The sequence below is a fragment of the Paraburkholderia fungorum genome (assembly GCF_900099835.1).
Taxonomy (GTDB): Bacteria; Pseudomonadota; Gammaproteobacteria; order Burkholderiales; family Burkholderiaceae; genus Paraburkholderia; species Paraburkholderia fungorum_A.
In genome coordinates this window covers 288358-346028 of record NZ_FNKP01000003.1, presented here as the reverse complement: position 1 = coordinate 346028, position 57671 = coordinate 288358, and the positions used below count along the sequence as shown (strand labels likewise).

Genomic DNA, 57671 nt, shown 5'->3' with positions numbered 1-57671 from the left:
TACGTGGAGACCGGCATGCCGTTGCTCGCGGTCGTTCCGTTGAACGACGTGTACGTGGTCGCCAATTTCAAGGAGACCCAACTCGGCGATATGCATGTCGGCCAACCGGTGGAGATCAAGGTCGACACTTATTCCGGGCATACGTTGCGCGGTAAGGTGACGAGTATTGCGCCAGGCTCCGGCGCGGAATTTGCGCTGCTGCCGCCCGATAACGCGACAGGCAACTTCACGAAGGTCGTGCAACGCATTCCTGTCAGGATACGGTTCGACGCATCGCGTGAGGACGCGCGGCTGCTGCGCGCGGGCATGTCGGTCGTCGTGAACGTCGATACGCGCCACGCGGACGGCGGGCAGCCGTCATGACATCGACCGTCATTGCATCAGCAGATAAAGAAAAAATCCCGCTCCGTACATGGATTGCGGTACTCGGCGGCGTGTTCGGGTGCTTCATGGCAGGCATGAATGTGCACGTGACGAACGCGTCGCTGCCCGACATTCGTGGCTCGCTGGGCGCGAGTTTCGAAGAAGGATCGTGGATCACGACCGCCTATCTGGTCGCGGAAATCATCGTCATTCCGCTGACCGGATGGCTGGTGCAGGTCTTCACGATCCGCCGCGTTCTGCTGACGGGCGCGAGCGGCTTCCTGGTGTTTTCGCTGGCGTGTTCGGTCGCGCCGAACATCGACACGATGATCGTTGCGCGCGCGTTGCAGGGTGCATTCGGTGGCGTGCTGATTCCGCTGTCGTTCCAGCTGATCGTCACCGAGTTGCCGGTCGCGCGGCATCCGCTCGGTATGGCGCTGTTCGCAATTGCGAATAACGTCGCGCAGGCGGCGGGTCCTTCAATGGGCGGTTATCTGACCGATATGTACTCGTGGCGCTGGATCTTCTATCTGCAGATTCCGCCGACGCTTATCCTGCTCGGCGCAATCAGTTGGTCAATCAAGCCGCTGCCGATGCATCTCGGGAAGCTGCGCAACGCGGACTGGCCCGGCATATTGACCATGGCAGTCGGCTTGAGCGCCTTGCAGATCGCACTGGAAGAGGGCGGCCGTCAGGACTGGTTCGCGTCGCCATTTATCGTCAACATGATGATCGTTGCGGTGCTTGGGCTAGGCGTGTTCGTCGCTATCCAGTTGCGCCGCCCGGAGCCGTTCATCAACTTGCGTCTGCTTGGCCGCTACAACTTCGGGATTGCGAGCCTCATGCAGTTTCTGTTCGGCGCGGTCGTGTTCGGCGTGGTGTTTCTCGTGCCGAACTATTTCGCGGAATTGCAGGGATATAGCGCGCGCGATATCGGGCTCGCGATGATCCCCTATGGACTCGTTCAATTCGTGATGTCATTTCTGACACCACCGTTGATGCGCCGGACCAGCGCGCGTACCGCGATCATTCTCGGCTTCGCGCTGGTTGCGGCGGGCTGCCTGATGAACATCCATCTAGATCGATACTCCGCGTCTAACGTGATCGTGCCTTCGCTGATTGTGCGCGGGATTGGGCAGTCGCTCGTTGTTATCGCACTGTCGGTGATGGCCGTCGATGGTCTGGAGAAAAGTCAGCTCGGCTCGGCGTCGGGATTGTTCACGATGGTGCGCAACGTGGGCGGCGCGATCGGCATTGCGATTGCGAGCCAGATTGTCGTAGAGCGCGAGAAATTGCACGCCATGCGTCTGGGTGAATCGATCACGCTGTTTTCGCCTGCATTTCGCGAGCGTGTCGCCTATCTCGCCAGGCTGCTCGCGAGCAATCACGCTCCGCGCGCCGACGTATTGCCAAAGGGCGACTTGAGCGGTGCGCGCGAGCTTGCGTTAGGCATCATCAATCAGACCGTGGGCAGGGAAGCGTTGTTGATGGCGTACAGCGACACCTTTCTGATTGCCGGTATTGCGATGATCGCGTGTACGTTGGGGGCGTTCGTCTTAAGAAGTCGACGTAGTTGACAGGCGATTGAAAGACGTCGATGAAATTAAAGCGTCGGCGCAGAAACCGTCACAAAAGCGGCACACAATAGCGCACCTTATCCTTTTGAATCGATATCAGATGAACAGATCATTGGCCGCCGCGGCACTCGTCACACTGTGCTCCGTCGCGCACGCGAGTCCGGCCCCCGAGACGAATAACGGCTTTCTCACGGGCAAACTTTTTCAGGGTGGAAGCCAATCGCTGCGTACGGCGTACGTGATTGGCGTGCTCGATGGCTTTTCCTATTCGTCGGCGTTCGGCGCGCCGGATGCGAAAGTCGCGAAGTTGCAGCGCTGCATCGGCACGTTGCATGCAGATGCGCGTCAGGTCGGCACTATCATCGATAAATATATCGATGCCCATCCCGAGTCGTTGACCGAAAAGATGCAACCCGTCGTGCTGAAGGCAATGCGGCAGGCTTGCTCGGCCGGCGGAGCCGCAATCGACTGACTATCTGTTGCGAATAAGCATCCTCTCGAGAGAGAGGATGCTTATTCGAATGCCTCGCTTCAATCCTCGCCAGGCGAGGATTTCAATCCGGTTAATGCGCGACGGGCGCATACCGCGCCCGTCTTTCTCTCACTCAGCAATTACTTTCGAACGTTCTCGTAGCCGTCATCGAGCGTCTTCATAAACGCAATGATGTCGTTGATATCGTCATCCGACATCGCGGGCTTGTCGCCCAGTTTGCGATCGAACGGGGCGTCGGCAACGTCGATATTCGCCTGATACTGGGCAGGCAGATCGTCATACTTGAGAACCTTGCCCGATGCATCGTGCGGATAGATCTTCTCAGGACTCGTATTGCGCAGGTTGTAGAAGTCCATGACCTGCTTGAGATTGTGATACACGCCGTTGTGGAAGAACGCACCGCGATTTGCCGAGTTGCGCAGCGTCGGCGTCAGGAACATGCCGCAATACTGCGTGTCCTTCGTCATGTCGGTGCGGAACGGTCCGCACACGCCCATGTCGTAGAACTTCGGGTCTTTATTCAGCGCCAGTTGGTGATTGCGTGGAACGCCGAGCGCCTCATATTGCGTATCCGTGAAGACCGGCGGAAGACCGTCAGAACTCGGTTGACTCAAGTGGCAACCCGCGCAATTCGCCTTGTCCTTGTCGTTGAACAGGCGCAGTCCGCGCAGTTCGGCCTGAGTCAGGTGCGCTTTCCCTTCGAGCCACGCGTCGTACTTGCTCGAGAACGGGTGAAACGCCGGATCTTCGAACTGGTAGCGGCCAATCGCGAACATGGCTTCCGATACAAGCAGATTCTGATCGCTGACAACGCGCGGACCAAAAAGCTGCTTCATCGTATCGATGTACTTCGAATGCATGAGCTTATCGGCGACCGCTGCCACGTTCGGATTCGCCATTTCGACCGGGTTCGTCAACGGTCCGAGCGCCTGGTCCTGAAGCGTGCTTGCGCGGCCGTCCCAGAAGAAGCCGCCTTGCGGCACCATCGCCGGCGCAGCAGGCGCCACGCCCGCATTTTTCTGCGCACGTTGCACGCCTTGTGCCGCGGATGCGAGCACGTCGAGACTGATCGGCGCGGTGTCGGTATCGCCCTGATCGGGACCGATGCTGAACGGCGCCTGACGATACAGGTACGCAAGCGACGGCGCGGGCCGATAACCGGAGTCGGTCATGTGAGGGCCGCCGAGTTGCACGGTCAGATCGTTAGGAGGCCCGAAAGCGTGTGCTGCGCTGTGACATGACGCGCACGACTGCTTGCCCGACGCCGACAGCGACGGGTCATTGAACATTTCCCTGCCGAGCATGGCGGCCGCGCTGAGCGGCGCGACCGGAGGGCGCAGCAGCGTGACAGGGTGCGCATTCGCGCCCGTCAGGTCTTCAACCTTGTCGCCGATCGCCTCGGGCATGCGTTCGGGGTAAAGCAGCGCGTAGCCGGTTACGACAGCGCATGCCAGCACGATGCCCGACAACGTCCACAGAATCCGGCGGCGCAGCGTGGGCCTGGCGGCGTCGGGAGACGGCTCGCGTCCGGTGGGGAGTTGCGAAGGCAGGCTGGCATTCGAAGGAGAGTTCATGGCAATAGCTGTAGCAAATCTGAACGACACATAAATAAGCAAGTCGAGCCACCGTACCGGCTGGCTCGACGCATTGACTGACTGTCTGTTGTCAACGTGCGGTTCATCGAATGTCATGCCGCAGGGTTGAATAAAAGCTTTCCCACGGCATGACAGACAGACCAACCGAACGTCTCAGTCTGACTACTTAGTCCGTCGCCGGCGCGGAAGACAGCTTCGCGCCAGTGTTCGTATCGACATACACAGCCGGCGTTGCGCCACCGTTCGTGAAGTCGAACAGGGCGTTCAGGCTGCCCGTCGCTGCATCGTGCGAACCGCCGCCCAGACGCGTGCCGCCGAGCCAGTTGTCTTCGATGAACTTGACAACCGAAGCTTGCGTGATCAGCGTGTGGTCGACGTAGTTGCTACGTGCATACGGCGAGATCACGACGAGCGGAACACGCGTGCCCGGACCGCAGCGGCCGTTCACGTTGGCACCCGACACGCCCACGCCTTGCACGGCACCCGTTGCGTTACACGTACCGACGCCGTTCAGCTGGTCGGCGGTCGTGTCGAACGACGAGGTCGTCGGCGTTGCGTACGCATGGTCGTACCAGCCGTCCGAATCGTCGTACGTCAGGATGATGGCGGTGTTCTTCCAGTCGGGTTGTTGCTCCAGGAAGTTGACGACCTTCGTGTAGAACGCCTGCTCGTCGAGCGGATCCGAATTGCCCGGGTGGCCATCGCCGACTGCCGGTGCCTTCAGGTAGCTGACCGACGGGAAGTTGCCCGCCTTGACTGCTGCAAAGAAGTCGTCGGTGTCGTACTGGTGGTGAACCGGCGTAGCCGTCGAATCGAGCGGGTCGGTCTGGCCGATCAGCGCGGTCGAGGTCGGGCGCGTATGCGCCAGGTTGGCCGTCGTCGCGTAGTACTGGAACCAGTTGTGGTGCGGTACGTAGTCAGCCTTCGTTGCACCCAGAACCGACGAGTACGTGCTGCGCTTACATGCAGTCGTGCCGTTCGCGTTCGTGGTGGTCAGGTTGAAGCCGCCCATGAAGCCGCCCCACGAGATGTTCTTCGCGTTGAGCAGGTCGCCGATGTTCTTGTTGGCCGAGGACATCACCACGTTATCGGTGGCGGCTGTCGACGAGCACGTGTCGCCGGTCGGGTCGGAGTCGCCGTTCATCGTGAAGCCGCCTGCGCCGTCGGCGATCACGTTGTCGCCCTGCGCTGCGCCGTTCGCGGGAACTGCACCGTTCGTCTGACCCGAGATGACTTCGATTGCACCCGGCGTCGACGGACCGTACGTGTCCGTGTACATGTTGTCGCTCATCGCAAAGTTCTGAGCGTAGTTCCAGAGCGCCTGGACGGTATTGCCGTCGTAGTAGCCCATCACGAGACCCGGCGTACCGAACGTCGACCCACTGCTCGCACCGTTGTTACCCGTGTACTTCGGGAACAGGTCGGCTGCACCGTTGTCGTAGGCGAGCTGTTCGTTGCGGTAGTCGTGCGACTGGCCGTTCGTGTTCGCCTGGCTGCGGTCGAGACGGAACGGGTTGATGCCGCTGCCTGCCGAAAACGCGTTGTTCGCCGTGTTCAGGAAGTTCGGGTTGCTGGTCAGCAGCGACTTCTGGTTCAGGTTGTTGATCGTCGCCGGCGTGTTGGCCGCTGCTGTGAACGCAGGTTCGCCAACCGGGTTTTGCGCGTTCGGGTAGGTGCCGAAGTAGTGATCGAAAGAACGATTCTCACCGAAGATCACGACCAGGTGCTTGATCGGCGTAGCGGTGGTCAGCGCGTCCTGAGCGGACACGGTAACAGCCGGCGAAGAGGCGGCTGAAGTCGATGCGGGCGAGCTGTCATTGCTGTGACCGCATGCGCTCAGCACACATAGTGCTGCGGCAAACGGAATGGGCAAAAGGGTTCGGCGAAACATTTGGGGCTCCACATTCGCTGCCCAGTCCTTCCGTCGGTAAGTACGGAGGTCTGGAGGATTGTTGTTAGAAACGCGATGGCAAAACTCTTGGATGAAGCTGGCGCATTGGACCATTAAAGAGTGAAAGTTTTCGGGCAACATTCTGACTGTCGCCTTTCAAACATGCATACGTATTGCTTTAATCGACATGTCGATCCGATAACGCGATGTTTTGAAATGCGCAGATGGGGAGGTGGTGTGGAGCGGGGAAGATGTCGCGAACGTGCGATTCGTGCGGGTTTTAGCGGGAGAAATGAGCGTGTGAGCGTTGTACTTTTCCGGGGCTTCGACTGTGTCGATCAATGCACTCCATGTGCCATCGATCCTTACCGCAGGAAACACTTGTATTGCTGGCGAAAGTTGTATTAGCGGGATGGGTGTTAGTGAACAGATTGATAAGAAATCGCGGCGTTGCCAATTTTTCTGATTTCACTCGCCCTCATTTCCGCCGACGGCTTGACTTGGTCAGCGGCGAAAAATGAACTGTGTCGAGTGGCTTTAAAAAGCGGCGTGGTGTGTTGGGCGTGGCGACAACGAGGCGAGCCGCAACAAAAATCTGGAATGTGAGTTTTTCTGCGATCTCACTGTCGATCTGGAAAAAAGCCAGGCTCGCACGTCGATGCCGGATGAGATGGATCGCTTCGTCGTGGTCACTTCGACAGCAACTGCCGCGTTGATCTATTGCGCCGGTCACGGCTTTAGAGCGCGATGGCGAGAACCACCTGATTCCCATCAATCTGTCGCTGCCGGTCGCGACAGCCGTTCAATCGGTCCAGGGCGATACGCATTCGCCTGATCGTTCGATCAAATATTTTTTGGGTTGCGAAAATTCACCGCTGAGGCGAGCTTGGGTGACGCCTGTTGCATGAGCAACACTTTGCGATAGCCGTATTTACGTTGTTCTTGACAAACGATATTGGCCAAAAAAGAATGTCAGGCATCAAATGATAATTTGATCAAATAAAGAAAACCGGCAGATGTCGAGCCGGTTTCCACTAGCCGACTTCTCTACAAAGCCTTCAGATCATGACCAGACGCCCGTACCTTCGCCACTTGCCCTCGCTACTTCTGACAGGCGCGGCTATCGCCTCAATGCTCGCGTTTAGCGGGGCCGCGAACGCGCAAAGTTCCGTCACCTTGTACGGCATCGTTGACGCGGGCGTAGGTTACGTCAGCAACATTGGCGGCAAGAGTCAATTCATGCAGAGCACCTCGGTGATGCAGGCCGACCGGCTCGGCTTCAAGGGTGTCGAAAATCTGGGCGGCGGCACGAGCGCTATCTTCGTGCTCGAGAATGGGTTCAGTACGAGCACAGGGGCGCTGGGGCAGGGCGGCAAGCTATTCGGACGGCAGGCGTATGTCGGCTTGAAAGACGACCGCTACGGCACGTTGACGATGGGGAATCAGTACGACTACATGGGCGCAACGCTGGGCATGTACGAAACCTCGACGTGGTTGCTGGGCCAATATTCCGATCACCCGTTCGCCAACGACCGCGCAAATTCGTTGCGGCTCGCGAATTCGGTTCAGTACATGACGCCTGTCTGGTCCGGTTTCCAGTTCGGTGCGATGTACGGCTTTTCGAATCTGACTGGCGACATCAACGGCGAAGGTCGGGCATACAGTTATTCGGCAACGTACAACGCCGGCCCGTGGAATGTGGCGGCGGCTTATACCGAGGTATCAGGATCGGCGTCGTCTCTCGATGTTTCGTCATTGACCGGCTTGCCGAGCGGCAGCGTCGTTGTGGGCGGCAGCTATCTGCGCACGATGGGTATTGCAACGAGCTACAAGTTTAGCCGCACGTTCGTGTATGCGATGTACACCCAGTCGTTGTATGCAGGCACTCGCGGCAAGGACATCGAAAACGTGATGTTCCGCAACGGCCAGGTTGGCTTTACCTACTTCCTGACGCCCGCGCTGCAGGCGGCGGCGGGGTACACCATGACTGCCGTCGGTGCGACCAAATTGCACCAGGTGAGCACGACGCTCGACTACGCCCTCTCAAAGCGCACCGACGTCTACGCAATGCTGTTGGCCGAGCACGCGCAAGGCAATAACGCCAGGGCCGCGATCATTGGAATTGGTACGTCGTCGAATGCGAATCAGGTTGTCGCGGACATCGGTATTCGTCATAAATTCTGACGGCGCATGTGAAAGGCGCGGACACGCGCCATCTGCAATCGCGAAGGGTGTGTAACGCTGAGCGATCGACCGGATGGCGCGCCCTTCAACAATCAAACAATGCCGAAAGTTGAGCGACCTGGCCAGGCTGTTCGCTGACCAGCGTCGCCACAAATTAGCCGCTATATGCGGCTAATTTGCGTGAAAGCTCACGCCGTCACGCTGGTGTCTCGTCGATGCAGAATATCGAGCAGGAACTCGAACGACGAGCGGATATCCTTCTCCATCGCGGCGCGCGCCGACGCAGCGTCGCGCTTCTCGAATCCTTCTATCACGATGTGATGGTAGTTGGTGCCGGCCGTGTTGTACGGCACTTCCTGATTGCGTTCGACTTCTTCCGTAATGACCCGCATGTAAGGCCCGCATTGCAGCCACACCGTCTCGATCAACTGAGGCAGCACGGTTGAGCCGGACAGGCGATAGATCAGGAAATGGAACTCCTGGTTCTTGACGAGGCTTTCGTGGATGCCGTCGTGTTTGATCGCAAGTTCGTGTTCGGCGATCAGCCGCTTGAGCTTGCGCACGGCGGCTTCGTCTGCGTGCGCGCAGGCCATTTCGGTGGCCAGGCCTTCGAGCGCAATGCGCGCTTCGCACAGATCCTGCAAATGCTTGGTGGTCACCTCGGGCACCTGAATCGTGCCGTTCGGTAAAGCCACCAGCCCATTCTCCACCACGAGTTGCCGCAGCGCTTCGCGCACGGGCATGGCGCTCGAGCCGAAACCCTCGGCGAGCGTGGCGACGGTCAACTGGGTACCGGGTTCAAAACGCCCTTGCATGAGCGAGGTGCGCAACTGCGTATAAATCGACTCCTGCATCGTCGACCGCTTTACGACGCGCTGGATCTGGTCAGCCATGATTGCTCCGTGATCGTTAGATCAAAACTCCCTGAATTTTATCATTTTGATTGTGGATCCGGCGCTCCAGACTACCCTCCGTTCCGTCTGAAAGTATCATCCGCCAAAAAAATGGCGCGCAATTTTTTGTTTTGATCAGTTTATAAGCGCCAATTTCAATGCGGAACCAGCCGGAAAGTCAAACGGCGCGGCGAGACCGCAGCGGCAGCCGGAGTTTGCTATGAGGCAAAAAAAAGCCGGTCAGAGAAGAATTTCTGACCGGCGAAGATAGCAACAACAAACATCACGAGGAAAACTTTACAGCGGGGCGCGAAACCTCACAGCGCGTCGAAGAACGCCTTCATGCGCGCCATCGCTTCGACGATCCGCTCCTTCGATTCCGAGCCGAAACACACGCGCAGGTGGCCTTCGCCGGCGCTGCCGTAAAAGCTGCCTGCTTCCACGACCACGCGCGCCTCGACCAGAATGCGATCCGCGCATTCCTGCGCGCTCAGTCCGGTCGCGCTGATGTTCGCGAACGCGTAAATCGTGCCTTCGGGGCGCGCGCAAGTGACATTGCGCATCGTATTGAGCGCATCCACGACGACGTCGCGCTTGGCCTTGTCGTCGTTCACGAGTTGCGCGAGCACGGCGCGCTCACCCGTCACGGCCGCGAGCGCGCCCGCCTGAATGAACGTGTTGACATGCGTGACATCGTTGGCCGTGATCTTCAGCAGGCCGGGCATCACATCGGCGGGGGCGGTCATGAAGCCGACGCGCCAGCCGTCCATCGCAAAAGACTTGGTGAACGCGAACATCGAGATCGTGCGCTCCTTCATGCCCGGAATCGAGCCGATGCTGATGTGCTTCGCGTCGTCGTAGACGATCTCTTCGTAGACTTCGTCGGACAGCACCACCAGATCATGACGAATGGCGAGATTCGCCAGCGCCTGCAATTCGTCGCGGCTATACACGCGGCCGGTCGGATTGGCGGGATTGACGATCACGATTGCCTTGGTGCGCGGCGTGATCGCGGCTTCGATTGCGGCCGTGTCGATGGAAAAATTGTTCGCGCGGTCCAGATCGACGATCACCGGCTTGCCGCCCGCCAGTTCAATCTTGCCGATGTGCTGCGGGTAATACGGCGCGAGCAGGATCACTTCATCGCCTTGATCGATCAACGCGAAGAAGGCGGCGAACGACGCATGCGTGAGGCCGTTGGTGACCAGAATGTCGTCGGCCGTTACGTCGAGGCGGTTGAATTCGCGCAGCTTGCCCGCCAGCGCTTCGCGCAATGCCGGAAGCCCGCGCATGTCGCTGTAGTGGACTTCGCCTCGCATCAGCGCATCCACGGTGGCCTGCTTGATCGGCAACGGGGTGTCGGCGTGCGGGCAGCCGAGTTCCAGATGAATCAGGTCGGCGTTATCGCCCGGCAGATTGCGGGCTTTTTCGTACATGCCATACGATTTTTTCGACGTTTCGGTGATGCGTTTAGCGAGTTTCATGTATCGGTTCCAGGGTGTCGCTGCCCGCCGTCACAGAAGACGCGGGTGCGGACCGGGTTGGTAAAAAAGTACGCAGCGAAGTTCGCGGCGACGGCTCAGACCGGCTTGCCTTCACTGCTTGCCCAGTTGGGCATCAACGTATTGGTCGGCAGGCTTTCGTCGATCATCTTGCGGGCGGTCTCGATTCCGGCGACGGGCAGGCCCGCCGGATCGAGCGCGCCGATCTGCACTAGCACCGACGCCTGGTCCCAGTAGATGTGCTCGTTGTAGAGCTTGTCGCCGCGAAAACACACGACCGCCAGCATCGGAATCTCGAAGTACTTGCCGGTGGGCGCGAGGCCGGGCAGCAGCCAGTCGATCTCGCGATCGTGGGTCGCACAGAACACGAATTCGTCGACGATGCGATCGGTGCCGATCGTGCGCGAAATTGGAATCAACCGGGTGTCGGCCGGATTCGCATCGACGAAGTGATATTTGTAGAAACGCTTGAGCTGGTCATGGCCGACACCGCCCGTCATGGTCGGCACATGGTTGACGTAAGGTTCGGCCACCATGGTCGGCATGATCGCATTCACGTCGCGCGTGGCGAACTCGTAGTAGCAGTGTTTTTCCCAGAGAGCGTCGAGGTCGTGTACCGGGCCGAGTACTTTGCGCAATACCGCGAGCGTTCTCGAATACGCCATCAGCGTGGCCGGTTTGTTGAAGTGCTCGCGCTCCGGTGTCGCAAATGCGTGATCACAACCCGGATAGACGTATTGTTCGATCTGCGGCTGGACGGCCAGTGCGCGCATGATCGTCTCGCGCGTGTCGAGCGGGCAGAACGCATCGTCGCCGGCGAAGTGGAACACCATCGGACACTGGATGCGCGGTGCTTCGTCGAGAAATGCATCGAGCCCGACGCCGTAGTAGCTCACCGCGCAGTCGATCGACGTGCGTGCCGCTGCCAGCATGGCGAGTTTGCCGCCGAGGCAATAGCCGATCGCGCCGATCTTGCCCGCGTGTTCGGGCTGAGCGCGCAAAGCCTGCATGGACGATTCGATATCGCGCAAGGCGAGGTCGAGATCGATTTTGTCGTTGAATTGCAGCGCCTTTGCGAAATCCTGCTCGCCGTAACCCAGCACGACGCCAGGCTCCATGCGCCAGAACAGATCCGGCACCAGCACCACATAGCCTTCTTCCGCGAAGCGGTCGGCCATCGACTTCATGTAGTCGTTGATACCGAAGATTTCCTGCAGCAGGATCAGCCCCGGTCCCGAACCTTGCGCGGGCGTAGCCTTGTAAGTGGCAAACGATTTGCCGTCGTGACTCGTTACCTCGATGAAGCGTCCCATTCGTTCCTCGTCAATTCGCTTGAATGCCTGTGGTGGTCGCGCGTGCTCGTCAACCGGCAGAGGCGGCGCGTGCGCCGACGATCTGCGTCTGAATCGTGAGGCGATCGGCGGCCAGCATGCGGGCTACGTCGTTCGCCATCTGACCGACATAGACTTCACGCTCGCCGCCGTCGAGCGCAGCCAGTGTTGCGTGGACGACCGCATCGGTCGACAGCTTGTCGCCTTCGTAATCGCGGCTCATATCGGTGTCGATGGCGCCCGGCATCACCGCAAACACGCGCACGCCGTGCGGCGCGAGTTCGGCGTCGAGCCCTTCGGACAAACGCAATGCCGCCGCTTTCGACGCGCACAGCGTGGTCATCGGCGCGAGCGTGATGCGCGCGAGGATCGAGAGGATGTTGACCATCGCCCCGCGCGCCGCGATCAGTTGCGGCGAGAACGCCTGCGCCATCGACAGCGTGGCGAAGTAGTTGACTTCCATTTCCCGGCGCGCGGAGTCGGGCTGACTCGCCGACAACGCGCCCGCCTGGAAGTTGACGCCTGCGTTGTTGATCAGCAGCGTGACGTCGGTGGCGATGCGCGCGGCGGCTTCGACCTGACTGGCATCGGTGACGTCGAGTTGCAGCGGCACCACGCGGCTATCGGCCGGATACGCGGGGTGTTCGGCCGGGCGGCGCATGGCCGCATAGATTTTGCCGGCGCCCTGCGCGAGCAGGACTTCCACGAATTTCGCTCCGAGGCCACGGTCGGCGCCGGTGACCAGCGCGACGGTATGTTTATCGATCGTCATCGGAAAGAGGGCAGTTAAGGTAGGCGGGCGGCGCGAAACCACGGTGGCGCCGGTCGTGCTGCGTGTCAGATGATGTGGAAGACGTCCTGGCTGTCGGCGAGCATCGCGGAGAGGCGCTCGACATCCTCGGGCAGCATCCACTGCTTGTCGGCCAGTCGCGAGGCGGCTGCGACCAGCGCTTTGCGCCACGCCTGTTCGTTGCCGTAGCGCGCTTCGAATGAGGCACGGCGGTCACGCGGAACAGCGGCCAGAACGTCACCGCGTGCGAACGGGACGTATGAGCCATAGACGCTATACAGGCCGCCCGGCGCATAGCCCGGCGCGCGCAGAGCCCATCCCGCATGCGTTCCCAGCGGGACCTCGACAAACGGATGACGAATGCCGGCCGTGCCGTTGCCGTCCTGATCGACGGCGGGCACGAAGACCGGATAACGATCCCCTTCGCGCGGCGGCACCGAGTCGTGATCGAGCAGCCGCAGCTCGTTGATCACGCCGGGTCCTTCGAGCCCCGTCGCGCCTTCGAAACGTTCGACGAATTGCGCGAGCGTCCACCATCCGCCATTCGCGTGGGAAGGAAACGCGCTCGCAGGCGGCTCGATTCCATCGTCGACCCATCGACGCATGGCGACCAGCAAAGCACGCAGCGTTGCACCGTAGGTGAGCGGGTTGCTCGCGTACAGCACAACCGGTGAGTTCGGCAACGGATAGTCGCCATGCGCGATACCGGTGACGAGATAAAGACGCACATCGGGATCGTCGGGCAGGTCGCGTCCCTCGCAATCCGTCGCGACCAGCGACGCTCGCGCGGACCAGACTTCGGAGTCCGTATCCATATGCATCAGCTTCGGCGCAGTGCCTGAAGCACGCGCTTTTGCGAAGATGCCGTCGGTTTTTCCGCTGATCGGGTCGCTCAGCGTTTGATAGGCGAACGGGAATTGATCGCCCGGAAAGCTGTGATCTTCATGCTGGCGAGAATAGCGGCCTGGCTGCGAAAACGGCGCGTTGACCCATGCGCGGCGCGAACCGGAAATGATCGGCACCGCGCCGTCGAAGACGATTTGCGAGTCGAGACTCTCGTTGAAGCCCTGATAGATGAAGTCGCGCAGCACGCGTCCGCTTTGCGACAGACCGAAGCCGAGCGCGCGCGTTGGCTGACCGTTCGCGGGTGCGAGCGGATTCGGTGTGCCCTCGCTGTCCTGGGTTTCGTACTTCAAAAACGCCATGACGTCGCGCACGCTCGCATAGCCGAGGCCCATCACCACCGGGTCTTGTGCGTCGTAAATGAATTCGAAAATTGCGCCGCGGTCGAGCTTGCAATCGGGCAGACGGTCGATCTGAATCCGGTTCCGGTCGAGAAAGCGCCACTGGATTCCTGCTGCGGCCACTCGCGGATCGCGCTCGTTCTGCCGCGCGGTGAGGCTCGCGCTCGACGCGTCCAGAGTGGCGGCCGGATACGACAGCGTGAGCACGTAGCTGTCGCTGCTGAGTTCCTGAAGGATCGCCCCGCGAATGGAGTCCGGCGCATCGAGCACGAACTCTTCCCAGCCCTTGCCGACGATAGGTTGACCGTCGCGTGTGGCCACCGGGAACTGCGCCAGCATACGGCCGCCACCCGGCTCGACATTGCCTTGCCACGCGGTCCAGACGATCGAATAGCCCTCGTGCATCAGGAAGCCGTTGCCGATGTCCTCCGGCTGGGTCGGCAACGCGACCACGGGCGCATTGTTGATGCGCACCACGCCTCGCTGGGTGCCGCGATTGAGCCACTCGTAAAACAGCCAGCCATTGCCGCGAGCGAGATCGACGGGCTTATAGATATGAAAGTCGACGCTGTATTCGACCATACCGTTCGACGCACGCGGTGCGTGCACGAGGTTCGCGATGTCGCGGTTCAGCGGCGCGTCGGGGTCGATCTCGCAATGAGCGCGCCCCGACACCAGTTCGTAGCTGCCGACACATCCGTCCTTGCCGAACGCGACGCCCTCGAACACCGGCTGACGCGACAGGATTTCCAGTTTTTTGACGCCTGGCATTGATCGTTCTCCAGCTTTCAGGATTGCTCGACGGGTTGCGCCACGATACGCAGATAAGGGCGCAGCACCTGCACGCCAGCGGGATACATCTGCTCGGCTTTGTCCTGCGCGAGCGACGGCGGCAGCATCACCGGTTCGCCTTCAGTCCACGTCGACGAGGTCGCGACCCGCTTGCTCGCGGTGAGTTGCACTGCCTTGAGGGTACGCAGAATTTCGCTGAAGTTGCGGCCGTTCGTGACCGGATAGGTGAGCGTTATCGCGACCCGGCGATCCGGCGCGATCAGATAAGCCGAGCGCAACAGCGACGGCGACGATGCGTGCGGGTCCAGCAAGCCGAGCAGCGCGGGCACTTCACCGGCCGGATCGTTGATCAGCGCAAACGTCGGCGTGCATTCGAGCATTTCGCGCAGATCCTCGAGCCACGCCGACACCATGTCCTGCGGATCGACCGAGATGCCTAGCACGCGTGCGCCGCAGCGCTCGAATTCGGCGTGCAACTGGTCCAGTGCGACGAATTCGGTGCTGCAGGTCGGCGACATCGATTTGAATGCGAAAACGAGGGCCCAGCCGTCGCCGAGCCAGTCGGCGAAATTCATCGGGCCCTGGTTCGACACGGCTTCGAATTCAGGCAGCAAGGTTCCAACTGAGAGCGTCATGCGAATAGTCCTGTCCGGTCGTTCGAGGCAGCCTGAGTGGTGCTGCTGCCGTCCGTCACGTGGAAAAATTATTTGATCAAATGATCGTTGGACTGAGTTTCGCTGTGTAAAAAAGCCATGTCAAGCCTTTTGTTCCCGATAATGACGGAGCGTCGACCCGATCAATCCGTGAAAAATTTGCCAGTTGCACAATTAATTATTATTTGATCAAATGATTTCGAGCGTGAACGGGAGGTCGTCAGAGCGGCCGTCGGGACACGAGAAATTAAGTGGAGAAATCATGAGTTCCAAAAGCATTGTCGTGTCGGAAGCGCGCAGCGGGTTGCAGATCCGTTTCCAGTTGCTGGAGCAGCAGGCGCCGGAAAGCACTGAATTCCTGTGGGATTTGCTGGCGACGCCGCGTGAGATGCCGGCGATTCATGCCATGTGGACGGGCCCGGAGATCTCCTGCCCGATTCCGACCGAGATGATCGATCCGCAACGCAATGCTCGCGCGTTGGCGCCGGAAAACGCGACGGTCACGCCGCAGGCCGGCGACCTGGTGCTGGCTTATGTGCCCGCGAAAATGTGGGGCGGCAATCCGCAGCCTGTATTCGACCTGGGCTTCTTCTACGGTCCAGGCGGCCGGATGCTGTTCCCGATCGGCTGGCTCGCCGGGAACGTGGTGGCGCGCGCCGATCGCGACGATCTCGACGCGCTGGCGAAGGGCTGCGGCGCGATTCGCCGTGCCGGTGCGTGCACGCTCAGCCTGTCGAGGGCGTAAATGGCTCCGCAAGCTCATCGGCACGCGCTCCGGCAAAACTACTGGCCCACTGCGGCCGGCGCGGCCATCGCCTTTCCCCGGCTCGATGCCGATATCGACTGCGACGTGGTCGTGATCGGCGCAGGCATCATGGGACTCAACGCGGCGCTCGAACTGGCCGGCCGCGGGGTCAGCGTGGCGGTTGTCGAGGCGGAACATCCGGCTGCGGCGGCCTCTGGCCGCAATGGCGGTCTCGTGGTGCCGAGCCTGCCGCGTGTCGGTCCGCTCGACGTCGTGCGGCTGCTGGGCGATCGCTACGGACCGGAGCTGGTGCGGCTCGTCGCGGACGGCGCGCAAACGGTGTTCAGTACGATTGAGCGCCATCAGTTGAAGTGCGACGCGGTGCAGGGCGGCTGGATCAACCCGGCGCATGCGGGAGAACTGGTGGAGGGCCTGCAGGCGCGTGTTTCGGCATGGCAGCGCGCCGGCTCGCGGGCGACCTGGCTTAACGCAGCGGAAGCCAGACAACGGATCGGCAGCGACACGTTTCATGGCGCGCTCTACGACCCAAGCGGCGGCCATCTCAATCCGTTCGGCTATACGCAGGAACTGGCGCGGGTGGCGTCGGAAAAGGGAGCCCGGATTTTCTGCGAGTCGCCGGTGTTGCGCGTCGGGTCTGGTGGTGGCCGCTATGTCGTGCACACACCGACCGGCTCTATCACGGCCAACACCATCCTCCAGTGCACGAATGCGATGCAGGGCGGCCCGCAGTCGCTGGCGCCAGCCGTTGCGCGCAGCTTCGTGCCATTGACGGTGTTCCAACTGGCCACTCAGGTTATTTCTGCTGACGTGCGCCGTACGATCCTCAAAGGCAATGAGGCTTTGTCGGACACCCGCAACAATCTGTTCGCATTGCGCTTCACGGCAGATGGACGGATCGTGACGGGCGGTATGGCGCCGGTGTCGCAATGGATGGCGGAGCCGCGTCTGCTGCGTTCGCTGGCGCGGCGCATGGAGCGGATTTTCCCCCAGCTCTATGAGGTGAAATTCGATTTCATCTGGAGCGGCGGCGCGGCGTTGACGCCGGACTTCCTGCCCCGGCTTTTCGAGGTCGGCAAAAACTGGTTCGCGCCGCTCGGATGCAATGGCCGGGGTATCGCCATGACGACCTCGTTAGGACAGCGCCTCGCTTCTTACGTCGTGGATCGCGATCCTGAAGTGCTGCCGCTGCCCATTACCTCGGCGGCGCCGATCAAGGCTCACACGTTCGCCCGTTATGTACCGCAGCTTCTGCTGCCGGTGGGCATCCTGCAGGATGCGATGCGTCGCTAGTCACCTGGTAATCCGTATCAATCTGAAGCGCGGCTACGCTCTCGTGCGTGACTGAGCCGCTCGCGTATTTTGTGGAGAATGAATGATGGAAGCGATCGAATCTCCGATCAGGCTCGTGAAGCAGGTGGACTCCGATCACGTCGTGTTTCCGCACGACGACGGTTCGCGGGTTCCGTACAAGGTATTCAGCTCGCAAGCCGTGTACGAGCGCGAGCAGGAGCGCATCTATCGTGGGCCGACGTGGAATTTCGTCGCGCTCGAAGCGGAAATTCCCAACGCGGGCGACTACAAAAGCACCTTCGTCGGCGACACGCCGGTGGTCGTCACGCGTCTGGAAGATGGCTCGCTATCGGCCTGGGTGAACCGCTGTGCGCATCGCGGCGCATCAGTGTGCCGCAAGGCACGCGGCAACGCGACATCGCATACCTGCGTGTATCACCAGTGGAGTTTCGACAACAGCGGCAACCTGCTCGGTGTGCCGTTCCGTCGCGGACAGAAAGGCATGACCGGCATGCCCGCCGATTTCGATCCGAAGAATCACAGCCTGCGCAAACTGCGGGTGGACAGCTACAAGGGCCTGGTGTTCGCATCGTTCAGCGATGAAGTCGCGCCGTTGCCCGAGTATCTCGGCGCGGAAATGCGGCCTTGGATCGACCGCATTTTTCATAAGCCGATCGAGTATCTCGGCTGCACGCGGCAGTATTCGAAGTCGAACTGGAAGCTCTACTTCGAGAATGTGAAGGACCCGTATCACGCGAGCATGTTGCATCTGTTCCATACGACCTTCAACATCTTCCGTGTCGGTATGAAAGCGCGTTCGATACCCGACGCGACTCACGGTCTGCACAGCATCATCACGGTCACGAAAACGGGCGAGGACACGTCGGCGGCCTACAAGCAGCAGAACATCCGCTCGATGGACGAAGGCTTTTCGCTCGAAGACGACACCGTGCTCGGTCATATCTCAGAGTACGAAGAAGACACGACGAATCACATCCAGCCGATCTTCCCGCAACTGGTGGTCCAGCAGATTCACAACACGCTGGTCGCGCGTCAGTTATTGCCGAAAGGCCCGAACAATTTCGAACTGGTTTTCCATTTCTTCGGCTACACGGACGACACGCCCGAGTTGCGCGAACTGCGCATCAAGCAGGCGAATCTCGTCGGCCCCGCAGGCTATATCTCGATGGAAGACACCGAAGCCACCGAACTCGTCCAGCGCGGCACGATTCGCGACGGCGATGCGACCTCGGTCATCGAAATGTCGCGCGGCAATCCCGAGCAGCAGGACACGGTGATTACCGAAAGCCTGATCCGCCGCTTCTGGGTCGGTTATCAGAAATTGATGGGCTATTGAAAAGGGTACGCAGATGGAAGCGATGAAGCTGTGGTTCGAATTGCACATGCTGCAGAACCAGTACATCAGTCACCTCGACAACGACCGGCTCGAAGCATGGCCGACGTTGTTCACCGAGGACTGCACCTACGAGATCGTGCCGAAGGAAAACGCCGACATGGGCTTGCCGATCGGCATCATCTATTGCACGAACCAGCGCATGCTGCGCGATCGCGTGGTGTCGTTGCGCAACGCGAACATCTATGAAGATCACACGTACCGGCATATGACGTCGGGGCTCGTCGTTACCGGTGAAGAGAACGGTGTGATCGAAACCGAGAGCAGCTACGTCGTGGTGCAGACGCGCTCGAACGGCGAGTCCGACGTGTACCAGGCGGGCAAGTATTACGACCGCGTGGTGCGTACGCCGGACGGTTTGCGCTATCTGGGTAAGCGCGTGGTGTACGACACGTCGCGAGTGCAAACGCTGCTCGCGACGCCGATCTGAAGGAGGGCATATGGAACAGACACTCGAAAACTGGCAACCCATTGGTGTGCTGGACGATTTCACCGAAGGCGAACCCGCTGCAGTTTTTGCGGGCGACCGGCAGATCGCGGTGTTCCGCCTCGGTGAGGAAGTGTTTGCGTTGAACGACCTCTGTACGCACGGTCATGCGCGTCTGTCGGACGGCTATGTGGAAGACGGTTGCGTCGAATGTCCGCTGCATCAAGGTCTGATCGACATCCGCACGGGCGCGCCACGTTGCGCGCCGATCACCGAGGCGGTGCGTGCGTTTCCGATTCGTATCGTCGACTCGCGGGTTGAGATTCATGTCGACTGACCGGCATGTGATCGTCGGAGCGGGACATGCAGCGCGACGTGCGGCGGAAACGTTGCGCGCACGCGATCCCGGCGCGCACATCGTGATGATCGGCGCGGAGCCCCATGCGCCCTACGACCGGCCGATCCTGTCGAAAGATGCGTTGCTCGCGGAGGGTGGCGAACAGAAAGCGTTCATTCGCGACGCTGACTGGTACGGCGCGCAGGATATCGCGTTGCGCCTGTCCACGACCGTCGACGCGATCGATCGTGAGCGTGCGGTTGTTCATCTGCACGACGGCAACGAAGTGGCCTACGACCGGCTGCTGCTCGCCACCGGCTCCCGCGTGCGATCGTTCGACGGACCGGTCGATCCGCGCGTGCCGTTGCACTACGTGCGTACGCTGGCCGATTCGCTCGCGTTGCGCGCTGCGCTCGCGCCAGGCAAACAGGTGGCGATTCTCGGCGGCGGCTTTATCGGACTCGAAGTAGCGGCTGCGGTCACGCAGGCCAACTGCACGGCAACCGTGATCGAACCGGCAAGCGTGTTGCTGCGGCGTTCGTTGCCACACGCGGCAAGTCAGTTCGTGGCCGCATTGCACACGCGCCGTGGCGTGAATTTATGGCTCGATACGACGCCCTCAGCAATCGGCTATCGCAACGGCCGTGCGCTGATCGAGACCAGTCGAGGCGAACTCGAGGCGGACATCGTGGTAATCGGAATCGGCGTGCTGCCGAATATCGAACTCGCGCAGGCCGCCGGTCTCGACGTGAACAACGGCATTGTCGTCGACGAGCAATGCCGTACTGCCGATCCCGCCATCTTCGCCGCGGGCGAGGTGACGCAGCATTTCAATCCGCTACTGGCACGGAGTGTGCGCATCGAATCGTGGCAGGTCGCGGAGAATCAGCCCGCGATCGCGGCGGCGAACATGCTCGGCGACAGTCAGGTTTATGCAGAGTGGCCGTGGCTCTGGTCGGATCAGTTCGACTGCAATATCCAGACACTCGGCATGATCGAGGCGGAGCACAGGCTGATGACGCGCGGCAATCCCGAAGAAGGTCCGTTCTGCGTGATGGCGCTCGACGAGGCCGACCGGTTGCGCGCGGTCGTCGCGATCAATGCGGGGCGGGAGATGGGTGCGTGCAAGCGCCTGGTTGCAGCGGATCGTCCGCTCGATCCCGCAGGGCTGGCCAATCCGGCTGTGCCACTCCGATCGATGTTGATCAACTAGGCTGGAAATCGTTGGGGTTGCGAGCGGTCCGTTCTCCAAACCTTGGGTTTCGGGGATGGCCGCTGTTCGTCCATGCCGCGTGAAAACCCGCTAAATGAAGGCTTTTGTGCGTCTTGTCGTAATTCGCTTGACAGCCGATTTTTGCCCACAAAAAATCAGTCTCGATCACATAATTATTTGATCAAATATTCGGGCGAAGCGGATCGAGGAGTAATCTCGATCTGACGTCGTCAGGCTCGAAATCTGGAAAAGGGGAGTCTCGTGTCGAGTACCAATGAATTCAAGACGGGGTGGGGCATCATTCTTGCCGCGACCATCGGCATCGGCACCAGCCTGACGACGATGGCGTCGTACAGTGCGGGTGTCTTTCTGCCGTCGCTCACCAAGACCTTCGGCTGGGCCGATTCGCAAGTCATGCTCACGTTCATGATCCTGTTCTTCGGATCGAGCCTGGTCGGACCGTACATCGGCACGCTGGCCGACCGCGTCGGTCCGCGCAAGATCGTGCTGGCGTCGGTAATCGGTCTCGCGATCGGATGGATGCTGCTGGCGTTCTCCAACGGTTCGATCGCGATGTTCTATCTGACGTATGCGGTCATCACGCTGCTGGGTGCAGGCACGCTGCCGGTGACGTGGACGAAGAGCGTCGTCGTGCATTTCAAACAGCATCGCGGCATTGCGCTTGGAATCTGCCTGGTCGGTACCGGCATCTTCGGCGCGCTGATCAAGCTCTACACTTTTCACATGATGGCGCTGGTGGGATGGCGGCTCGCTTATGTCGGGCTCGGCGCTTTCCTGCTGGTGATCACGCTGCCTATCGCCTTCATCTTCTTCCGCGAACCGAAGGTCGATGCCGCCAGCGCCGCCGTTGCAACCAGCGATGCGTCTGCCGCAATTCCAGGCCTCGCGTTCGGGCAGGCATTGAAGACGCCCGCGTTCTGGCTGCTGACCGCGAGCTTTTTCCTGCTGTCACTCGCGCTCGCCGGTATTGCGCCCAATCTCGAACGCTTCTGGACACGCTCGGGATTCAGCATGAGCGACGCGGTGAGCATCGCATCGTGGTACGGCATCGGTATCGTGATCGGTCGGTTGCTGACAGGCTGGTTTCTCGATCGCATCTGGGCACCGGTTGTCGTCTTCTGCATGCTGTTGCCGTGTGCGTTGTCGTTCGTGCTGCTGGCGCATGGTGTGACGAGTTTCTGGGTCGCTTCGCTGCTGGTGCTGATCGTGGGAACGTCGTCGGGCGTCGAATACGATGCGCTCGCCTATCTGGTGTCGCGTTACTTCGGCATGCGTGCGTACAGTGCAATTTATGGCGGCGTGTTCATCGGTTTTGCAGTCGGCGCAGGGCTGGGGCCGTTTTCGTTCAGCAAACTGCTGACCGTGCTCAACGGCTACGACGCTGTATTGTTGATCAATGCGGTGGTGGTCGTTGCGGGCGCGGGCGTGCTTCTTCTGCTCGGCGCGTATCCCCGCTTTGCCGGCATCGGCGATGAAACGAGGCCGACTCGCGAGCGGCCGTTTCAAGCCAACATTTCAGGCGAAGTGAAGTAAGGCTCGCCAGCTATCTGTAATAGGAGTTTCTGTGGCACATACGATCGAATCTGTACCCATTCTTTCATCCAGTCCCGGCACCCAGCGCTCGCTGAAAGTGCACCGCATCGGTCAAGCCGGCGCGCGTCCGAAAGCGTACTTCCAGGCCGCGTTGCATGCGAACGAAACGCCGGGACTGCTGATCGGCCATCATCTGCTCGACCTCGCGCTGGCTGCCGACCGGGCAGGCAAGTTCAAGGGTGAACTGGTGATCGTGCCGTATGCGAATCCGATTGGTCTGTCGGATAACGTTCTGGGTAATCAGATCGGTCGGGAAGCGCTCGATGGCGGCGGCAATTACAACCGTGGTTGGCCCAGTCTGAGCAGCGGCGTGGCGGCGCGTGTCGAAGGCAGACTCGGCGCCGACGCCGAAACGAATAAGGCCGTCATTCGCGCGGCGTTGAAGGAGACGCTCGACGCGCTCAAGCCGGCCAACGAAGTGCAGTCGCTTCAGACCACGTTGCTCAAGCTCGCCATCGACGCGGATTTTGTGGTCGACTCGCATACGGAACTCGTTGCTATCGCGGGGATGGTGGTGGCGCCCTGGTGCGAGGCGATGCTCGATCCGTTCGTCGCCGAGATCGATCCGGGCCTGGTCCATGTCACGGATACGCCAGTGTTGTTCGACGGTACATGCAGCAAGCCCTGGCATGATATGGCGCAGCAGTTCGGCGGGCGCTTTCCGATTCCGCAGGGCAACGTCAGTGTGACGATCGAAATGCGCGGCGCGGCCGATGTGTCGGATGAACTCGCGCGCGGCGACGCAGAAGCGATCTTCCGGCATCTGGCGCGAATCGGCGTAGTGGAAGGCGAGTTCGACGCGAATGCAAAGTGGGCTGGCGAGAAAACCCCGCACGAAGCGATTTCGATGATGCGTACGCCGGTGGGCGGCGTAATCGTTTATCCGTTTCCGCTGGGCACGGACGTGAAAGCGGGCGATGTGATCGCGGAGATCATCGACCCTGCCGCCGACGATCCTGCACAGGCTCGCACGCAGATTCGTGCGCTGCGTCCTGGGCGGCTTTACGCGGCTGTGTCGAACCGCCTGGTGCGGCCGAACGACATCGTGATCAAGATCGCGGCAAACGATTTTGCGCGTGTTTGATCCGGGTTTCCGGGAGACTGCGCGGGCCTGTGCTAAGGGAAACTCGGCGGAGTAGTTACCGCGTTCGGGTTTCCACTGAATCGAATCGTTGTCGATTTACCCTCGCATTGCGCGTCGTGTGGATGAGAGCCAAACTATCAACTGGCTTTCTGACCACTTCGCTCACATCCCGGAGGGACGCGCAATGACCAAGGTAAAAGTTGCTGGATTCAGTGTGTCGCTTGATGGCTTCGCTGCCGGTACTGCCCAGAGTGTCGATCATCCGCTGGGTATGCGAGGCGAGGAGCTATTCCAGTGGTTTTTCCCCACGCGCACTTTTCGGCAGATGGTCGGAAAAGAAGACGGTGACACGGGCCTTGATGACCAGTTCGCCCGGCGAGCAATGGACGGCTTCGGCGCTTTCATTCTCGGCCGCAATATGTTCGGGCCGGTTCGTGGAGAATGGCCGGACGATCAATGGAAAGGATGGTGGGGCGACAATCCGCCGTACCATGCACCGACCTTTGTACTCACGCATCATCCGCGATCATCCATCGAGATGCTGGGCGGAACGACATTCCATTTCATTTCCGATGGCATTGAGAGCGCGCTCGAAAAGGCGCGCGAAGCGGCAGCCGGAAAGGACGTCAAGATTGGCGGCGGCGTCGAAACCGTGAAGCAGTATATTCGGGCCGGTTACGTCGATGAAATTCACCTTGCTTTTGCGCCGACTGCGCTCGGCCAGGGAGAGTCGCTCTTTAGCGGCCTCGATCTTCGCGCTCTGGGTTATCGGACCGTCGAGCACGTATCGTCGGAACGGGCCACGCACATTGTCCTCGCGAAATAGCGTCAGCAAAAGGTTGGCTGGTGTCCTCCGGCGAGTGCCTACAGAGATAATGCCGGTGTTTGAGCGAGGGAAATGATCAACCCATGCAGACGCATCGATGCGGACGCTTGTCGGTCCGCTGGCCGGTCGCCGCCGCAGGTTGCAGAGGCGATTCACGGCTACGCAGCCAACCTTCAGGCCGGTCTGACGCGATAGACTCCCGGCTGAACACATCTCAGCCACGACACGGACTTCACGGTCCTCGAGGAGAAGCAGCGGCATGGACCGGATGGCAGCAATGGAAACGTATGTGAGCGTAGTGGAGGCGGGCTCGTTCTCGGCAGCCGCCAAGCGGCTCAAGCTCGGACAACCTGCCGTGTCGAAGTCGGTCGCGCAACTCGAGGAGCGGCTCGGCGTGCGACTCCTGTTGCGCTCGACACGCGGCCTGACGCCCACTGATGCAGGTCAGCGCTTCTACGAGCACGCAAGGCGCGCAATCGAAGAAGTGGACCTCGCCGAGCATGTCGCGCGCGACGCGTCTACCGGACTATCCGGCGTACTGCGCGTCAGCGCAGCCGTGACCTTCGCGCGGCTGCATATTCTGCCCGCACTCAAGACATTTCTGGACCGGCACCCTAACTTGCAGATCGATATCGTGCTGGACGATCGCACCATCGATCTGCTCGAAAATGGTGTGGACGTAGCGCTGCGCATGGGCTCGCTAGACGACTCGACGATGACCGCACGCCGCATTGCGCAAAGCCGTCGACGGGTTGTTGGAACGCCTGCGTATCTCGCTGAAGCGGGCGTGCCGAAGACGCCTGCGGACCTCAGCCAGCATCAGGTGATCGTGTATTCGTTGCGAGGCGGTGGTGAGTCGTGGGCATTCAGCCAGCACGGCAAGGAAGTGGCGGTGGTGGTGTCCGGACGCGTCAGCGTGAGCGCCGCCGAGGGCATGCGTACGACCTTGCTCGGCGGCATGGGCCTGGCGATTGCATCGGAATGGATGTTCTCGCCGGAACTTGCCGACGGCACGGTTCAGGCCGTACTGACCGATTGGGAATTACCGTCGATCGACCTGTGGGCGGTCTTCCCGGCCGGACGCCTGGTGAGTGCGAAGGCGCGGGCATTCGTCGCCTTCGTCGAAGAGATACTTGGTGCCGCTGGCTACAGCCAACGCGGCACGCCATCAGAAAACTAGCTTGCCGAATGACGCGCCGCTGTTGACAGATAACGCTCCTCGTCCTCGCTACCCGGCGGATTGTTCGCGGGTAACAGCTTGGCTCAGGCGTTGGCCGTCGCTTTCTCCAGAACCGGAAACATGTCCGACGGGTCAGGACGACGCGTGTAATCCGGGTTGACCTCGGAATACAGCACGATGCCATCCTGTCCGATGACGTAGCGCGCGGGCATCGGCAAGGTCCAGCCTGGGTCGTTGTTGAACGCCGGCAGATCGTTCTTCAGGTTCCTGTACAACTCGACCAGATAGTCGGGCAACGCGAAACGCAAGCCGAAGTCGGCGCCTGTCTGACCGTTCACATCGCTCAGCACCGGAAAGCCGAGTTCGTTGGTGCGCACGGACTTGCGGCTGTTGACTGCTGTCTGCGGCGAGATCGCCACGACATTCGCGCCATAGGCCTGAATCTGCGGCAGAACTTCATTGATCGCCTGCAATTCGATATTGCAGTACGGGCACCAGACGCCGCGATAGAACGTCACGACAAGGGGTCCTTTCACCAGCAGCGCTGCGGACGACACATCGTTGCCGTTCTGATCCTTCAGATTGAAATGCGGTGCGCGGTCGCCAGCCTTGATCGCGCGGCCCGCTTGCCCGCTCGCAATCAGCTCGGCTGTGGCGCGTTCCATCACCGGGTGAATCTCCGGAGGCGCGTTGAATGGCGGCTTGCCCGCCTTGAAGTTGGCCCGGAATGCGTCGAGTTTGTCTTGCAGTGACATGGGTGTTCTCCGTTGAGAGGAATAGAGGAATCGGTAGATTCAGGCTGCGTTCTGCGTTGCGAGCCAATTCGGCTGTGGTAGTCAGGTCGAGCGCCAGGCCGCAGCCGATGCCTTTATCGGTCGTGCGACGCAGGCGCTGGGTCAGTCCTATCTCAGGCAGCGACAGCGACTGGTTTGGTCCACTCGTTGCCGGCCATGAAACCGTCGAGTTCGGTGTGAACGATGTGGTTGGTGTAGTTGCTCATCACCTTCGTCGCCACGCCCAGAATCACTTCGAGGACGTTCTGACGGGTGTAGCCCGCGGCGAGAAATGCGTCGACATCGGCGTCGGGAACGAAGCCCCGTTCACGCACCACGAGCGTCGTGAAATGATGTAGCGCTTCGAGTTTTACATCGGGCAGCGGCGTGCCGGCTCGCAGCGCGGCGATCACGCCGGCGTCCATTTTGATCATCTTCGCCAGCGTACTGTGACCGGCCATGCAGTAGTGGCAGTTGTTCTCGAAGTTCGAGGTCAGGTAGACGACCTGCTGCTCGTGCGGCGTCAGCGTGCTCTTCGAGAACAGGTCCCACAGCGCCGAGTAACCGGCCAGCAGCGCGGGCGACTCCGCCATATGCGCCTGAAGATTGGGAACGAAGCCGAAGGCCCGCTTCGTGTCTTCGAGGACGGCCTTCGAAGCGGCCGGTGCGTTATCGATCGTGTAGGTTTGGAAGTTGCTCATCGTTTTGCTCCTGTTGGTTGACGGTGAGCAAATGATGAAGTTTGGCCTCCTTTCGAAGAAGGCAGGCGCCGTCGATAACAGTCATTCCTGGCAGGCATAAAGCGAAGAGGATTGAACTGGGCTGCTTCTCCATGAATAAGCGGATCTCCGAAGCGGAGGTACCCACGCGACCTTACTGCGCTCGCAAGTGACATCGCCAGCGAAAATCCCCAGTGTCCTGCCAGTGCCTTCCGACCACCTGCCCATCGGTCATTTGACCGATACCGTGGCAACGCCTTCCTTGCGATCCTTGCGTTCATACCAGTCGCATGCGCCCAACCAGATAGTGCCCCGGCATGACAGCGGCAATTCCAGTTGAACCAGCGATCTGCATCTGGCTGCGCTCGCCGATGGCCGCAGCGCACTTCCTACATTGGCTACGAAGAGATCGCTTTGAACAACGCAATCGTTCATCCCGTATGGGTTCGCACGTTTCACTGGATTAACGCCGCGACCGTGGTTCTCATGTGCATGAGTGGCTGGCAGGTCTACGAGGCGTCGCCCCTATTCCAGACCGTCCGGTTTCCTGCGTCGATCACGCTGGGTGGCTGGCTAGGAGGCGCGCTGCTCTGGCACTTCGCCGCAATGTGGATACTCGTTGCCAATTTCTTCGCGTATCTGGTTTTGGGATCGATTACTGGGCGGCTGCGCCGGACCCTGTTCCCCGTCACGATTCGCGCGGTTGCAACCGATCTCGTCGCGGCACTGCGCGGCAAACTCAGCCACCGTGATCCCAGTCAGTACAACGCCGTGCAGAAGCTCGCATATCTCGTCGTCATTGCTGACCTTGCGCTGGTGATCGCGTCCGGCCTGACGATCTGGAAGCCGGTGCAGTTTCCTGTTCTGCGCACGCTAATGGGCGGCTTCGACAACGCGCGCATCGTCCATTTCATTGCGATGAGCGTACTGACGGGTTTTCTCGCGATACACGTCGTCATGGTCGCGCTAGTGCCGCGATCTTTACTCACCATGATCCGGGGACGATAACGATGACGTCGAATAAAGATAAGCGGATGCCCGACGCAGCGTCCATCATCAAGGACGCGCAAAAAGAACTGGGTTCGGCTTCGCGCCGCCTGTTCGGCAAGCGCATGCTGACGCTCGGTGGCCTGGCCCTGTTGTCCGGCTGCGATCTGACAAACGACAAGTCGGTGAACCGGCTGTTGCGCACCATCTCCTCGTTCAATGACGGTGCGCAGGCGCTGCTGTTTGACCCACGCAGGCTTGCGCCGACCTATCCAGAGTCGATGATCACGCGGCCTTTCCCGTTCAACGCGTTTTACGACATCGATCAGGTGCCGGACATCGATGCACAGACCTACCGGCTCGAACTGACAGGTCTCGTCAAAGGCAAGCGCATCTGGACGCTGGCTGAACTCGATGCATTGCCGAAATGCAGTCAGGTTACGCGGCATATTTGCATCGAAGGTTGGAGCGCTATCGGCAAGTGGGGCGGAGTGCGCTTTTCCGATTTCCTGTCGATGGCCGGTGCGGATACGACGGCGAAATATGTCGCGCTGCATTGCGCTGACAACTACTGGACGAGCATCGATATGCCAACAGCGCTGCATCCTCAGACGCTTCTAACGCTGACCTTCGACGACCAGATGTTGCCGCCGAAGTATGGATTCCCGATGAAGTTGCGCATGCCGACCAAGCTTGGCTACAAGAACCCGAAGCATATCGTCGCCATCACCGTGACCAACGAATTTCCCGGCGGCTATTGGGAAAACCAGGGCTACAACTGGTTCGGCGGATCGTGATCCGCCAGCCCGCCAACAGCTTTATCCCCTCAAATCAACGGAGCGTTTATGTCCATTCGTATCAAGCTTGCTGCCTCCCTCGTCGCATTCACGCTCGCTAGCGCGTCGTTTGCACAATCTCCCGCGATAAAGCCTGAGCGTATCCGCGGCGATATCGTGTCGTTGTCGGGCAATGCGTTGACCGTACATCGCCGTAGCGGCGATACCGTGACGCTTACCTTGACCGACGCGTCGAAGGTCAGCGCAGTGAAGACAATCCAGCTCTCCGATATCAAACCGGGTTCGTATGTCGGGGCGGCAGCCATGCCCGGTCCCGACGGCAAACTGACCGCGAGGGAAGTGCTGGTGTTCCCCGAAGCCGCGCGCGGAATGGGCGAGGGGCACTATGCCTACGATCTCGGCGCCAACAGTTCGATGACGAATGCCAATGTCGACACGGTTGTCGAGGGCACGAGCGGACGCGATCTGAAACTTTCGTACAAGGGTGGCAGCAACACGGTCACGGTGCCGACCAGTGCGCCGGTCGTGACGCTCGCGCCTGCAACGCGGGCTGATCTGATCGCGGGCAAGAAGGTGTTTGTCGTCGCGGTCCCGGCTAACGGCGGAGCACATGACGCGCAATTTGTCGTGGTCGAAAAGGACGGCGTCGTACCGCCGATGTAATCGGCTTCGGCGTCGCAGCGTGACTCAGGTGAACGTCGTGTGGCAGTGGTTGCTGCACGGCTTGAGCGTACTGGTCATGTACCAGCCATGGCACCGGAGAGTTCACCCGCACGCCGCGCACGACCTATGGCTTGATTGGCGGCGTGCGTTGCGCGCCGCCTTCATCGACCAGTCTGGCGCGCGAGCGCGATCGTCAAAGCAGCCCCAGCGTCGACGCCTTCAGCGTCGCCGCTGCGCGCGACGAGCATTCGAGCTTGCGGAACACATTTTCGACATGAGTGCGAACCGTGCTTGGGCTGAGCGTCAATTCACGTGCAGCTTCCTTGTTGCTGGCGCCTCGCGAAATAACGCGCAGCACGTCGATTTCGCGCGCCGTCAATCGCACACTCTGCGACGTGCTGCTCACCGGCCGTTTGACGACGATAGCATCGTCGGACAGCAGCGCATTCACCACCTCGGCGTTTAAACGGCCGCGTGCGGCCTCGTCACGCAAGTGTCGTGCGGCTTCGTCGGCGGAGAAGGCCGCGCGCCACGGACGGACCGCGCGCAACGCGACATACATTACCGATGCCGCCAGCACGTTCGCTTCGAGCGTCAGCGATTGATCGCGCACTCCACGGAAATAGCCCGATCCGTCCGGCCTTTCGTACGCATACGATGCGAGTTCGGCCGCTTCTCCGAGTGCGCCGGCCTGCTTGCCGGCGCGCGATGTCCAGTACGGCACCAGCCTGACCTTTTCCCATGCGCTTTCGGATAAACGTTCGTTCGTATTCCAGATCCGGTTGGGCACCGATGCACGGCCAATACCGTGAACCAAGCCCGCGCGATAAACGCGTGCATGTGCCGATTTATCAGGCGTGAGCCGGGCGCAACATTCCGCGGCGGTCGCGGCGACTGCGCGCGAGAAGCCTGTCATCCACGGCAGCTTGAGATCGATGACGTCGGCGATCAATTCGACATCGGTGTCCTGTTGCATACGGGATGTCGTCAGCATGGCGTCTATGTCGGCGGCGGACGCCTGCTCCAGTTCCGTGAGCCAGCGCGCCGCGTTGCGGGTTGCCGTCTCGACGAGTTGTGCCGGATAGCGTGAATCGGCGCGCTGCGCAATCAGATCGAGCGTGCGCTCGATGCCATAGGTCCGGCTAAACGTTTCCATGTCGCCGGCAAGCGCGACGATGAGTACCGCTGTCGGCACTTCTTCGCGAGCGTGGTGAGCGGGCAGTCCGTGTCCATCCCACGACTCGAAGATGCGCCGCAACGCCGTTTCTGTCGAATGCGCAAGGCCCAACGTGCGGGCGACTTCGCCGGAGACCTCGCAGTGGATTTGCGCGAGCGGAGCAAGCACCGCGCCTGCTCCACCCAGCGCGTTGAGCGGCTCGGCCCAGCCCTGGCGGTCTTCAAGCATTGCAATACGGATGGCGATGTCGTCACCGAAAACATCGGCGAAACCCGCTGCGTTTGCCGTGCAACCCGACCAGCGCAGCAGCGAAGTTTCGCGGACCGCGTCGTTCGTAGTTGGGTCTACCCCGGATGCTTCGGCGAGGCGTGTCGCAAGCCATGCAGTGCGTAGCGAATGGCCGGTGGGCTGTCCCATGCTTAGATCGCCGATGAAGGCGAGGGCTTTCACAGCATCGAACACGCGCACCGCGGACAGGGGGACGTTGTCGTCGGTCATCGAAAGGAATGGATCAGTGCGGGTCGAACAGAACGCCAACTATACGCGAACCTTCTGGAACGCATCGGTCATTTGACCGATGCCGGCAACGCGAGCCGGATGCCATCATCTGTACCCATGCAGACGTCTTGTCCCGATGATCCCCGCGCGGTTCCGCCGACAGGTCATTGCAGCAGGAGCGTGGCGCGTCGCATCAGGCGACGCGATCGGCAAAATCCTCAAGGAGCTTCAATGGCTGCTCATCTTTCCGAAACCCTTCGTCTTCAGGATGAACGGTGGCTCAAGTATTTTTACTTTACGCGTGCTGCGTTCTCTGTGATCTGGGTCGCGCTTGCACTTATCGTCGGGCAGCATGTCACGGCGATCGGAGCCGCACTGCTGGTTGTTTATCCGTTATGGGATGCGCTCGCCAATTACGTCGATATGTCGCGTAGCGGTGGAATGCGCAAAAATTCGACTCAGGCTTTTAACGTCTTCGCCAGCCTGGCGATAGCGATTGCGGTAATCGTCGTGTTGCACGTCGATACAAACTCGGTGCTCGATGTATTCGGAGTCTGGGCCGTGATGTCCGGATTGCTTCAGCTTGCCACCGCTGTTCGTCGCAGGAAGTATTTTGGCGCGCAATGGGCAATGATTCTGAGTGGCGGCCAGTCAGCGCTGGCGGGTGTGCTTTTTATCGCACAGGCGCATGCGTCGGTGCCGCCCGCCATCGTCAAAGTGGCGGGGTACGCAGGGGTAGGGGCGATCTATTTTCTTGTTTCCGCTTTGTGGCTGTCTGCGGGCCAGCTTCGACGCAAGTTTGCGTCGGTTCCTTAAAGCGCTGACATTGAATTTGTTTTGATAGCGGGGAATCTGGACGTGCAGTGACGCCGCATTGGTCCGGCAACGCGTTTTCCAGTATTCGATCGGCTTATCTGAATCTGAATGTGCCGACCGGTTTTGTCGATCACCTGCCGACGCTGGTCGAGAGCAGCCTTGAAAGCGGTAATCTGATCGCACAGTAGTTCGAGGGGATTGCGCTGCGAAGCGATTCGCAGCGCTTTGGTCATGGTTTCCACGAGTGCAGAAACCCTACGGTACTCGCGCGTGTGCAACCATCAACGCTTCCGCTCTCCTCTAATCTGCTCAATGCCTGCGAGTTGCCATGACCTATCGCCCGTCGCGCTGTTGAGCAGGTGCCAGATCTCCTGGAACGGCTCAGCCGTAGGTGCATCGTCTTCGCGCATGTAGCCGTGAAACCGGATGCTGGCTACCGTTTCTTCCTGACTGGTGACCGTTTCCAGCAGTTCGGCTTCAAGCTGTGTGACGTCGGTCATGCCCGTCGAGCGACCCCGTATCTCCAGATCCTGCTTCAGACGCATGAACATCTCCGGCGTCGTCAACTCGAACAGATCGCCTTGTTCGTTAAGATCCGATGCGCGCTGAAGGCGCAAGAAAAGTTCTTTCGCCGATACCAGCAACTCTTCGCGGCCGGCATCGCTCGCCAGATAGGTTGCGTATGGATTGCCCGTTGTCTGAGCGTGTCCGGCTGCCGTCTGCCCCCAGGTCCGGGCCAATGGCGCCGTACCCGGCTGCCAGTTCCGATCCGGCTCATGCGAGCCGTTCGCCTGTTGCCGATTGGAGGCGCCGTGCCCATACGCGAATTGCGGACGGCGCCGTGCAGCGATAAAGCGGAACAGCATCACCGCGGCCAACACGGCGAGTCCGATCAACACTGCATTCGACAACATCTGCGCGAGTTCGGCCCCCAGTCCGAACGACGAAAGCAAAGCCGCGATACCTAACCCTGCGGCGAGACCCGCTAACGGCCCCATCCAGCGATTACCCGCAGCAGCGGCTGGCGCTGTTGCGGACTGCTGTGCAGGTTGTGCCTGCTGGCTGCGCTGCCCCTGCGTGGAAGGTGCTGCCGATTGCGACTGGCGTCCGATACTTTGGCCGCCTCCCACGCGTTTCGCTTCGGCTTCAGTGGACATTGCCGCGCCGAACGCAAGCAGCCCAGCCAATCCGAGTGCCGCCGTACCGCGCGTTATCGTTGCGGCCGCCTGTCGTAGGCGGGTGATGATCTGCGTAAACATAAAAGCCTCGTCGATAGATAAGTCGGAAAGCAACCGCTTTCACGTGTTTCCCAGGCGATGGTCGTCGCAACCATGCTTACGAACGGTAATGAACTTAACCGCCCATACTTGCGCTCACTGTCGAATGAGGCCGCGTTGAAACGGGCGTAAATCCGTTTCCATGGATGTAGTTTTCCAACTGCTGAATGGTGTTTTCCTGCTCGCAAACCACGTTCATGATCAGGTCGCCGATCGAGATCATTCCAACTACCTGGCCGCAATCGATAACCGGCAGATAACGAATGCGATGCTCGGTCATCAGCGCCATGCAGTGTTCTGTCGTATGGTCGGGACCGACGTAATGCACAGTCGACGACATCACGTCGCGCACCGTGGTTTGACGCGAAGAACGGTCTCGCAGCACCACTTTTCGCGCGTAGTCCCGCTCGGTGATGATGCCTGCCACGCGCCCGTTATCGACGACGATGAGTGCGCCGACCTGACGATGCGCCATCGTCGCAATCGCGTCGTAGACCGATGCGGATGCCTGCGTCGACCATACGGCTCCGGTCGCCTTTGAACGTAGAAAATGTGCAACCGTCGTCATAAACCGCCTCCGTTGCTGATCGTTGATTTCCCGCGAATCGCGGAAACGAGGCTTCAATCTACGCGAACCTGACAAAACGTAAAATTCGTATTTTCTACGTTAATATTTCGGTTAATTCGTAGTGTTGGCAGATTGGAGCGGCAATGAATTTCAAGCATCTGCATTATTTCTGGGTCGCGGCTCGCGCGGGAGGCATCGTTCGGGCGGGCGAGCAGTTGCACATCTCGCCGCAAACCTTGAGCGGTCAGATCAAATTGCTGGAGGAGGCGCTGGACCGGAAGCTCTTCAGAAAAAGCGGTCGAGGCCTTGAACTGACCGATGCGGGGCGTCTCGCGCTCGATTACGCCGACGAGATTTTCTCTCTGGGCTCGGAGCTCGAGAGTGTCGTGCGGCGCGAAAGCGAGGGCGGTGCGCAAACCCGCTTCCGGGTCGGCATTGCGGATTCCGTTCCGAAGGCGATTGCGTACCGGCTGCTGGAACCCGCATTGAGCGCGTCCGCCTCTATGAGAATGATTTGCCATGAAGGCAATCTGCATGCGCTGCTTGCGCAACTCGCCGTTCATCGTATCGATCTGATCATTGCCGACGCGCCGCTGCCGGCGGACGTCAATATCAAGGCGTTCAACCACAGCCTGGGCCGCTCGACGCTGGCCTGCTTCGGCACCAAGGCGCTGATCCGGGGCGGTAACGGGCGCTTTCCGTTGTCGCTCGCGCGGCTGCCTGTGCTGCTCCCTGGCATGGAGTCCGCCGTGCGCCGCAAGCTCGATCACTGGCTGGCGTCGCATGCGATATCGCCGCGTGTAGTCGGCGAATTCGACGACGGCGCCATGTCGATGGCGTTCGCCCGCGAAGGTCGCGGGGTGCTGTTCGCGCCGGCCGTGCTCGAAAGTCAGTTGCAGGCGGAACACGCGCTGGTCACGCTGGGGCATATCGACACGATTGTCGAAGAGTTCTTTGCCATTTCAATTGAGCGCCGGATCAGCCATCCGGCCGTGGCAATGATCATGGATGCGGCCCGCAGCGAACTGTTCAATGTCTGACGAGCCGGTGATCCTGCGCACTTGAGCGTGCGCGGTTCTGTTGCTTCCCGCTTTCATCTTCTGCAAGCAGCAAGAAAAACAAAGCTCAATTGATTGGTTGGGATTCGCTTCGCTGCTTTGTACCCTTGCGACGCAAGAACATCAGAATTTCTGTTTCTGCCGATGATCCGCCGATGAAAAACCTCGACCTCGAATTGATGCGCACCTTCGTGGCGGTCGCCGACGCGCATAGCTTCGCGGGAGCCGGGGTGCGCATCGGGCGCAGCCAGGCAGCAGTGAGCCAGCAGATGCAACGGCTCGAAGCGCTGGTGGGTATCGCGCTGTTCCAGAAAGAGGGGCGCAACAAGCCGCTCACAGCAGGCGGCCAGCAACTGCTCGGTCATGCGCGGGAACTGCTTCGCGTCAACGACGAAGCCGTGCAGTCGCTGGTAGGTGGCGCACAGGCGGGCGTGCTGCGAATAGGTTCGCCGCACGATGTCTCGGATACGTTGCTGCCGCCGATCCTCGCGCACATCGCGCGTTGGGCACCAGGCTTGCGGATCGAACTCGATGTCGGCCGCAGTCCGTTTCTGATGGAAGCGCTGCGTCGCGGCGAGATCGACATGACCCTGTCGACGCGTGGGGACGCCACGCTGCAAGGGCTGCTGTTGCGCACATCGCCGACGGTGTGGATTTGCGCGTCCCAATACAAGCATGTACCGCAGGCACCGATTCCGCTCGTGCTCGCCGATGAGCCGAGCATCTTCGGCAAACTGGCCATCGAAGCGCTCGATGCCGCGCGGGTGCGCTGGCGCGAGGCGTACATCGCGTCGAACCTGCTGGGCGTGAAAGCGGCGATTCGCGCGCAACTCGGCGTCACCGCGCGCAGCATCGAATTGCTCGGACCGGAGATGCGGGTGCTGGGCGACAAGGACGGCCTGCCGCGTTTGCCCGATGTCGACTATTACCTGTGGATTCGGCCGCACAGCGCCAATCCGCTGGTGCGCCAGGCGTTTGAGCTGTTGTCGCAGGTTTTGCCCGGACGCAGGCTCGATCATTAAGTGCGGCCAGAAAATACATAAGCAAAACCGATCTGTCCGGCCTTGCGAAAATCTGCGCTCGATTTAAAAAATACCAGTTGTTTCAATGAGATGTGCGTTGTTCTCATTGCGGGAAGGCGTGCGGAAACCGTGCAATCTCTGTCCGACTCATAAAGATATTCCGTATAGATGGTTCCGGCGGTTGAGGGGCTGCCAATAGCATCCACGCATTCTGAAGCGTTCAGAGCGCGAGATCCTGTCATGAGCCCACTACCCAACCCCACGCCGAACCTGCCCGACGTTTCGCCCGCCGATCTGCCGGGCAGCCCGCTTGCCGCTGCCTTCGCGCAACCGTTCATGCTGGGCCTGTTCCTGCCGATCCAGAACGGCGGCTGGAGTCCGTCGACCCTGCCGCGCGGCACCGACTGGCACTTCGCCTACAACAAGGCGCTGACGCTGCAAGCGGAGGCGCTCGGTCTCGACCTGGTGTTCGGGCTCGCGCAGTGGAATCCGAAAAGCGGTCACGGCGGCGATATCCGTTATCGCGAAGACAGCCTCGATCCATTTGTGACGACCGCCGCGCTCGCCAGCGTCACGAGCCGCATCATGCTGATCTCGACCATTCACGTGCTGTACGGGCCGTGGCATCCGCTGCATCTCGCGAAGTTCGGCGCAACGCTGGACAGCATCACGGGTGGACGCTGGGGCATCAACGTCGTGACGGGGAACCTCGAAAGTCACGCGCGCATGTTTGGTAATCCGCAGATCGAGCACGACGAGCGTTACCGGATGGCCGACGAGTTCGTACGTTTTCTGAAGACGTACTGGCATAGCGACGACAACGTCGATTTACGCGGCGCCTACTGGCAAAGCGAAAACGCGTACGTGTCGCCGCGTCCGGCATTCGGCCGTCCGGTGCTGGTGAACGCGACGGGCTCGGGCGCCGGGATCGAGTTCGCCGCACGGCATTCGGACCTCGTGTTCATCACCAGCCCGGCGGGCGCCGAGATCGAAGCCGCGCTCGACGTGCTGCCCGCGCACTGCGCGCGTATCAAGGCTGCCGCCGCCGCTCAGGGCAGGACGCTACGCACGCTGATCAATCCGATGGTGATCTGCAGGCCGACCGAGCGCGAAGCCTGGGCGTATCACGATGCGATCGTCGCCGCGCAGGACCGCGTGGCCGTCGACAACTTCTTCGCATCAGCACAGCAACGGGACAGCCACGCGTTTCGCGGACATCAGCGGGATCAGAAAGCGGTGGGCGGCAACATCCAGTTGATCGGCAGCCCGGAGCAGATCGTCGATTACATCCGGCGTCTGAAGCAGGCCGGTTGCGACGGTCTGCAACTGACGTTCTACGACTTCGAGCCCGACCTCGCGTATTTCGGCGAAGCGGTATTGCCGCTGCTCAAACAGGCCGGATTGCGCCTCTAAGCCGATCACGTCAAACAGCGGAGAGTCATTGCATGAGCGAATTATTCGAAGCCCCCGTGCTGCACGCGGAGCCACCGGTGCCGGAAGCACCAGAAGTGGAAGCGCTGCTTGACGCAGCCGTTGCGTTGTCAGAGCGATTGTCCGCCGAAGCCGCGCAGGCCGATCGCGAGCGCAGACTGCCGTTCGCGGCGATGCAGACGTTGCGCGATACGCGTTTGACGGCATTGCGGGTGCCTCGCGAGTTCGGCGGCGCGGGTGCTGACTGGCAGACCGTCGCACGCATTTTTATCTCGCTCGCTAAAGGCGACCCAAACGTCGCGCAGGCCTTTCTTGGACATTTCGTATTCATCGAGCGATTGCGGTTGATGGGCAGTGTTGCGCAGCAGCGGCGTCTGTTGCCGCTGGCCGCGAACGGCGCGCTGTTTGGCGCGGCGGCCGCGGAGCGTGGTGGCCGTTTTCGAGGCGAAATGGCGACGCGTTTGCGAAGTGCTAACGGTCACTTCGTGCTCGACGGCGTCAAGCATTATTCGACCGGCGCGTTGTACGCCGATGTCCTCAAGATTCGCGCGCTCGATGAAAACGGCGAGATGGTTGCCGCGTTGGTGCCTGCCGATCGCGTCGGCATAGAGAGAATCGACGACTGGGACGGCATGGGGCAGCGCGGTACGGCGAGCGGCACGACGCTGCTGCACAGCGTGCCCATCCATACGGACGAAGTCATGCGCATGCAGCCCTGGCTGTCGCGGCCGCATCATACGGGCGCGGCCGCGCAGATTCTTCACTGTGCGATCGAAGTCGGCATCGGCCAGGCCGCGCTCGCCGACGCGGCATGGTGGGCAAAAAATCGTGCGCGGGCCGTGAAGGAAAGCGGCATCGATTCCGCGTCGCAAGACCCGTACGTGTTGCACACCATCGGTCGCATCGCCGCGCGAATTCATGCAGCCGAAGCGATCGTAGACGAAGCCGCGATCGCACTGGATATCGCGGCCGACAGCCGTTTCGCCGGAGCCGCCGACGAGCATGTGCATGCGGCGGCAGTGGCTGCTTCGATTGCCACCGCGCAGGCCAAGATCGTGTCGACGCAAGCCGCGCTCGAAGTCACGAAGACCATGTTCGACGCAGGCGGCGCCGCGATGACCACGCGTGCGCAAAATTTCGACCGTCATTGGCGCAATGCCCGCACGCATACCACGCACGATCCGGTCGCCTACAAGTGTCGCGCGGTCGGCAACTACGTCGTCAATCATGCGCCGCCGCCTTTGACTTTTTCGTATTGATTCCGGCCGCAGCGCATTCCGAATGCTGCGTTTTTCTTCGATCCCGCGAGTCATCGATCGACTCCGCTTATTCCGCTTCGAGACCCTCCATGACTTTCGATTTGCGACATCTCAACCGTCGCCAGATGCTGCAACTGATGCTGGCCGGTTCTGGCGCCGGCTTGCTGTCGCCCGCCGAGGCAGCACAGAAACTGGCTGCCGCGTTGCCCGGATCTGTCTTGCGTGGCGGCACGTTGTTCGCGAACGTCACGCCCGAACCGGCGGGACTCGTGGCGGGCATCAATATTTCGAGCCCCGCCGTGGTGATTTCGGCGAACATCTTCGACGGCCTGCTGACCTACGACAACGAGTATCGTCCGCAAGCGCAACTGGCGGAGTCGTGGGCCACGGCGCCCGATGGCAAGTCGATCACGTTTCATTTGCGCCGTGGTGTGACCTGGCACGACGGTCAGCCGTTCACGTCAGCGGATGTCGAGTATTCGATATTGAATGTCGTGAAGAAAACGCATCCGCGCGGCGCGTCGAATCTCGCCAAGGTGATCGGTGTCGATACGCCCGACGCGCATACGGTGGTGTTTCGTCTGACTGGACCCTCGCCGGTGTTGTGGGCTGTGCTGTTCGGCACGGAGACGCAGATCGTGCCGAAACACCTCTACGAAGGCACCAATCCGCTGACCAACCCGTGGAACGCGAAGCCGATCGGCACCGGCGCGTTCATGTTCAAGGAATGGGTGCGCGGCAGCCACGTGACGCTGGAGCGCAATCCGAACTACTGGGACAAGGGAGCGTCGGGCAAGGACGACAAGCCGTATCTCGACCGCATCATCTTCAAGACCGTGCCGGACGCCGCCGCGCGTGCGATCGCGCTGGAAAACGGCGAGCTTGCTTTTGCGGCCAATAATCCGGTGCCGGAAAGCGATGTGGCGCGTTTGCAGAAGAACCCGAAGCTCGTGCTCGATACGGTCGGCTGGCAGGCGCCCGCGCCGATGTTCTTCTTCGACTTCAACTATCGCCGCAAGACGTTCGACGATATTCGCGTGCGCAAGGCATTCGCGCACGCAATCGACCGTGCGGCGATGGCGCGCATTGTCTGGTACGGGCTCGCGGATGTCGCGCAGAGTTGCGTGCCCAGTTATCAGAAACAGTTCTTCAAGGCCGGCTTGCCGCAGTACGAGTTCGACCCGAAGAAAGCCGAGCAACTGCTCGACGAAGCCGGTCTGAAGCGCGGACCCGACGGCGTGCGGCTACGCATCGACCACGTCACCGAAGTGTCCTATGGCGACGTCTATCTGCGCGCGGCCGAACTGATGCGGCAGCAGCTTCGCAACATCGGTGTCGCGGTGACGCTGGTCAATCTCGATCTCGCGGGCGTGATTCGCAAGCTGTACACGGACCGCGATTTCGATACCGCGTCGATGTGGTATTCCGCTTACCCCGATCCGCAGATCGGCGTGACGCGCAGGTTCTGGAGCAAGAACATCAAGCAGGGCGTGCCGTCGAGCAATGCGTCGAGCTACTCGAATCCGCAGATGGACCGGATTATCGAAGGGATTCAGGAAGAGGGCGATGTCGCGAAACGCAAAGTGCTGATCGAACAGTTGCAGGAGTTTGTACAGAACGAAGTGCCGTCGATCAATCTTCTGGAGTTGAAGTTCTTCGGCTTTTATTCGAGCAGGCTTCAGGGGCTGCGAAAAGGGCCGATGTTGTTTTACTCGACGCTCGCCGATGCTTATTTGCAGGGGTAATCGTGATGCCAGCTATTGATTCCGCGTTGGATACCGCGTCTGCGAACTCGTCCGAAACTGAAAATGAAACGCTGTGCTCTGAAGAGTTGATGGCTCGCACCGAAACGCTGGCCATCGAATTGGCAGCCGAGTCCGCCGCATGGGACGAACGCGGAACCGCCAACCGCCCGGCCTTCGATGCGATTCGCGCGGCGCGGATCGGCGCGATTCGCGTGCCTCGCCAATATGGCGGCGCGGGCGGCACGATCGTCGATCTCTCGACCGTCGTCGTCGCTTTGGCGCGCGGAGATTCGAGCGTCGCGCAGGCGCTGTTGCCGCATTTCGTGTTCGTCGAACGGACGTTGCTGATGGCGCCACCGTCGCAAGCGGCCCGTCTGCTCGGTCGCGTAGCGCGCGGTGAACTGATCGGCGGTGCGTCGGCTGAACGCGGCGGACGTTTTCGCGGCGAGGTTCGCACGGCGCTCAGTCGCGACGCCGAGGGCTACCGGCTCAACGGCGTCAAACATTATTCGACGGGCGCGTTGATCGGCGATCTGCTGAAGGTGACGGCGCTCGATCCCGATGGCAACAGCGTGCTCGTCGTGCTGCCGCCCGAACGCGCTGGCATTGTCCGCCATGACGACTGGGACGGCATGGGTCAGCGCGGCACGTTGAGCGGCACGACGGAACTGATCGACGTACGTGTCGAAGCGGATGAAGTGATGCGCACGGATCGCTGGAAAACCGAGCGGCATCATACCGGCGCGGCGTCGCAGATCATTCACTGTTCAATCGAAATCGGCATTGCGCAGGCGGCGCTGCACGATGCGGCTGCGTGGATACGCGAAGGCGTGCGGCCCGTGCGCGAAAGCGGCGTAGATCGAGCCGCCGACGATCCGTACATCCTGCACACGATAGGCTCGATCGCCGCGCAGGTCAGCGCGGCTCGCGCACTTGTCGCGCGCGCGGCTGCGAAGATCGACGTGGCCGCGCAGATGCGCTTTGGCGGCGCGTCGCCGGACGTGATCGCGCAGGCGGCCGTCGATGCGTCGATTGCGACTGCCGAAGCCAAGGTCATGTCGACCGAAGCGGCGCTGGATGCGGCGCAGGCGCTGTTCGACGTGGGCGGCGCCTCGACTACGCTGCGTCGGCACAACTTCGACCGGCACTGGCGCAACGCGCGTACCCATACCGTGCATGATCCGGCCGCGTGGAAATACCGCGCGATCGGCGACTACAACCTGAACGGGCAAGCTCCGCCCATCGACTACGGATACTGACGCATGCCCACTCAGTCAATGCCGCGCGTTTCCGCGCAAACGCTCAAACGATGGTTGCATGATGGCGATGAAATCGCGCTGTTCGACGTGCGAGAACACGGACAGTATGGCGAAGGTCATCCGTTCTTCGCGGTGCCGCTGCCGTATAGCATGCTCGAACGCGATGTCGGCCGCCTCGCGCCGAATCGTCGCGCACGCATCGTCGTCTATGACGACGGCGACAATCCGGCCGCGCAAGCCGCCAACCGTCTGCGGGAAATCGGTTACACGAATGTTCACGTGCTCGACGGTGGAACGCGGGCATGGAACGAGACAGGCTTCGTGCTGTTCAAGGGCGTCAACGTTCCGTCGAAGGCGTTCGGTGAACTGGTCGAGGAGATTGCGGGCACGCCGCATGTGTCCGCACTGACGCTCGCGCAATGGCAGCGCTCGGCGCATCCGCCGGTCGTGCTCGACGGGCGTCCCGTCAGCGAGTTTCATGCGATGAATATTCCGGGCGCTTCATGTTGTCCGAACGGCGAGCTTGCTTACCGGATCGACGCGATCGTTGCGGACCAGCACACACCCATCGTGATCAATTGCGCGGGGCGCACGCGTAGCATCATCGGTGCGCAGACGCTGCGGCATCTTGGGATCGGCAATCCCGTCTATGCATTGGCGAATGGAACACAAGGCTGGTTTCTCGACGATCTTTCGTTGGAACACGGCCAGCATCGTCCTTATCCTGCGAACGTGCAGCCCGGCGATGAGCGTGTGAGGGCCGCGCGTGCGTTGGCAGAACGTGCGGGCGTGGAGTGGGTGAGTGCGGCAACGGTGCGCGACTGGCTTGACGCGGGCGAGCACTCCGTCTATCTATGCGACGTACGCACGCCCGAAGAGTTCGCGCAGGGAAGCTTGCGCGGCGCGCAGCACGCGCCCGGCGGCCAGTTGCAACAGGCCACCGATCAGTACATCGGCGTTCGCCATGCACGCATCGTGTTGTTCGACGATGACGGGATACGCGCGGCTGTCACCGCAAGCTGGCTGCGTCAGTTGGGGCACGCGGCGTTCGTGCTCGACGGTGGACTGGAAAGCGGACTGGAGTTGCCTGCGGACGCTCCATTCGCGACCCACCTGCTACCCGAAATCGACGCGCCGACGCTTGCTCGAAGGCTGGCGAATGGCGACATGTCGGTGATCGATTTACGTGCGAGTGCGGCATGGATCAAAGGACACATTCCCGGCAGCATATGGTCAATTCGTTCGCGACTCGCGGCTGTACTCCAGCAGTGCAAACCGGCGATCACGCTAGTGGCAGATGACGCGCGTATAGCCGCGTGGGCGATTGCCGATTTGCCTAACGCGAATCGGTATGACTTTGCCGTGCTTTCAGGCGGCCTCGAAGCATGGCGGAAAGCGGGTGAAAGCGAGAGTACAGGTGCAGAAGCGATTTCTCCTGCGCAGAGAATTGACTATCTGTTCTTTACTCACGACCGCCACGCGGGCAACAAGGCGGCGGCGCGCGAATATCTCAGTTGGGAGACCGCGCTACTCGCGCAACTCGATGATGATGAGATCAAGGAGTTTCGCCCTCTGAAGTAGTCATCTTTGTACGACGGCCGGGAGCACGTCATCGGATCGTCGTTCCTGGCAGACTACATCGCACTGGTTGATGTCAAACTGTACTCAACGTCACGCGACAACCCGCCTTGACCCGATCGAACGCCAGAATCATTCCATGCATCGTGGCGACCGCGCTCGTCAAACTCAAGCCAAGTCCGTTGCCCGGCGTATGGCGGCTGGCCTCGCCGCGATAGAAACGCTGTAACACCGCTTTATGCTCGCTCTCGGGAATGCCGGGCCCGTTGTCCTGAACAGCGAGGTGAATGCCACGATGACGACGCGCCAACTGGATCGTCACTGATCCACGTTCGGGAGAAAACTTGATGGCATTTTCAATGAGATTGGCGAAGGCTTCGAATAGCAGATTCGGATCTCCATCCAGTTCGAAACTGCCGCCTTCTTCGATTTCGCATCGATATGTCAGGCCTTTTTCCTCTGCGGACGCCTCGTAGTACTCGTACACGTCTTTCAAAACTGAGGCGAGATCGAGAGACAGAAACGACTCGCGGCGCACACCGCTTTCAATCTCCGAGATTCGCAGTAGCGCATTGAATGTACGGAGCATGCCCGTCGCGTCGATGAACACGTCGTCGAGAGCCTGACGGAAGTCGTCGATTGTCAAAGCGCGACGCTGTACTCTTTCGAGTCCGGCAATCATCGATGTCAGCGGGGTGCGCAAGTCATGTGCGATTGCATCGCAAACACCTTTTACTTCATTCATCAGCCGCTCGATTTCGTCGAGCATGCCGTTGACGACGCGTACGAGACTATCCAGATCGTCGTGGTGTCGATGCGTCGGCAGACGTTGCGACAGATCTCCCGCGACGATCTGTTTGATCGATGCCGTTACGGCGTCCAGTCGTCGAAGCGAGCCAAGGCCGATGAAAGCCGCGCCCATCAATCCGACGCTCAAAGTAACAAATGCTCCGACAAGCAGAACCTTGAGAAGGCCACCGTTGAAACTATTCAGTTCATGGGCATTCTGGCAACGCATTGCAAGGTACTCGTGCGGGAGTTCTGCGGTAATGCATCGAGCCGTCTGACTGATCGGCCCATCCTGCAAACGGATTGCAAACGGCTTTCCCGTGTAGGGAATCTGACTGGGCAAAGTCGTGATCGCACCGGCAACAAAGTGCCCATCATTTTTGAACAGACCGTTAGGCCGCTGATAATCCGGGTCGCTTTGACGAAGTACGGTAAAAAGCGCGGCCAGTTTCTCAGGGGAACTCCGTTGCATCGCCACGTATTCGCGACCCAACCAGTCGTCCACGCGTTGCGTTTCAAAACCGGTGATTGAAAAGTACAGATAGGCGAACAACGGCATCGACATTCCGCCGAAGATGCCGAGAAAGACGACCGCGAGCCGGAAGCTCGTGGTGCGTCGAAGGTCAATCAGGCGCACGAAGGACATAACCGGAACCACGAACGGTGTGAATGATCGGAGCCGATCCTGTCGGATCGAGTTTTTTCCTCAGCCGGCTGATATGCACGTCGATCACATTGGTACGCTCTGCGAGCCGGTAATCCCAGACCGCCTCGAACAGCATCGTACGACTGACGACCTGTCCTTCATGCCGGAGCAAATACTCGAGAATCCGGTACTCACGCGGCAATAGTTCGACTTCATTGCCCGCGTACACAACGGCGCGACTGATCAGGTCGACGGTAAGCGGGCCGATGCGATACACCGGCTCATGGGGCGGCGGTTGGGTACGGCGCACCAACGAATCGAGACGTGCGGTCAGCTCAATAAATTCAAATGGCTTCACGAGGTAATCGTCGCCGCCGGCGCGCAGTCCCTTGACCCGCTCGTCGACTGTTGACAGTGCGCTGAGAATCAACACGGGTGTCGTCGTCGACGACTTGCGCAATGTTCGCAGCACATCGAGACCTTCCATACCACCGGGCAGCATGCGGTCGAGAACGATCGCATCGAACGCCTGTGAACTGGCAAGCGCAATTCCTTGCGGACCGGTATCTGCCGTTTCGACTGCATAGCCGTGATCCTGCAGCGCGACTTTGATCTCACGAAGTGTCTTTGCGTCGTCCTCGACGACGAGTACTGTTGGCATCACGCTTTCTCTTCAGATTTGGCGGGGCGGTGGTTAAAAAACACTGTCGGCGGTCACCTTTGTGGCCCGGGAACATCGCCCGCACCGGCGGGTTTTTATGCTCGGACCGACGCGAATTCCCCTGCGATTGTCGGGCTTGCGAGCATCGCCCAAGATGGCGCCAAGCAGGTTTGTGACCAGAAAATCAGCAACAAACATTAAAAATAATTCATTAAACCCCGTTCATCTCTTTGATTTTTCGAGGAAATTGCAAAAAATCCATTTTTAATATATAAATGCGAACAATTCTCATTCTACGGCACAAACCCGCTTCCATGAAATTCGGTTCACACACTCTCAACCAGGGGGCAGAAGGGATAGCTCCGCGACGTTGCCGGTTTTTCCTGTCTTCATTGCTTTACGTCTTGGTTAGTATTCCTGCTGTGTCTGGTCACGCCGCGGAGCAGGAAACGAATGGTCTTCGTCAACCGCCGGCCAATTACATCGACACGTCCGGCGCAATCCAGGTCGTCGGAAACGACGGAATGGAGTCGGTTCTTGAAGGATTCAATACGCTATTTTCGAGAACACATCCTGACTTGCGATTCAAGCTATACCTGAAGGGCTCATCCACGGCGATTCCCGCATTGACGAGCGGTATCAGTGCTTTTGCTCCAATGGGCCGCGATATCTGGCCGACCGATCGCACTAACTTCAGGAATGCGCACGGCTATGAGCCGGTCGATATAAAAATCGGTTACGCAGGATGGGGGCCGAGGACATCGTTCAAAACGCCTCCGGCTGTCTATGTCAATCAGGCCAATCCATTGCCCGGTCTGACGCTGACTCAGTTGAGACAGGTACTGGTGACGGGAGAGCCGCGTGGCGACATCACGAAATGGACGCAGTTGAGCACTGACTCGAAGCAGGCGCCACGTCAGATTCATATTTATGGCCTGGCTGACGATGGTGGCTCTGCTACTGCGTTTCGACTCGCCCATCTGGACGGTCTACCGTTTTCGAGCCACTACGAGGCGTTGCCGACTGCGGCGGAAGTGATGCGCGCGGTAGCGGCGGACCCTTATGGGATTGGATTTGTGGGTTGGTTCAATGCGGAAAAAGTACCGGGCACGCGGCTATTGCCCCTCGCCGCTTCTGAAGGGCAGCCGTACGCAATACCGAGCCAGCAGGATTTGACTGCAGACCGCTATCCATTGACGGCATATCTTCATATATATATCGATAAAGCGCCTGGGCATCCAGTTGCGCCGTGGCTAATCGATTATCTGAAACTCGCACTCTCCGCGCCGGGGCAAGCCGTTATTGCGAAAGAGCGGGATAAGGAGGGCGGCTTCCTGCCGCTGTCAGACGCGAGTAGACAGGCAGAGCTTGAGAAAGTCGAGCTACTCAGCAAGCCTTAGTCCAATTTTTCACTGTTAATGCAGTGCTCTGCGCTATCGACACATCGTTAGCGTAGAGATGCTGCACGCCTGAAGCCGGACCTGTCATGCGCGATTACCTCATTAAACCTTACCGTCCATTTCGCAAAGCTTCCTCTCGACCGTAGCAAGCGGGTCTGCCTGATCCGCTTCTCCGCATGCCTGCGCGGGATCACATTTTCTGAGCGGGCTTGAACTCAATTTTCATTGGTATCGACCACCCATCCGGTGCAGACGCGTTGCATTCGATGGGCGGTTGGGCCTTGCACGCTCTTTTCTTTTAGTGACATTCATGAATAAAGCTTCTCGCAAAAAAATTAATACCAACGCTATCCGACCGGGTTGCCCGGCAAACCGTCGACGCTCCATCGTGGTCGCGCTGTCGGTGATCGCATATGGCGGCCTTGCGGATTCCCCGGCCTTTGCAGCGGAGGCTGCCGCTGCGTCCGATGCGTCGGTATCGACTCCAGCCGCTTCTAATAGCACCGACGACCGGGCCACGTTGGCCCCGATCGCGATCAAAGGCACGAAGCAGCCGACGGCCAGTCCCTACGCGGCGAAAACGGTACAAACCGGGCAGTACCGCGGCGTCGATGCGCTCGACGTACCCGCGACGGTCAACGTCGTGACCAGCGACGTGCTGAAAGCGCAGGCTGCGACGGGCCTGTTCGACGCGCTCCGCAACGTCGCGGGCGTGACCCGTCAGCAGTTGAGCGGCATCTCGTACGATCAACTGTCGGTTCGCGGTATCGCGCTCGACAACCGTCAAAGCTATTACCTCGACGGAGTACTTCCCATCGACAACAACATCTGGATGCCGATGGAGGACAAGGAGCGCGTCGAAGTACTCAAGGGTGCGTCCGCGCTGTATTACGGGTTCACGGTGCCGGCCGGGATCGTCAACATGGTGATGAAGCGCGCGGGCGACACGCCGGTGACATCGGCGTCGGTGCTGGTCGATTCGCATGGTTCGGTCGGCGTGCATGCGGACGTTGCTCGCCGCTTCGGTACGGACAATCAGTTCGGTATTCGTGTTAACGCGATGGCTGAACACGTCGAGACACCTATTGATGGCGACCGCGGTTACCGCATGTTCCAGAGCGTCGCGCTGGACTGGAAGCCGACCAACCGTCTGACCTTCAAGTACGACCTCGAACACATCGATCAACGCGTCGTGGAGCAGGCCGGCATTACGCCGCTGGCTGCCGTCAACGGCGTCATTACGCTGCCGCAACTGCCCGATGCATCGAAGTTGCTGGTGCCTAACGACAAGCCGACCACGTCGACGGCGACTGCGCAGATTCTTCGCGCCGACTATCTGATCAACGACAACTGGAGCGCGAACGTGTCGATCGGTCAGTCGATCACACAGCGCAACAGGTGGCTGTGGATTTTGCAGAAATACGACGTGAACACGGGCACCGGCACGCTGCAAGGCAGCCAGCAGAACGGCCAGTTCTACGAGAACAAAAACGTGCGTGCCGAGTTGAACGGCAACTTCCAAACCGGCCCTTTCACGCACGATGTCACGTTTGGTGTGAACGAAAACTGGCTATTTCAGCCTGATTTCACGACGTATTACTACACGGCCACGCAGAACCTCTATTCGCCCGTCAGCATTACGAACCTGAAGGCGGGTACGTCGAAAGCGTTTTACGCTCAGCACATCAGTAACCAGGGCGCTTACGTTTTCGACCGGATCGGTTTGACGAAGGATCTTCAGTTCACCGCGGGCGTGCGGTATTCGTCGTATCACGCCACCCAGGCGCAAACCACTACGCAGAACGTCAATCGCACGTCGCCGTCGGCAAGCCTTCTCTACAAGATCACGCCGCAGACCAGCATCTATGCGAGCTATATCGAAGGCTTGGAATCGGCCGGCAGCGCGCCGGCAACCGCGACCAACGCGTATCAGGTTCTTCCTGCAGCAGTCAGCAAACAGGAAGAGGTTGGCGTGCGCCACCGCTTCAACAACGGTTCGCTTGCGTCGATTGCTGCGTTCCAGATCCGGCAACCGTCCGCGAGCACTGATGCCGATGGTGTCTACGCATTGAATGGCGTAGGCCGTTATCGCGGTATCGAGTTTTCGTATCAGGGCGACATAACGCGAGATCTGTCTATCGTCACGACTGGCATGTGGTTGAACGCGGAGCTTGTCGACAGCACGGATTCGACGACGCTTGGCAAGCGTCCGGAAAACACGCCGCGTTATACAGGTAGCGTCTTTCTGAACTATCGCGTTCCGCACGTCTATGGTTTTTCGGTGAATGGAGGTGCGTATTTCGTTGGACAGCGTCCTATCAACGACGCGAATCAGGCTTTTATTCCGGGCTATACGCTGTTTTCCGCGGGGGCGCGCTACGAGACTCATCTGTTTGGACGTAACGCGACTTTCCAGTTGAACATCGAAAACGCGTTCAACAAACACTATTGGGCGTCCGCCGGATCGAGCCAGCTGGGTATCGGACTTGAACGCACTATTTCGCTGACCTCGACATTCGATTTCTAAGCGTGTCACAAGCTGATAGAAACCTCTTTTAACCGGAAATGATCATCATGTTGAATCTGCTGATGGATGCAGTTGCTCCTGCTCGCGAGAGCTATTCCTCTGCAATTGAAAACGCCAAGGCGCCGTGGTGGTCCCGGTCTACTCCATCGATGGAGTAAGGAATGCAAAAAGCGAATCACTGATACCACAGTGTGTTCGCCATTCGTCGCCCGGTTGCCGACAGCACCGACCCGCCAGCCTTAACGGGCGATAGACAGCGCCTCAATCGACTGCCGGCTCCGCACCCAGCTGACCGGCGCCGTCTGAGCGGCCATGCTTCACAAGCGAGATCGTCACTGCGGCGAATAAGGCCGGCACGGCGATCGCAAGGAAGTTCTGCGCCAGAGGCAGCGACATGCCGACAATCACGCCGATCACGATGGGCGCAAGTATCGCCCCCGCCCGGCCAACACCCAGCATCAGACCCAGGCCGGTTCCCCGGCAGGCGACCGGGTAGAACTGACCGCAGTAGGCACACGACAGGGTTTGTGTGCCGATCGTGCACGCGCCGGCTACCCCGACAAGTACAAACCGCACCCACGTCGGCATGCCGTAGCCGAGCAGTGCAATCGACACGGCGGCGACGATGAACATGACCACCAGCACGAATTTGATGTGTAGGCGATCCGCCAGCCAGCCGCCGCCGATCGCGCCAATCGTCGCGCCGAGATTGAGTACGAGCACGAAGATCAACGCGGAGCCGAGGCTGTAGCCCGCGCTTGCCATGAACTGAACCAGCCACGCGTTGAGCGCATAGACGATGAAGAGCGACATGAAACTGGTCAGCCAGAACATCACCGTGCTTGGCCCGCGACCTTCGGCGAAGAGCGCGCGCAGCGGCGAGCCAGGCTGCGTGGCCCGCGCCGCCAGCACAAACCGGTCGCCGTCCTGACGCACATGGTGCGGGGCGATGCGCGCGACGATTGCCTGCAGCTCGTCGATTCTGCGTTGCCTCAGCAGGAAAGACATCGATTCCGGCATCTGCTTCCAGAGCAGCGGAAGGATGATGGCGGGCGCTGCGGCCGCGAGAAACACACTCTGCCAGCCATAGGACACGATCAGGCTTTTCCCGACCACGGCGGCGATCATGCCGCCCACCGAGTAGCCGGAGAACATGATAGTGATCAACGTGCTGCGCATGCGGGCCGGCGCGTATTCGCTCATCTGCGCGATCACATTGGGCATCACACCGCCCATGCCGAGGCCAGCGAGAAACCGCAGGATACTGAAACTCACCGGATGGCTGGTCATGCCAGCTCCGGCGGTACACAGGCTGAAGAGGGCGATGCAGATGACAATCACGCGGCGTCTTCCCACGCGGTCTGAAATCGTGCCGAAGATGGCGTTGCCGAACATCATTCCGAACAGCGCTGAACTCACCATGAAGCCCGCCTGTGTGGAGTCTACCCCCATCTCCTTCATGATCGAAGGCAGGGCGATGCCGGCGACGGCGAGATCGTATCCATCGAAGATAATCGCCATTGCACACCAGAAGAGCACAACACGATGAAACCTCGTGAACGGCGCGTCGTCCGCCAGCCTGCCTACGTCAATCTGCCGCATGCCTGTCTCCTTCGCTGCCCGGCGATGGCCAGGCTTTTTGGTATGGTTGTGCTACATGTTCCGGAGCTAGTCCAGGCGAAAGAATCCGCGTGCATTACCCGCGAGAATCCGCTGCCGCTGGGTGGTGTCGAGAAAGCCGGCACCCCGCACCAGCGTGCCGACTTCCTGTTCTCCGAGCGGAAACGGGTAGTCGGAGCCGAGCATCACGCGCTCGACGCCCATCTTGTCGACGAGCAGGCGCAATGCGCCTTCGTCGAAGACGACGCTGTCCACATGCAGCCGGTGGGCATATTCCGAAGGCGGCCGTGGGCAATCCTTGCGCACGATGTCGCGATGCTTCCACGCGTTGTCCGCACGTCCGAGCAGGAACGCGAAGCTGCCGCCACCATGGGCAAAGCAGATGCGCAACGACTCGGGGATGCGTTCGAGCGCACCGGAGAGAATCAACGACATCATGCCGAGCTGGGTTTCGGCCGCCATCGAGACGAGCCAGGGCAGCATCCACTGCTTCATGCGCTGGCCGCCCCCCATCATGTCCCAGGGGTGCACGAGAACAGGGATGTCGTTCTCTGCGCAATGGATCAGGAAATCGACGAGGTCCGGGTGATCCAGATCCCTGTCGCCCACATGGTTGCCAATCTGCACCCCCACGCAGCCTGCAGCGACGGCGCGGGACGCCTCTGCGCAGGCAAGCCGCGTGTCCTGCAACGGCACCTGCGCGAGCGGCCTGAGCCGGTCCGGATGTCCGGCACAGAACGCGAGTGCCTTGTCGTTCATCTGGGTGGCCCAGTCGGCCGCTCTCGCCGGGTCCCATGCGTAGCCGAACATCACGGGCGTTGCGCATACCAGTTGCATGGCAATGCCATGGGCGTCGAGTTCGGCAACGCGGAAATCGGCATCCCAGAGCGCGCGGTAGACAGGCCGGAACGGCTGGTCGGCGAGCATGATCTGGCCAGTCTCGCCGGATGGGTCGATGGCAAGCCATGGCGCGCGCTCCGCGTCGACCGCCTGCGCTTCTTGGCGGCTAATGGGAGGAAGGAAATGCGAGTGGATATCGATCATGTGAAGTTTCTGGTCAGCGTGCGATGCCAGGCCTTGAAGTCCTGCCCCGGGTGAATCTCGCCGCAGCGCGAGCAGCGCCGCTCTTCTTCCGGGCTCGCGTAGAACGTGTCATAGACCGGCGGCAGGTCGGTCACGATGTTCGTGAGTCCCATTTCATAGCGCTTGATGAGCGTGCCGCAGGCCGCGCAGCACCACTGAAGCGCATCGGGTTCGCCTGGCGGCCGCTTGCGTTCGACCACGAGACACTGGCTGCCGGCCTCGGGCCGCTGTGGTGAATGCAGGGTGTGGGGAGGCAACAGGAAAACGTCGCCCTCGCGCAGATCGACGCGGTCGTAGCGTCCGTCCTCCCAGAGCAGCAGATAGGCATTGCCCTTGAACTGGTAGAACAGCTCCTCGACGGGGTCGTCGTGGAAGTCACTGCGCTGGTTCGGCCCACCTACGACCGTGACCATGAAATCGCTGTCCGCCCAGATCTGCTGGTTGTTGACGGGCGGCTGAAGCAGGTGGGCGTTTTCGTCGAGCCAGCGCTGGAAATTCAGCGGTCTACCGTACCTGAGATTGAGCATGCGAGTCATCCTGTTGCGGGAGGGGGTGATAGGCGACGGCCCTGATCTCGATCAGCAGATGCGGATGGGGTAGCTGGTGTACGGCTACCGTCGTGCGGGTTGGTCCGTCATAGTCGAAGTATTCGGCCCAGATTTCGTTGAATCCGCCGAAGTCATTCATGTTGACGAGAAAAACCTGGGTCTCGACGAGGTCGGCCAGAATCGCACCGGCGCTCGCAAGAATGTCGCGGATGTTCTCGATGACCGCACGCGTCTGAACGCGAATGTCGAGACGGGTGACGCCCAGTTCGTCGGCTTCGGCGCCGGCAAAACTGTTGTCCGGCCGCCGCGAACTCGTTCCCGAAACATAGAGAAAGTCGCCGGCACGCTTGCAGTGCGGAAATCGCCCTCGTGGCCTGGCTTTTCCCGCAACCCTATGCGCTTCTACTGACATGACAGCAGTCTCCTTACGAATGAAGTGGATCTCGTGCCGATCCCGATGGCGACCGGCCGCGCGGTTTTATTTCGGCTTCCTTATTTAGGTGTCCTTGTGCGTCGAAAACGAGACAATGCCCAGGGAACGCACGCCGCAGCCAATACTGCATTTGACGTGCAGCCCCGGCCGCAGTGCTTCGGCTGCGGTAGCGGCGCCAGCCATGATCAGCGAGCCCGCCGGCAGACTCGCGCCGCTCGCATGCAGCAGCCGGGACGCCTGCACCACCGAACGCAGCGGATGGCCGAGGATGGCACCGGTCGAACCTGCCTGCACATCCCGGCCGTTGAACTGCATGCGTACGCCGAGATTTCCGAGTTCTTCGAACGCCCGCGACCACCCCCCCACGACCATCCCTGCCGATGAGCAGTTGTCTGCCACCACGTCTTCGAGGCTGAACCTGAAGTCGCGATAGCGCGAATCGATGATCTCCATCGCCGGGGCGACTGCTTCCAGATAACCGGCGGCTTCCAGCGCCGTAAGAGGTGCATCGATCGTCCTGCGTGTCACGAAACAGAGTTCCGGCTCCACACGGGGATGGACGTAACGGCCAAGATCGACCCGACCACCATCCTCTTCGATCATCGCGTCGGTGAGATAGCCCCAGATCAGGCTATCGACGCCCATCTGCACCATCTTCGCGCGGCTTGTGAAGCCAAGTTTGATCCCCTTGATCTGCTCGCCGCGCGCGACCCGGTGCTGAATCGACGCCCGCTGGATCGCATAGGCGGTGTTCAGATCGAAGGTGCCTGGCGCGAACTGGGGAATGGCTCGCGCCTGCTTCGCGGCTGTATCCAGCGCGAGCGCTGCGTCGCCGATGGTCTGGCTCATGTCGGTTCCTGGTCAATGTGTTGGGGGACGGGCAGCCAGCCTGGCATCGGATGCTGTCGTTCTGTGCAGCGGCTGCCCGGTACTGCCTTACGCTGGTTCCCTGTGGGCGGCACCGTGACGCTGCTGCAGGTCGAGCGCCACGTCGACAATCATGTCTTCCTGGCCGCCGACCATGCGCCGCCGTCCCAGTTCCACCAGGATATCGACGGTCTTGAGCCCGTATTTTTCAGCCGCTGTTTCGGCGTGCCGCAGGAAGCTCGAATACACGCCGGCATAACCAAGCGCGAGCGTTTCCCTGTCAACGCGTACCGGCCTGTCCTGCAGCGGCCGGACGATATCGTCGGCGGCATCCATCAGTCCGTAGAGATCGCAACCGTGATTCCAGCCCGAAACCGAGGCCGCGGCGATGAAGACTTCCAGAGGCGCATTGCCCGCTCCCGCGCCCATGCCGGCGAGGCTGGCGTCGATGCGATCGCAGCCTTCCTCGACCGCCACGATGCTGTTGGCCACGCCGAGGCCAAGATTGTGGTGCGCGTGGATGCCTGTTTCTGTGTCGGGTTTCAGCGCATCCTTGAACGCGCGGAAGCGGGCGCGTACGCCATCCATCGTCAGGGCGCCGCCGGAGTCCACCACGTAGACGCACTGGGCGCCGTAGCTCTCCATGAGCTTCGCCTGCTCCGCGAGTTTCGCGGGGGAGGCCATGTGGCTCATCATCAGGAAGCCTGCGACGTTCATGCCCATCGAGCGTGCAGTTTCGATATGCTGGCGTGCCGTGTCGGCCTCGGTGCAATGGGTCGCCACCCGGACAATCCTTGCGCCGGCTGCGAAGGCTTCGCGCAGATCGTGCACGGTGCCGATGCCCGGCAGCAGCAGCGTGGCCACCTGGGCGCGCCGCACCGTCTCCGCCACGGCGGCGATCCATTCCACGTCGGTATGAGCGCCGAACCCATAGTTGAAACTGGAGCCAGCCAATCCGTCGCCATGAGCGACTTCAATGGAATCGACGCCGGCCTTGTCGAGCGCGCCCGCAATGGCTCGCACCTGCCCGACCGAATACTGGTGGCGCACGGCGTGACTGCCGTCACGCAGGGTCACGTCGGAGATATAGAGTTTCCTGTTCGTCATGGCTGGTCTCTCACACTGATGCCGTCACGGCGGGCTGGCCACACGCCACGGATTCCGCTACGCGCTCGGCGCAAACCAGCGCGGCGCTGGTCATGATGTCGAGGTTGCCGGCATAGGCGGGCAGGTAGTGCGCAGCGCCTTCCACTTCAAGGAAGATCGAGGTCTTCAGACCCGTCCTGCGACCGACGCCGGGCACCAGCACCGGCTGCTCGATGCGATCGAACTGCACGCGCTGCTTGAGGCGATAACCCGGAACATAAGCCTGTACGCGTTCGACCATCGCTGCGACGGCTGCCTCGATGGCCGCCTGGTCGGTGTCATCCGTGAGGCAACTGACGGTGTCGCGCATGATGAGCGGCGGCTCTGCCGGATTGAGGATAATGATGGCCTTGCCTTTCGTCGCGCCCCCCACGGTTTCGATGGCGCGGGACGTCGTTTCCGTGAATTCGTCAATATTGGCGCGCGTGCCGGGGCCGGCAGACTTGCTGGCAATCGACGCGACGATCTCCGCGTAGTGCACCTGAGTCACGCTAGCCACAGCCGCGACCATCGGAATGGTTGCCTGACCGCCGCACGTGACCATGTTGAGGTTCGGCGCGTCGAGGTGCTGGTCAGCGTTGACGCAGGGCACCACGTAAGGTCCGATCGCAGCTGGCGTCAGGTCGATGACCCGCACGCCATGCGCCTGCAGCACGGCATTGTGATGGGCGTGCGCGCCCGCACTGGTGGCATCGAAGGCGATGCGGATGTCGCCGAAGTCGGGCAACGCGAGCAGGCCGTCGATGCCTTGGGCCGTCACGCTCACGCCGAGGCGCGCGGCGCGCGCGAGCCCTTCGGAAGCGGGATCGATACCGACCATGGCGCCCATCGCCACCCGCTTGCCATGGCGCATGACCTTGATCATCAGATCGGTGCCGATATTGCCGGAACCGATAATGGCAACCTTGCATGGTTTCATCTCAGGCATCTCCTTGCTTGCTATTGACGTGGAACGAGGCAGTCACGCTGCCGAGGCCTTCGATATGGGCAGTCAGCACGTGGCCGTGTTGAACCGGCACCATCGGGCCGAGCGCGCCGGTGAGGATGATGTCGCCCGCCTTGAGCGGCGCGCCGACGCGGCTCATGGTATTGGCCAGCCAGATCGCGGCATTGAGCGGGTGGCCGAGGCAGGCGGCGCCAGCGCCGACCGACACAGGCTCGCCGGCCAGTTCCATGCACATGCCGCAGTTCGCCAGGTCGAGCGCGCCAAGCGAAACCGGCCGCGTGCCGAGCACGAAGAGGCCCGACGATGCGTTGTCGGCAATCGTGTCGGTTAGCTGGATATCCCAGTTGGCAATGCGGCTGCCGACGATCTCGATGGCCGGCAGTGCGAACGCAGTCGCCTGAATGATGTCGGCAACGGTATGCACGGCATGCGACAGATCGCGTTCCAGCACCAGCGCGACTTCGGCCTCGGCCTTGGGCTGAAGCACATCGCCGCAATCGATTTCCTCGCCTTCCTGACGGGCCATGTGGGCGAACAGCATGCCGAAATCCGGCTGGCTCACACCGAGCTGGCGCTGTACGGCCACAGATGTCAGCCCGATCTTGCGGCCGACCAGCCGGCGGCCGGCAACAAGCGCGCGTTCGGTGTTGTACTGCTGAATAGCGTAGGCGGCAGCGATCGGATCGGCACCGGCGAACCGGGCAATCTCATCGCGGACCGGCAGGCACGGTTCGCGACGTTCGGCGGCCAGCCAGAGTCGATCTGCGGCTTGGATAAGTTCTGGGTTCAGCATGCGGTATCTCGCGACGGGTTCAGGGATTGACGCAGATCGTGGTGAGGGAGGAATAGAAATCGAGTGAGTGACGTCCCCCTTCGCGACCAATGCCAGACAGGCGGGTGCCGCCGAACGGCGTGCGCAGATCGCGCAGGAACCACGTATTGACCCAGACGATACCCACGTCGAACCTGCGGGTAACACGATGTGCGCGAGAAAGGTCGCGGGTCCAGACAGAAGCCGCCAGACCGTAGCGGGAATCGTTGACGCGCGCCACGACTTCGTCATCGCTATCGAAGGGCGCAATATGGCAAACCGGACCGAAGACTTCTTCCTGGACACAGCGCGCCGAATCCGGCAGTCCCGTCCAGATGGTCGGCTGCACATACGCACCGTTGTCGCGTTCGTCGCCAAAACGAGGCACACCGCCGCCGCACACGACGGTGGCGCCTTCGTCGCGAGCCAGCGCAAAATACGAAAGCACCTTCTCGCGGTGGCCATGTGAGATGAGGGAACCGATTTCCACGCCATCGGCGTTGGGATAGTCGATACGCAATGCTTCAGCGCGCTCTTTCATCGCCCCCACGAAGCGCTCGAAGATGGAGCGTTCCACATACACCCGTTCCGAACACAGGCAGACCTGCCCGGTGTTGGTGAAACTGGAGCGCATGACGCCGGCCACGGCTTTGTCGAAATCGCAGTCCGCAAACACCACCGCCGCATTCTTGCCGCCCAGTTCAAAGGACACTTCCTTCACGCCGTCTGCGACCGCCTTCATGATGGTGCTGCCCGTTCGCGATTCGCCGGTGAAGGTGAGGGTGTCGATGCCGCGATGCGTTGACAGGAATTCGCCCGCCGAATCAACACCGAATCCATGCACGAGATTGAAGACGCCAGCCGGCACGCCGGCTTCGTGCATGACCTCGGCGAGCAGGGTCGCGCTACCGGGCGTCTCTTCCGATGGCTTGACCACGACGGCATTTCCGCAGGCCAGTGCGGGTGCGACCTTCCAGGTCAGCAGCAGCATTGGCAGGTTCCACGGCGAAATGATGGCGACCACGCCGTGCGGCTTGCGCACCGTGTAGCTGAAGATATCGCCTTCAGCAGCACGCATGTCGAAGTATTCGCCCCCAGCCTGGGCGGC

General features: G+C 60.6%; 53 protein-coding genes (2 of these 53 only partly in view). 28 read left to right on the top strand and 25 right to left on the bottom strand.

The window, feature by feature from the left end:
• The 3 genes from BLS41_RS30900 to BLS41_RS30890 all read left to right on the top strand — a co-directional run.
• Window positions 1–363, top strand: partial view of an HlyD family secretion protein gene (locus BLS41_RS30900; RefSeq protein ID WP_074771507.1) — the end only. 762 nt of this gene lie to the left of the window's left edge; only the last 363 of its 1125 coding nucleotides appear in the window; the start codon falls outside the window, past its left edge; the stop codon is at window positions 361–363.
• Entirely contained in the window at window positions 360–1940 is a 1581-nt protein-coding gene (locus tag BLS41_RS30895) for a DHA2 family efflux MFS transporter permease subunit (RefSeq protein WP_074771506.1), read from the top strand. Before BLS41_RS30900 ends, BLS41_RS30895 begins: the two co-directional genes overlap by 4 nt.
• Window positions 1941–2040: 100 nt before the next feature.
• A complete protein-coding gene (locus tag BLS41_RS30890) occupies window positions 2041–2412 on the top strand; it encodes a Rap1a family protein (RefSeq protein ID WP_143026427.1) in 372 nt (123 codons plus the stop codon).
• A 140-nt stretch (window positions 2413–2552) separates the two neighbouring features.
• Here the strand turns inward: BLS41_RS30890 and BLS41_RS30885 are convergent, their stop codons facing one another.
• The 3 genes from BLS41_RS30885 to BLS41_RS38695 form a co-directional block, all read right to left on the bottom strand.
• Entirely contained in the window at window positions 2553–4007 is a 1455-nt protein-coding gene (locus BLS41_RS30885) for a cytochrome-c peroxidase (protein ID WP_074773163.1), read from the bottom strand.
• A gap of 187 nt (window positions 4008–4194) precedes the next feature.
• Complete coding sequence (locus BLS41_RS30880) at window positions 4195–5919, bottom strand: phospholipase C (protein ID WP_074771504.1); 1725 nt, start codon at window positions 5917–5919, stop codon at window positions 4195–4197.
• A gap of 478 nt (window positions 5920–6397) precedes the next feature.
• The gene (locus tag BLS41_RS38695; RefSeq protein ID WP_143026426.1) at window positions 6398–6691 is read right to left on the bottom strand and encodes a hypothetical protein; all 294 of its coding nucleotides are present in this window, start codon (window positions 6689–6691) and stop codon (window positions 6398–6400) included.
• 293 nt (window positions 6692–6984) lie between these two features.
• Here BLS41_RS38695 and BLS41_RS30875 point away from each other — a divergent pair, with 293 nt between their 5' ends.
• Window positions 6985–8103: a porin gene (locus BLS41_RS30875; RefSeq protein WP_074771503.1), complete on the top strand. Its 1119-nt coding sequence runs from the start codon at window positions 6985–6987 to the stop codon at window positions 8101–8103.
• 188 nt (window positions 8104–8291) lie between these two features.
• Here BLS41_RS30875 and BLS41_RS30870 read toward each other — a convergent pair whose 3' ends face one another.
• From BLS41_RS30870 to BLS41_RS30845, 6 genes are all read right to left on the bottom strand, one after another.
• Window positions 8292–8996, bottom strand: coding sequence for a GntR family transcriptional regulator (locus tag BLS41_RS30870; protein ID WP_074771502.1), 705 nt, complete (start codon window positions 8994–8996; stop codon window positions 8292–8294).
• A gap of 317 nt (window positions 8997–9313) precedes the next feature.
• The gene (locus BLS41_RS30865) at window positions 9314–10480 is read right to left on the bottom strand and encodes a pyridoxal phosphate-dependent aminotransferase (protein ID WP_074771501.1); all 1167 of its coding nucleotides are present in this window, start codon (window positions 10478–10480) and stop codon (window positions 9314–9316) included.
• 95 nt (window positions 10481–10575) lie between these two features.
• A complete protein-coding gene (locus BLS41_RS30860; RefSeq protein WP_074771500.1) occupies window positions 10576–11811 on the bottom strand; it encodes a dienelactone hydrolase family protein in 1236 nt (411 codons plus the stop codon).
• 49 nt (window positions 11812–11860) lie between these two features.
• The gene (locus BLS41_RS30855) at window positions 11861–12601 is read right to left on the bottom strand and encodes an SDR family NAD(P)-dependent oxidoreductase (RefSeq protein ID WP_074771499.1); all 741 of its coding nucleotides are present in this window, start codon (window positions 12599–12601) and stop codon (window positions 11861–11863) included.
• Window positions 12602–12666: 65 nt separating this feature from the next.
• Window positions 12667–14634 (bottom strand): alpha/beta hydrolase domain-containing protein, encoded by a 1968-nt coding sequence (locus BLS41_RS30850; RefSeq protein WP_083380167.1) that lies wholly within the window; start codon window positions 14632–14634, stop codon window positions 12667–12669.
• Between the two features lie 17 nt (window positions 14635–14651).
• Complete coding sequence (locus tag BLS41_RS30845) at window positions 14652–15290, bottom strand: redoxin domain-containing protein (RefSeq protein ID WP_074771497.1); 639 nt, start codon at window positions 15288–15290, stop codon at window positions 14652–14654.
• 280 nt (window positions 15291–15570) lie between these two features.
• On the opposite strand from BLS41_RS30845, the gene BLS41_RS30840 reads away from it, so the two are divergent.
• From BLS41_RS30840 to BLS41_RS30795, 10 genes are all read left to right on the top strand, one after another.
• Window positions 15571–16053, top strand: coding sequence for a DUF3830 family protein (locus tag BLS41_RS30840; protein ID WP_074771496.1), 483 nt, complete (start codon window positions 15571–15573; stop codon window positions 16051–16053).
• On the top strand, window positions 16054–17364 hold the full coding sequence (locus BLS41_RS30835; RefSeq protein ID WP_083380166.1) for an NAD(P)/FAD-dependent oxidoreductase: 1311 nt from the start codon (window positions 16054–16056) through the stop codon (window positions 17362–17364).
• 85 nt (window positions 17365–17449) lie between these two features.
• Window positions 17450–18721, top strand: coding sequence for an anthranilate 1,2-dioxygenase large subunit AndAc (gene andAc / locus BLS41_RS30830; protein ID WP_074771495.1), 1272 nt, complete (start codon window positions 17450–17452; stop codon window positions 18719–18721).
• Window positions 18722–18734: 13 nt separating this feature from the next.
• The gene (andAd, locus tag BLS41_RS30825; RefSeq protein WP_074771494.1) at window positions 18735–19208 is read left to right on the top strand and encodes an anthranilate 1,2-dioxygenase small subunit AndAd; all 474 of its coding nucleotides are present in this window, start codon (window positions 18735–18737) and stop codon (window positions 19206–19208) included.
• Window positions 19209–19218: 10 nt separating this feature from the next.
• Window positions 19219–19542, top strand: coding sequence for an anthranilate 1,2-dioxygenase ferredoxin subunit AndAb (andAb, locus tag BLS41_RS30820; RefSeq protein WP_074771493.1), 324 nt, complete (start codon window positions 19219–19221; stop codon window positions 19540–19542).
• Window positions 19532–20755, top strand: a complete 1224-nt coding sequence (andAa, locus tag BLS41_RS30815; protein ID WP_074771492.1) for an anthranilate 1,2-dioxygenase system ferredoxin--NAD(+) reductase — start codon at window positions 19532–19534, stop codon at window positions 20753–20755. Before andAb ends, andAa begins: the two co-directional genes overlap by 11 nt.
• A 261-nt stretch (window positions 20756–21016) precedes the next feature.
• The gene (locus BLS41_RS30810; RefSeq protein WP_074771491.1) at window positions 21017–22309 is read left to right on the top strand and encodes an MFS transporter; all 1293 of its coding nucleotides are present in this window, start codon (window positions 21017–21019) and stop codon (window positions 22307–22309) included.
• A 31-nt stretch (window positions 22310–22340) separates the two neighbouring features.
• Window positions 22341–23453: a succinylglutamate desuccinylase/aspartoacylase family protein gene (locus BLS41_RS30805; protein ID WP_171910355.1), complete on the top strand. Its 1113-nt coding sequence runs from the start codon at window positions 22341–22343 to the stop codon at window positions 23451–23453.
• 184 nt (window positions 23454–23637) lie between these two features.
• Window positions 23638–24279: a dihydrofolate reductase family protein gene (locus BLS41_RS30800; RefSeq protein WP_074771490.1), complete on the top strand. Its 642-nt coding sequence runs from the start codon at window positions 23638–23640 to the stop codon at window positions 24277–24279.
• A gap of 259 nt (window positions 24280–24538) precedes the next feature.
• A complete protein-coding gene (locus tag BLS41_RS30795) occupies window positions 24539–25459 on the top strand; it encodes a LysR family transcriptional regulator (protein WP_074771489.1) in 921 nt (306 codons plus the stop codon).
• Between the two features lie 83 nt (window positions 25460–25542).
• Here the strand turns inward: BLS41_RS30795 and BLS41_RS30790 are convergent, their stop codons facing one another.
• Together BLS41_RS30790 and BLS41_RS30785 are read right to left on the bottom strand one after the other, a co-directional pair.
• Window positions 25543–26214 (bottom strand): peroxiredoxin-like family protein, encoded by a 672-nt coding sequence (locus BLS41_RS30790; protein WP_074771488.1) that lies wholly within the window; start codon window positions 26212–26214, stop codon window positions 25543–25545.
• 152 nt (window positions 26215–26366) lie between these two features.
• Window positions 26367–26933 carry a carboxymuconolactone decarboxylase family protein gene (locus BLS41_RS30785; protein ID WP_074771487.1) on the bottom strand — a complete coding sequence of 189 codons (567 nt, stop codon included), beginning with the start codon at window positions 26931–26933 and terminating at the stop codon, window positions 26367–26369.
• A 432-nt stretch (window positions 26934–27365) separates the two neighbouring features.
• Between BLS41_RS30785 and BLS41_RS30780 the strand changes: the two genes are divergently transcribed.
• The 3 genes from BLS41_RS30780 to BLS41_RS30770 are packed head-to-tail and all read left to right on the top strand — an operon-like array spanning window position 27366 to window position 29398.
• Complete coding sequence (locus BLS41_RS30780; protein ID WP_074771486.1) at window positions 27366–27959, top strand: cytochrome b/b6 domain-containing protein; 594 nt, start codon at window positions 27366–27368, stop codon at window positions 27957–27959.
• 2 nt (window positions 27960–27961) lie between these two features.
• Entirely contained in the window at window positions 27962–28735 is a 774-nt protein-coding gene (locus BLS41_RS30775; protein ID WP_074771485.1) for a molybdopterin-dependent oxidoreductase, read from the top strand.
• A 48-nt stretch (window positions 28736–28783) separates the two neighbouring features.
• Entirely contained in the window at window positions 28784–29398 is a 615-nt protein-coding gene (locus BLS41_RS30770; protein ID WP_074771484.1) for a hypothetical protein, read from the top strand.
• Between the two features lie 193 nt (window positions 29399–29591).
• Here BLS41_RS30770 and BLS41_RS30765 read toward each other — a convergent pair whose 3' ends face one another.
• Window positions 29592–31073 carry an HD domain-containing phosphohydrolase gene (locus tag BLS41_RS30765; RefSeq protein ID WP_074771483.1) on the bottom strand — a complete coding sequence of 494 codons (1482 nt, stop codon included), beginning with the start codon at window positions 31071–31073 and terminating at the stop codon, window positions 29592–29594.
• Between the two features lie 231 nt (window positions 31074–31304).
• Here BLS41_RS30765 and BLS41_RS30760 point away from each other — a divergent pair, with 231 nt between their 5' ends.
• Complete coding sequence (locus BLS41_RS30760; RefSeq protein WP_074771482.1) at window positions 31305–31889, top strand: DUF308 domain-containing protein; 585 nt, start codon at window positions 31305–31307, stop codon at window positions 31887–31889.
• A 47-nt stretch (window positions 31890–31936) separates the two neighbouring features.
• The gene (locus BLS41_RS39230) at window positions 31937–32077 is read left to right on the top strand and encodes a hypothetical protein (protein ID WP_171910354.1); all 141 of its coding nucleotides are present in this window, start codon (window positions 31937–31939) and stop codon (window positions 32075–32077) included.
• A 93-nt stretch (window positions 32078–32170) separates the two neighbouring features.
• On the opposite strand, the gene BLS41_RS30755 is transcribed toward BLS41_RS39230, so the two are convergent.
• Both BLS41_RS30755 and BLS41_RS30750 read right to left on the bottom strand, forming a co-directional pair.
• Window positions 32171–33148 carry a Tim44 domain-containing protein gene (locus tag BLS41_RS30755; RefSeq protein WP_074771481.1) on the bottom strand — a complete coding sequence of 326 codons (978 nt, stop codon included), beginning with the start codon at window positions 33146–33148 and terminating at the stop codon, window positions 32171–32173.
• A gap of 94 nt (window positions 33149–33242) precedes the next feature.
• Window positions 33243–33734, bottom strand: a complete 492-nt coding sequence (locus BLS41_RS30750; RefSeq protein ID WP_074771480.1) for a CBS domain-containing protein — start codon at window positions 33732–33734, stop codon at window positions 33243–33245.
• A 143-nt stretch (window positions 33735–33877) separates the two neighbouring features.
• On the opposite strand from BLS41_RS30750, the gene nhaR reads away from it, so the two are divergent.
• From nhaR to BLS41_RS30715, 7 genes are all read left to right on the top strand, one after another.
• Entirely contained in the window at window positions 33878–34774 is an 897-nt protein-coding gene (nhaR, locus tag BLS41_RS30745) for a transcriptional activator NhaR (RefSeq protein ID WP_074771479.1), read from the top strand.
• Between the two features lie 173 nt (window positions 34775–34947).
• The gene (locus BLS41_RS30740; protein WP_074771478.1) at window positions 34948–35814 is read left to right on the top strand and encodes a LysR substrate-binding domain-containing protein; all 867 of its coding nucleotides are present in this window, start codon (window positions 34948–34950) and stop codon (window positions 35812–35814) included.
• 240 nt (window positions 35815–36054) lie between these two features.
• Window positions 36055–37227: an LLM class flavin-dependent oxidoreductase gene (locus BLS41_RS30735; RefSeq protein ID WP_074771477.1), complete on the top strand. Its 1173-nt coding sequence runs from the start codon at window positions 36055–36057 to the stop codon at window positions 37225–37227.
• Between the two features lie 32 nt (window positions 37228–37259).
• The gene (locus BLS41_RS30730) at window positions 37260–38504 is read left to right on the top strand and encodes an acyl-CoA dehydrogenase family protein (protein WP_083380164.1); all 1245 of its coding nucleotides are present in this window, start codon (window positions 37260–37262) and stop codon (window positions 38502–38504) included.
• A gap of 89 nt (window positions 38505–38593) precedes the next feature.
• The gene (locus BLS41_RS30725; protein WP_216350634.1) at window positions 38594–40249 is read left to right on the top strand and encodes an ABC transporter substrate-binding protein; all 1656 of its coding nucleotides are present in this window, start codon (window positions 38594–38596) and stop codon (window positions 40247–40249) included.
• A gap of 89 nt (window positions 40250–40338) precedes the next feature.
• Window positions 40339–41508 (top strand): acyl-CoA dehydrogenase family protein, encoded by a 1170-nt coding sequence (locus BLS41_RS30720; protein WP_074771476.1) that lies wholly within the window; start codon window positions 40339–40341, stop codon window positions 41506–41508.
• A 3-nt stretch (window positions 41509–41511) separates the two neighbouring features.
• Entirely contained in the window at window positions 41512–43089 is a 1578-nt protein-coding gene (locus BLS41_RS30715) for a rhodanese-like domain-containing protein (protein ID WP_083380163.1), read from the top strand.
• Window positions 43090–43162: 73 nt separating this feature from the next.
• Here the strand turns inward: BLS41_RS30715 and BLS41_RS30710 are convergent, their stop codons facing one another.
• Window positions 43163–44521 (bottom strand): sensor histidine kinase, encoded by a 1359-nt coding sequence (locus tag BLS41_RS30710; RefSeq protein WP_074771474.1) that lies wholly within the window; start codon window positions 44519–44521, stop codon window positions 43163–43165.
• Entirely contained in the window at window positions 44499–45182 is a 684-nt protein-coding gene (locus tag BLS41_RS30705; protein WP_074771473.1) for a response regulator transcription factor, read from the bottom strand. The genes BLS41_RS30710 and BLS41_RS30705 overlap by 23 nt, the downstream gene beginning before the upstream one ends.
• Before the next feature lie 314 nt (window positions 45183–45496).
• On the opposite strand from BLS41_RS30705, the gene BLS41_RS30700 reads away from it, so the two are divergent.
• Window positions 45497–46582, top strand: a complete 1086-nt coding sequence (locus BLS41_RS30700) for a PstS family phosphate ABC transporter substrate-binding protein (protein ID WP_083380253.1) — start codon at window positions 45497–45499, stop codon at window positions 46580–46582.
• Between the two features lie 310 nt (window positions 46583–46892).
• A complete protein-coding gene (locus BLS41_RS30695; protein ID WP_083380162.1) occupies window positions 46893–49109 on the top strand; it encodes a TonB-dependent siderophore receptor in 2217 nt (738 codons plus the stop codon).
• A 261-nt stretch (window positions 49110–49370) separates the two neighbouring features.
• On the opposite strand, the gene BLS41_RS30690 is transcribed toward BLS41_RS30695, so the two are convergent.
• The 9 genes from BLS41_RS30690 to BLS41_RS30650 all read right to left on the bottom strand — a co-directional run.
• Window positions 49371–50711 (bottom strand): MFS transporter, encoded by a 1341-nt coding sequence (locus BLS41_RS30690; RefSeq protein ID WP_074771472.1) that lies wholly within the window; start codon window positions 50709–50711, stop codon window positions 49371–49373.
• A 66-nt stretch (window positions 50712–50777) separates the two neighbouring features.
• Window positions 50778–51773, bottom strand: a complete 996-nt coding sequence (locus BLS41_RS30685) for an amidohydrolase family protein (protein ID WP_074771471.1) — start codon at window positions 51771–51773, stop codon at window positions 50778–50780.
• A complete protein-coding gene (gene nbaC / locus BLS41_RS30680; RefSeq protein WP_074771470.1) occupies window positions 51770–52339 on the bottom strand; it encodes a 3-hydroxyanthranilate 3,4-dioxygenase in 570 nt (189 codons plus the stop codon). Before nbaC ends, BLS41_RS30685 begins: the two co-directional genes overlap by 4 nt.
• On the bottom strand, window positions 52317–52772 hold the full coding sequence (locus tag BLS41_RS30675) for a RidA family protein (RefSeq protein WP_074771469.1): 456 nt from the start codon (window positions 52770–52772) through the stop codon (window positions 52317–52319). The genes nbaC and BLS41_RS30675 overlap by 23 nt, the downstream gene beginning before the upstream one ends.
• A gap of 84 nt (window positions 52773–52856) precedes the next feature.
• The gene (locus BLS41_RS30670; RefSeq protein ID WP_074771468.1) at window positions 52857–53642 is read right to left on the bottom strand and encodes a 2-keto-4-pentenoate hydratase; all 786 of its coding nucleotides are present in this window, start codon (window positions 53640–53642) and stop codon (window positions 52857–52859) included.
• A gap of 87 nt (window positions 53643–53729) precedes the next feature.
• Complete coding sequence (gene dmpG, locus BLS41_RS30665; protein WP_074771467.1) at window positions 53730–54767, bottom strand: 4-hydroxy-2-oxovalerate aldolase; 1038 nt, start codon at window positions 54765–54767, stop codon at window positions 53730–53732.
• A 10-nt stretch (window positions 54768–54777) separates the two neighbouring features.
• On the bottom strand, window positions 54778–55725 hold the full coding sequence (locus BLS41_RS30660) for an acetaldehyde dehydrogenase (acetylating) (protein ID WP_074771466.1): 948 nt from the start codon (window positions 55723–55725) through the stop codon (window positions 54778–54780).
• 1 nt (window position 55726) lies between these two features.
• Window positions 55727–56545, bottom strand: a complete 819-nt coding sequence (locus tag BLS41_RS30655) for a 2-keto-4-pentenoate hydratase (RefSeq protein WP_074771465.1) — start codon at window positions 56543–56545, stop codon at window positions 55727–55729.
• A 19-nt stretch (window positions 56546–56564) separates the two neighbouring features.
• Window positions 56565–57671 carry the 3' portion of a 2-hydroxymuconic semialdehyde dehydrogenase gene (locus BLS41_RS30650; RefSeq protein WP_074771464.1) on the bottom strand. Its footprint extends 357 nt past the window's final position, so only the last 1107 of its 1464 coding nucleotides appear in the window; the start codon falls outside the window, past its right edge — the gene reads right to left on this strand; it ends in the stop codon at window positions 56565–56567.

Excerpts from the sequence above, each read along its gene's own strand:
- BLS41_RS30855 (WP_074771499.1), bottom strand. The coding sequence starts at position 12,601 with ATGACGATCGATAAACATACCGTCGCGCTGGTCACCGGCGCCGACCGT.
- andAc (WP_074771495.1), top strand. The coding sequence starts at position 17,450 with ATGGAAGCGATCGAATCTCCGATCAGGCTCGTGAAGCAGGTGGACTCC.
- BLS41_RS30865 (WP_074771501.1), bottom strand. The coding sequence starts at position 10,480 with ATGAAACTCGCTAAACGCATCACCGAAACGTCGAAAAAATCGTATGGC.
- BLS41_RS30880 (WP_074771504.1), bottom strand. The coding sequence starts at position 5,919 with ATGTTTCGCCGAACCCTTTTGCCCATTCCGTTTGCCGCAGCACTATGT.
- andAd (WP_074771494.1), top strand. The coding sequence starts at position 18,735 with ATGGAAGCGATGAAGCTGTGGTTCGAATTGCACATGCTGCAGAACCAG.
- BLS41_RS30890 (WP_143026427.1), top strand. The coding sequence starts at position 2,041 with ATGAACAGATCATTGGCCGCCGCGGCACTCGTCACACTGTGCTCCGTC.
- BLS41_RS30675 (WP_074771469.1), bottom strand. The coding sequence starts at position 52,772 with ATGTCAGTAGAAGCGCATAGGGTTGCGGGAAAAGCCAGGCCACGAGGG.
- BLS41_RS30695 (WP_083380162.1), top strand. The coding sequence starts at position 46,893 with ATGAATAAAGCTTCTCGCAAAAAAATTAATACCAACGCTATCCGACCG.
- BLS41_RS30790 (WP_074771488.1), bottom strand. The coding sequence starts at position 26,214 with ATGTCACTGCAAGACAAACTCGACGCATTCCGGGCCAACTTCAAGGCG.
- BLS41_RS30870 (WP_074771502.1), bottom strand. The coding sequence starts at position 8,996 with ATGGCTGACCAGATCCAGCGCGTCGTAAAGCGGTCGACGATGCAGGAG.
- BLS41_RS30850 (WP_083380167.1), bottom strand. The coding sequence starts at position 14,634 with ATGCCAGGCGTCAAAAAACTGGAAATCCTGTCGCGTCAGCCGGTGTTC.
- nbaC (WP_074771470.1), bottom strand. The coding sequence starts at position 52,339 with ATGCTCAATCTCAGGTACGGTAGACCGCTGAATTTCCAGCGCTGGCTC.
- BLS41_RS30730 (WP_083380164.1), top strand. The coding sequence starts at position 37,260 with ATGAGCGAATTATTCGAAGCCCCCGTGCTGCACGCGGAGCCACCGGTG.
- BLS41_RS30750 (WP_074771480.1), bottom strand. The coding sequence starts at position 33,734 with ATGACGACGGTTGCACATTTTCTACGTTCAAAGGCGACCGGAGCCGTA.
- BLS41_RS30760 (WP_074771482.1), top strand. The coding sequence starts at position 31,305 with ATGGCTGCTCATCTTTCCGAAACCCTTCGTCTTCAGGATGAACGGTGG.
- andAa (WP_074771492.1), top strand. The coding sequence starts at position 19,532 with ATGTCGACTGACCGGCATGTGATCGTCGGAGCGGGACATGCAGCGCGA.
- BLS41_RS30770 (WP_074771484.1), top strand. The coding sequence starts at position 28,784 with ATGTCCATTCGTATCAAGCTTGCTGCCTCCCTCGTCGCATTCACGCTC.
- BLS41_RS30775 (WP_074771485.1), top strand. The coding sequence starts at position 27,962 with ATGACGTCGAATAAAGATAAGCGGATGCCCGACGCAGCGTCCATCATC.
- BLS41_RS30660 (WP_074771466.1), bottom strand. The coding sequence starts at position 55,725 with ATGAAACCATGCAAGGTTGCCATTATCGGTTCCGGCAATATCGGCACC.
- BLS41_RS30700 (WP_083380253.1), top strand. The coding sequence starts at position 45,497 with ATGAAATTCGGTTCACACACTCTCAACCAGGGGGCAGAAGGGATAGCT.
- BLS41_RS38695 (WP_143026426.1), bottom strand. The coding sequence starts at position 6,691 with ATGGGAATCAGGTGGTTCTCGCCATCGCGCTCTAAAGCCGTGACCGGC.
- BLS41_RS30885 (WP_074773163.1), bottom strand. The coding sequence starts at position 4,007 with ATGAACTCTCCTTCGAATGCCAGCCTGCCTTCGCAACTCCCCACCGGA.
- BLS41_RS30765 (WP_074771483.1), bottom strand. The coding sequence starts at position 31,073 with ATGACCGACGACAACGTCCCCCTGTCCGCGGTGCGCGTGTTCGATGCT.
- BLS41_RS30735 (WP_074771477.1), top strand. The coding sequence starts at position 36,055 with ATGAGCCCACTACCCAACCCCACGCCGAACCTGCCCGACGTTTCGCCC.
- BLS41_RS30755 (WP_074771481.1), bottom strand. The coding sequence starts at position 33,148 with ATGTTTACGCAGATCATCACCCGCCTACGACAGGCGGCCGCAACGATA.
- BLS41_RS30670 (WP_074771468.1), bottom strand. The coding sequence starts at position 53,642 with ATGAGCCAGACCATCGGCGACGCAGCGCTCGCGCTGGATACAGCCGCG.
- BLS41_RS30800 (WP_074771490.1), top strand. The coding sequence starts at position 23,638 with ATGACCAAGGTAAAAGTTGCTGGATTCAGTGTGTCGCTTGATGGCTTC.
- BLS41_RS30685 (WP_074771471.1), bottom strand. The coding sequence starts at position 51,773 with ATGATCGATATCCACTCGCATTTCCTTCCTCCCATTAGCCGCCAAGAA.
- BLS41_RS30895 (WP_074771506.1), top strand. The coding sequence starts at position 360 with ATGACATCGACCGTCATTGCATCAGCAGATAAAGAAAAAATCCCGCTC.
- BLS41_RS30725 (WP_216350634.1), top strand. The coding sequence starts at position 38,594 with ATGACTTTCGATTTGCGACATCTCAACCGTCGCCAGATGCTGCAACTG.
- BLS41_RS30860 (WP_074771500.1), bottom strand. The coding sequence starts at position 11,811 with ATGGGACGCTTCATCGAGGTAACGAGTCACGACGGCAAATCGTTTGCC.
- BLS41_RS30785 (WP_074771487.1), bottom strand. The coding sequence starts at position 26,933 with ATGAGCAACTTCCAAACCTACACGATCGATAACGCACCGGCCGCTTCG.
- dmpG (WP_074771467.1), bottom strand. The coding sequence starts at position 54,767 with ATGACGAACAGGAAACTCTATATCTCCGACGTGACCCTGCGTGACGGC.
- nhaR (WP_074771479.1), top strand. The coding sequence starts at position 33,878 with ATGAATTTCAAGCATCTGCATTATTTCTGGGTCGCGGCTCGCGCGGGA.
- BLS41_RS30875 (WP_074771503.1), top strand. The coding sequence starts at position 6,985 with ATGACCAGACGCCCGTACCTTCGCCACTTGCCCTCGCTACTTCTGACA.
- BLS41_RS30740 (WP_074771478.1), top strand. The coding sequence starts at position 34,948 with ATGAAAAACCTCGACCTCGAATTGATGCGCACCTTCGTGGCGGTCGCC.
- BLS41_RS30710 (WP_074771474.1), bottom strand. The coding sequence starts at position 44,521 with ATGTCCTTCGTGCGCCTGATTGACCTTCGACGCACCACGAGCTTCCGG.
- BLS41_RS30655 (WP_074771465.1), bottom strand. The coding sequence starts at position 56,545 with ATGCTGAACCCAGAACTTATCCAAGCCGCAGATCGACTCTGGCTGGCC.
- BLS41_RS30795 (WP_074771489.1), top strand. The coding sequence starts at position 24,539 with ATGGACCGGATGGCAGCAATGGAAACGTATGTGAGCGTAGTGGAGGCG.
- andAb (WP_074771493.1), top strand. The coding sequence starts at position 19,219 with ATGGAACAGACACTCGAAAACTGGCAACCCATTGGTGTGCTGGACGAT.
- BLS41_RS30690 (WP_074771472.1), bottom strand. The coding sequence starts at position 50,711 with ATGCGGCAGATTGACGTAGGCAGGCTGGCGGACGACGCGCCGTTCACG.
- BLS41_RS30840 (WP_074771496.1), top strand. The coding sequence starts at position 15,571 with ATGAGTTCCAAAAGCATTGTCGTGTCGGAAGCGCGCAGCGGGTTGCAG.
- BLS41_RS30720 (WP_074771476.1), top strand. The coding sequence starts at position 40,339 with ATGGCTCGCACCGAAACGCTGGCCATCGAATTGGCAGCCGAGTCCGCC.
- BLS41_RS30705 (WP_074771473.1), bottom strand. The coding sequence starts at position 45,182 with ATGCCAACAGTACTCGTCGTCGAGGACGACGCAAAGACACTTCGTGAG.
- BLS41_RS30715 (WP_083380163.1), top strand. The coding sequence starts at position 41,512 with ATGCCCACTCAGTCAATGCCGCGCGTTTCCGCGCAAACGCTCAAACGA.
- BLS41_RS30845 (WP_074771497.1), bottom strand. The coding sequence starts at position 15,290 with ATGACGCTCTCAGTTGGAACCTTGCTGCCTGAATTCGAAGCCGTGTCG.
- BLS41_RS30835 (WP_083380166.1), top strand. The coding sequence starts at position 16,054 with ATGGCTCCGCAAGCTCATCGGCACGCGCTCCGGCAAAACTACTGGCCC.